The following is a 57,671-nucleotide window of genomic DNA, read 5'->3' as shown; positions in this document are numbered from 1 at the left end:
GCCTGCAACAACTCGATCGCGTCGCGTTGACCCGTCAAGTCGGTCCAGGAAGCCATGCCTCAACGATACCGGGCGCCACCGACGGCGGCTGGCGGCGGTGCAGGTATCCGACCCGACGGGCGACGAGCTCGGGGCGCGGCGGGCTGCGCGATCAGAGGAGTGGTGCGATCCGATCGCGGATGTCGGCCGCGAGCTCCTCGGGCGGCAGCGCGGCGTCTACGACGAGGAACCGCTCCGGTTCCGCCGCCGCGAGGGCCAGGAACGATTCGCGCACGCGGGTGTGGAAGTCCTGCGCCTCGGCCTCCAGCCGGTCGAACCGCTTGTTGGCGTTGTCGAGCCGACCTCGGGCGACCGCGACGTCCAGGTCGAGGAGCACGGTGACGTCGGGGAGCAGGTCCTCCGCGGCCCACAGCGAGATGCCCCGGATCTGCGCGGCGTCGAGGACCCGTCCGCTGCCCTGGTAGGCGACGGAGGAGTCGAGGTAGCGGTCCTGCAGCACGATCTCGCCGCGGGCGAGTGCCGGACGCACGACGGTGGCGATGTGGTGGGCACGGTCCGCGGCGTACAGCAGCGCCTCGGCGCGCGGGGAGATGTCGCCGCGATGGTGCAGCACGATCTCGCGGATCTCGACCCCGAGATCGCTCCCACCCGGTTCGCGGGTGCGGACCACGGTGCGACCCTGCTGCTCGAACCAGTCGCTCAGCATGCTCGCCTGCGTCGACTTGCCGACACCGTCTCCGCCCTCGAGGGTGATGAACAACCCTCGGGGCCGCGCTCCCTCGCTCACGTGACGGCGTCGGCCTTCGCCGCAGCCGCCTTGTTGGCGGCACGGGTCGCGGCCGCCTTCTTCGCCGCGGCAGACCGCGCCGTCGACGTCGCCGTCGTGGCCTTCGCCGTGGTCGCCTTGGCCGTCGTGGCCTTCTTGGCGGGCGCCTTCTTCGCGGGGGCCTTCTTGGCCGGAGCCTTCTTGGCCGTCTTCGGCTTCGCAGGGCCCTTCGCGCGCTTGTCCGCCAGCAGCTGGACCGCTCGCTCGAAGTCGACGTCTTCGACCTGTTCGCCGCGAGGGATCGTCGCGTTGGTCACCCCGTCGGTGACGTAGGCGCCGAAACGACCGTCCTTGATCTTGATCGGCTTGCCGCTTTCCGGGTCCGCTTCGAACTCCTTGAGCGCGCTCGACGCCTTCCGGGCGCCGTACTTCGGCTGAGCGAACAGCTCGACCGCGCCGGGGAGGTCGACGGTGAAGATGTCGTCCTCGGAGGTGAGCGACCGGGTGTCGGTGCCCTTCTTCAAGTAGGGACCGTATCGGCCGTTCTGCGCCAGGATCTCTTCACCGGACTCGGGGTCCGCTCCGACGACACGTGGCAGGTCGAGGAGCTTGAGCGCGGTCTCGAGGTCGATCGTCGCGAGGTCCATCGACTTGAAGAGCGAAGCCGTGCGGGGCTTCTCCGCCGCCGCCTTCTTCTTGGCGGGAGCCTTCTTCTTCGCGCCGGCTGCCGGCTCGGTGACCTCGCCGGTCGCCGTGTCGACGGAGAGTTCCGCCTCGGGCTCCGGGTCGAGTTCCGTGATGTACGGGCCGAACCGGCCGTCCTTCGCGACGATCTCCTTGCCGGTGGCCGGGTTCAGGCCGATGACGCGGTCGCCCACGACGGGCGCGTCGATGAGTTCGTGCGCCTTCTCCGGCGTCAGCTCGTCCGGTGCGAGATCCTCGGGCAGGTTGACGCGACGCGGCGTCGGGCCTTCCTCACCCTCAGCGGGCGGCGGGCCGTCCGGCGTGACCTCGAGGTACGGGCCATACTTGCCGATCCGCAGCGTGACCCCGTCGTCGATGACGATCGAGTTGATGCGGCGAGCGTCGATGTCGCCGAGGTTGTCGATCACCTGGCGGAGGCCACGGCCGGCGGTGTCGCCGAAGTAGAAGCCCTTGAGCCAGTCGACGCGATCGACCGTTCCCCCAGCGATGCGGTCGAGGTCGTTCTCCATCTCCGCGGTGAAGTCGTACTCGACGAGTTCCTCGAAGTACTCCTCCAGCAGCCGGACGACGCTGAACGCCACCCAGCTCGGGATGAGCGCCTGGCCGCGCTGCGTCACATAACCGCGGTCGATGATCGTGGAGATGATCGACGCGAACGTCGAGGGTCGGCCGATGCCGAGCTCCTCGAGGCGCTTCACGAGGCTGGCCTCGGTGTAGCGCGGCGGTGGCGAGGTCTCGTGGCCCTTCGCCTCCGGGTCGGCGACACCGAGCTGCTGCCCCTCGGTCAGCGGTGGCAGCTTCGCCTCGGCGGCGTCCTCCTGGGAGTTGCGGTCCTCGTCCTGACCCTCCTCGTACGCGGCGAGGAAGCCACGGAAGGTGATGACGGTACCCGACGCGGTGAACTCGGCTCGGCCGACCTCGGTCGCGGCCTCGAGCGTGATCGTCGCCGTCGAGCCCTTGGCGTCGGCCATCTGGCTGGCGACGGTGCGCTTCCAGATGAGGTCGTAGAGCTTGAAGTCGTTGCCGCGGAGCGTCGAGGAGAGCGACGACGGGGTGCGGAAGGTGTCGCCGGAAGGCCGGATCGCCTCGTGCGCCTCCTGCGCGTTCTTGCTCTTGCCGCTGTACAGGCGCGGCTTGTCCGGAACCGTCTCGGCTCCGTAGAGCGACGCCGCCTGCTTGCGCGCCGCATCGATCGCCTGCTTGCTCAGCGACGGCGAGTCGGTACGCATATAGGTGATGTAGCCGTTCTCGTAGAGCGACTGCGCGACGCTCATCGTCTGGCGGGCGGAGAACCGGAGCTTCCGGCCCGCCTCCTGCTGCAACGTCGAGGTGGTGAACGGCGCTGCCGGTCGACGGGAGTACGGCTTCGACTCGACCGAGAGGACGGTCGCCTTCGACTGCTCGAGTGCTGCGGCGAGCGCCGTGGCGCGCTGTTCGTCGAGCGGGACGGCGCTGCCCTTGAGCTGGCCGAGGTCGTCGAAGTCGCGGCCGGTGGCGACGCGGTCGCCGTCGAGGCGGACGAGGCGGGCGGTGAAGGGTACACCGGTGGCGTCTTCGCCCGGGAGGAAGCGGGCGATGACGTCCCAGTAGGAGGCGGCGCGGAACGCGAGGCGCTCACGCTCGCGGTCGACGACGAGTCGGGTCGCGGCGGACTGCACGCGTCCCGCGCTCAGTCCGGGACCGACCTTGCGCCAGAGCACCGGGGAGATCTCGTACCCGTAGAGGCGGTCGAGGATGCGGCGGGTCTCCTGGGCGTCGACGAGGTCGGTGTCCAGGGGGCGCGTCTTGTCCTTGGCGGCGAGGATGGCGTCCTTGGTGATCTCGTGGAACACCATGCGGCTGACCGGGACCTTGGGCTGCAGGACCTGCAGGAGATGCCAGGCGATCGCCTCGCCTTCGCGGTCCTCATCAGTCGCGAGGAGGAGTTCGTCGGCGTTCTTGAGGGCGCGTTTGAGGTCCGCGACGGTCTTCTTCTTCGCGTCCGAGACGACGTAGTACGGCTCGAAGCCGTTGTCGACGTCGACCGAGAACTTGCCGAGGGAGCCCTTCTTGAGCTCGGCGGGAAGGTTCTTCGGCTCGATGAGATCGCGGATGTGCCCGACCGAGGACAACACCTCGTAATCGTCACCGAGGTATCCGGCGATCGACTTCATCTTGGTCGGTGACTCTACGATCACGAGTTTCTTGCCTGCCACGAGGCTCCTTCCATCAGCGACACCATACACACGTGCACGGCAGGCTTGTCCAATCGGGAGGCGGGCCACTCGGGTGTCCATCCCCTTGCGTTCTGCGGCGTTGGGAGCAGAATGTGTCCCATGAGTACCCAGACGAACTACACCGTGAAGTTGACCGACGGTCCGCTGGAGGGCAAGACGATCAGCGCCCCGCTCACCGATCAGGGGTCGCCGAAGCCCACCGTCGACGTGCCGAGTGGCACGGCCGGCAAGGTCTACCGGTACGCCCGCACGACCGGCGAGGAGTACGACGACTCGGGAGCACCGAGTGCCGTCGACTACCGCTTCCTGGAGGCGGTCTTCACGACCGGATCCGACCAGCCCTGACCTGTTGCGCCGGTACCTCTTAATACGGTGCGTTTCCGGGTGTGCCGTTCGGTCACCCTGGGGCGTCCGGAGGCGGGCCTGCCCTCGCCGCGACCGTGATGGTACCGAGCGGGGTCTCGACGATGGCGTCGAGGACGACCGTCGCCCCCTCGATGGTGCATGCCCCGAGCGTGGCCTGATTGCGGGACGCGACGATGCGTGCGGTGTCGCACGGGAAGCCCGGGACGCGTCCGGACAGGGTGTCCGCGGCGGCCAACGCGGCGGCGTCCGCCGCGTTGGCCGCTCGCTGATGCCCGGTGAGCAGGGTCGCCACCGGGAGGGTGGCGAGGAGGAGGGCGACGAGGGCGCCCATGATGCCCACCGCCAGCACAGAGCCTGCGCCGGTCTCCTCGCGGAACCCGGCTGCCCCGAGCCTGCCGCGGCAGCGGCGCTTCATCGTCCGCCGGCCAGGGCACAGGAGGACACCGAGATCGGGATCAGCGCTGCGAGGCCCGAACCACCTGCGGCGTCGACCTGCACGCAGACGAGGTCGCCCTCCGTGCTGCTGGCGGTGGTCGCCCCCGGCAGCGCCTGCGAGACCCGGCCCGCCGCCGTTCCGCCGTCCTCGCCGCGTCCCAGGCTGCGGGCGGCGTCGGCGGCGGCATCGGTCGCGCGGAGCTGGGTCAGGCCCACCTGGATGGCGGACAGCCCCATCGCCAGCACGAGGACGACGGCTGGGACCACAACGGCGAATTCCGCTGTGACGGAGCCGGCCTCGGAGTGGAGCGCTCGGTGCCACCGCTGCACCGTTCAACCGTTCGCCGTGAGCGCGCGACGGATGAGGTCGGTGAGGATGCCTCGCACCTCGTCGCCTCGGAGGATGGCGACGAGGAGCCCTGCGAAGCCGACGGCCGCCATCGTCGCCACGGCGTATTCCGCCGTCGCCGACCCTCGCTCGTCCCGGAGGAGGCGTCGCGCCTCGCACACGATGTCCTGCTCGATCCGGCTTCCGATCCTGATCATGATGTTCCTTCCCTGCACCGGAGTGCTGTGTCCGTGGCACGAACACCTCCATGGTCCCTGGCGGTGGGAGTCGTCGGACCGACGAGCGGCTCGAGACGGACACGAGCCCTCGACGGGCGGCTTGTGGAGCGACTTCCGTTGCACCCGGACGCTATTCATGGTTGAGTAATAGTCGTGGATGAACAGCTGGCGGGACACGACTCGCAACTCCTCCGAGGGGTGTTGCCGATGCTGATCCTGTCGACCGTGCAGCGCGGCGAGACGTACGGGTACGAGCTCGTGGAGCAGTTGCGCGCGCTCGGCCTGACGGACCTCGCCACGGGGGTCGTGTACCCGGTCCTCAGCCGGTTCGAGCGCGACGGCCTGGTGACCGGACGCCGGGTCGCGTCCCCTGGCGGACCGGCACGGAAGTACTACGCGATCACCGAACGAGGAGCAGCGGCGAGGCTCGATGCCATCGCACGCTGGCGGGCGATGACCGACATCGCCGAGCGAGGACTGGACCCAGAGGGAGCCCGACCATGACCGATCGCAAGACCACTCCGACGGGGGAGCTCTCCGCCGAAGCCACCCCGCACCGCCCGGGTGCTGCGGACCGATGGCGTCGCGACGCCTACCTGCAGCGCGTGGACTGGCACCTCGAGGCCGTCGTGTCCGGGCGCGAACGCCGGTCGATCGTTCAATCGCTCCGCGAGGACCTCACGGCCGAGCAGAGGCCGATGGTCGCAGCCCTCGCCGACCTCGGCGCTCCCCGAGCACTCGCCGCCCGATACGCGGAAGACCCGACACGGCTTCGGCCTGTGTGGTCGATCGGGGTCATCTGGGGTGGCGTCGCGATCCTCGCCTACTGGTGCGCCTTCGCGCTGTTCACGCTCGGGATGCTCTCGGTCGTCGAGCAGTCGACACTCACCGAGGCACACGCGCGGTTCTTCTTCGTCGACGTCCTCGCGTTCGCCGGTCCGGACGGTATCGGCGTGGGATGGAGCGGCGACCTGGCCTGGCTCCTCGTGCCGACGGTGATCCTCGCGGTCGGCGTCCTCCTCGGCGCCAGGTCCTGGCGCGCACTGCGACGTCGGTGACGGCGAGGCGTCCACACCAGCCACGACCCGGGCTCAGAACCCCAGCGCGGTCGAGGTGAGGACGCTCAGGAGGAGCGGGGCCACACCAACGAGCAGGAAGGCGGGCAGGACGCAGACGCCGAGTGGGATCATCAGGCGCGTCGCGAGGACCGCGGCGGCGCGCTCACCGTCGGAACGGGCCTGATCGCGCTGCTGCTGCGCCTCGCTCCGGAGCAGTTCGCCTGCCGGGACACCCGCCCTGGCCGACAGCGCCAGCACCCCGGCGATCGCCCGCTCGTCGTAGGGGACGCGGAATCGCTCGCAAGCCTCCTCGACGATCGCCCGTGCGGCCGGAGCAGCACCGCCGCCCGCCATCGCGACTGCGACGAGGTCGAGCGACAGCCCGGGGGCCGGATCCCGCCTGGCTGCCCGAGCACTCAGCGACGCGCTCCACCGTGCGCCGAGCACGAGGAACCCCACGCCGACGACGAGGCAGCCGAGCCCGGGTCCTGTCGCGAAGAGCGTCCGGAGGGTGTCGAAGCCGAGTGCCATCCCGAGGAGGACGGCCACGACCGGCAACCAGAGCACGAGCCGCGCGGTGGCCGCCGGACCAGCGAGCGCCGTGCCCACGTCTCGAGCGATCCGATCCAGCTCCCGCAACGACCCGGCCAGGTCCCGGAGGCAGACCCCGAGCGGCGCGCCACTGATGGAGGCGACCTGCCACGCGGCAGCCAAGCCCGCCCATGCCGTGCGGGCACCGGCGCTCGACTCCTGCTCGGCGATGGCGGCGATGGCCTCCGGCATGTCCCCGCCGCGGACCGCCGCGTCGGCCACGGCGGCAAGCGCGTCCGCATCCGAGCCCACCTGTGGCCCCGGGTCCACCAGGCCGACATTCGACGCGTCGTCATGGACAGGCTCGAGGGCATCGGCCGTCGTGACGCCGCTCTGCTGGCCGGCAGCTGCGGCGAGATGCGTCCAGGCACTGCCGGGCGCGACACCCGCGCCGAGCAGCACGGCCAGACGGCGCGTGGTGCGGGCGACCCGCGCGGGACCGTCGTCCTCCGGCGGGGTCGCGCCGGGGATCGCCGCGAGCACGGGGCGAAGCCACCGAGGGGTGATCACGGCAACTCCTCGACCGCGAGACGATCCCGTTCGTCGAGCACGAGCCGTCCGACGGCGACCACCTGCCTCCCGGCCGGAAGCCGAGCGAGATGAACGATGAGCCCGATGGCGCTCGTCGCCTGACGCGCGACGGCCTCCTGGCTCATACCGGCGAGCGCACCGAGTGCTTCGAGTCTGGCTGGGACGTCCGTCAACGAGTTCGCGTGCAGGGTGCCCGCGCCGCCGTCGTGGCCGGTGTTGAGCGCCGAGAGCAGTTCCCGTACCTCGGGGCCGCGACATTCGCCGAGGACGAGGCGGTCGGGCCGCATGCGGAGCGCCTCGCGCAGGAGGCGCTCGAGGTCGATACCGCCCGCACCCTCGAGGTTCGCCTGGCGGGACTGCAGCGCGACGACGTGCGGGTGGAGGATCCGGAGCTCGGCGACGTCCTCGATCACGACGAGCCGTTCAGCCGGCGGCGCGAGCCCGAGCAGGGCGCCGAGCAGGGTCGTCTTCCCGGAACCTCCGGCACCGGTGACGAGGATGTTCACGCGCGTGGTCACCGCCTCACGCAGGAGGTCGGCGACGGTGGACGGGAACATGCCGGCAGCCTGCAGGGCTTCGAATCCCAGGGCCTCGTCGCGGGGAACCCGGATGGACAACAGGGTGCCTCTGGTGGAGACCGGTGGCAGCACCACGTGGACGCGGATGCCGTCCTGCAGCCGCACGTCGACGCAGGGTGTCGCTTCGTCGACATGGCGTCCGCCACGCGCCACGAGACGGATGGCCAGCGCACGGATGGTCGCCTCGTCCGACCTCCATCCGGCCTCGCGGACGAGACCGGCACCGTGGTCGAGCCAAAGGCCGGACGTCCCGTTCACGAAGAGGTCGGTGACCCCCGGGTCGGCGAGGTAGGGCGCGAGGGTGCCGAAATCGGCGAGCGCCGTCACCCCGCGCGACTCCTCTGCGCGGGTGGCTCCGGCATCGTCCACCGCTTGCGGCGGATCGGGTGGGGTGGTGTCGGGCGGCACGGAGACGACGAAACGTTCGGACATGCGGCGAGCGTAGGCGTGGCAGGGACGGCGGCCCCGGTTGGACGAGGCGACCGGCGATGGTGGCGCGGGTGAGGACGACTGTGGAGCGGTGTCCTACCGGGACGAGTTCAGCGGCGCAGACTCCGCGCGAGCGGCCGGTCGATCGGCCAGCTCCTCGACGCGTCGGCCCGGCTCAGCGCCCGATCGTCGACGCGCGCACGATGAGATCCGCGGCGATCACGGGCGCCGGTGCCGCCGTCCGACCCTCGATCTGGGCGAGGAGTTGCTCGGCCCCCACACGGCCGAGTGCCTCACCGGGCAGGCGCACGCTGGTGAGCGGCGGATCGCTGACGACGGACGACGCGAGGTCGTCGAACCCGACCACGGCGAGCTCGCCCGGTACCGGCATGCCCATCGCCCGAGCCGATTGCAGCACCCCGTAGGCGTGGGTGTCGGTCGCGCACACGAGCGCCGTCACCCCGGCGTCGCGCCACCGCGGCCAGCTGTCGACGAACGCTTCCGCCGCCGCAGCCAGGTCGATGAGGCTCTCTGCCCGGTCGTCCGCGTGCACCCGCATCCCGCGGAGCGCAGCCTCGCGTTCGAGGAGCAGCCGGCGGAGGCGGAAGGTGTCCGTTGCCGTCCGCCCACCGAGGTAGCCGAGCTGGCGGTGCCCGAGCACGTGCAGGTGGTCGAGGAGTGCCCGGACCCCGCCGAGGAGGTCGAAGTCGACCGAGACGGCGCGGCGTTCCGTCGACGGGGCACCCGATGCCGCCTCGGCCGTCGATGCGGGAAGCCGAGGCGCGTCGAGGAGCACGAGCGGGGTGTCGAGCCGCAACTCGTCGAGGAAGGCCTCACTCGGGGCGTCGACCACCACCCCGGCCGGCCGGAGCGCCGCCAGCCGTCCGAGGGCTGCGGCGGTGGGGACGTCGCCCTCCCCCGTCACCGACACGAGGAGCTGGTAGGTGTCGCCGAGCCCCTCACGGAGCCCGCGGATGACGGCGCCGAAGTACGGGTTCGAGGCGTCCGGGGTGACGAAGACGACGAGGTTGCTCGATCCACTCGCGAGCGCTCGAGCGGCGTGGTCGGCGACGTACCCGAGCTCCGCGATCGCCTGACGGACCCGCTCGGCGTTCTGGGCCGACACGTGACCGGCGTCCTTCCCGTTGGCGACGAGCGACACGGTCGCGACCGACGTCCCCGCACGCTGCGCGACCATCGCGGCGGTCACCCGACGGGCACCACGCGGGCTGGGATCGTTCGACGCGTCAGTCACCCGTCGATCGTATCGGGCACCGGAGCCTCGGTTCCGATGACCCGGTTTGGCGAACCTAAAGCGCTTGACGTAAGCTGCTCGCGGCGCACCTGAAGCGCTTTACGTCCGTCGCGGCTCGCACCGCGCCGGCACCCCAACGATGTGGAGAACCATGCCCCGCAAGATCATCCTCGACTGCGACCCCGGCCACGACGACGCGATCGCCATCCTCCTGGCGCACGGCAACCCGGAGATCGAGCTCCTCGCCGTCACCACCGTCGTCGGCAACCAGACGCTTCCGAAGGTCACCCGGAACGCCCTCGCCGTCGCCCGCATCGCCGGGATCACCGACGTGCCCTTCGCAGCCGGAGCCGACCGCCCCCTCGTGCGTCCGCTCGAGAACGCCCCGGACATCCACGGCGAGTCGGGCATGGACGGCCCCGTCCTCCCCGACCCCGCGATCGAGCTCGACCAGCGGCACGCCGTCGACCTCATCATCGACCTCGTGATGTCGCACGAGCCGGGTGAGATCACCCTCGTACCGACCGGCGGCCTGACGAACATCGCCCTCGCCGCCCGCAAGGAGCCGCAGATCGTGGACCGCGTGAAGGAGGTCGTCCTCATGGGCGGCGGGTATCACGTCGGCAACTGGTCGGCGGTCGCCGAGTTCAACATCAAGATCGACCCGGAAGCCGCGCACATCGTCTTCAACGAGTCCTGGCCCGTCGTGATGGTCGGCCTCGACCTGACGCACCAGGCACTCGCGACGCCCGAGGTCGTCGAGCGCATCGCCGCCGTCGGCACCGCCCCGGCGCGGTTCGTCGTGGAGCTGCTCGAGTTCTTCGGCACCACCTACAAGGACGCGCAGGGCTTCGACAGTCCACCCGTGCACGACCCGTGCGCCGTCGCCTACGTGATCGACCCGACGATCGTGCGCACCGTCAAGGTCCCGATCGACATCGAGCTCACCGGCACGCTCACGCTCGGCATGACGGTCGCCGACTTCCGCCACCCCGCGCCGGACGACTGCAGCACGTGGGCTGCGACGGACCTCGATCACGCCCGCTTCTGGGGGCTCGTCACCGACGCGCTCGAGAACATCGGGCAGGTCGAGCTGTGAGCGCCGCGCCCGGCACCACCGGTGCGACGCCCGCGGTCCGCGTCGGCGCGCTCATGGCGGCGCTACTCGCAGCGTGCGTGGCCTTCCAGCTGAACGCCAGCATGCTGAGCCCGGCGCTCGTGAGCATGGCGCGTGAGCTCAACACCGACGACGCCACCATCGGCCTCTCGCAGACGATGTTCTTCACCACCGCCGCACTGTTCTCCGTCTTCCTCCCCCGCCTCAGCGACATCGTCGGCCGCAAGCGCGTCCTCACCGGGATGCTCGTCGTCATGCTCGTCGGCACCGTCGTCGCAGCCTTGGCCGTCAACGTCGAGATGCTGTTCGTCGGCCGCATCATCCAGGGCGTCTCCGGTCCGGTCGTGCCCATCACCCTGCTCATGCTGCGGGCCGAGGTCACCGACCCCAAGCGCTACGGCGCCATGATGGGGCTCATCACCGCGGTCAACGGTGGCATCGCCGGGATCGACGCCCTCGCCGGCGGCTGGCTGGTCACGAACCACGGCTTCCGGTCCGTCTTCTGGACCATGGCCGTCGTCGCAGCCGTCGCGATCGTCTTCGTCATCCTGTGGGCGGCGAACTCGCAGCCCTCGAAGGGCACGCGGATGGACTGGTGGGGCGTGCTCCCGCTCGTCGTGTCGATCGCCGCACTCCTCACCGCGTTCAACGAGGCCGGCAAGCTCGCAGCGGCGAACTGGTTGCTCGTCGGCGGGTTCATCGTGGTCGCCCTCGTCGCGTTCGCGATCTTCTGGACCGTCGAGAACCGCGTCGCGGAACCGCTCGTGGCCACCAGGTACCTTCGTCAGCGCGGCACGTGGGCGCTCCTCCTGACGACCCTGCTCACCATGACGGGCGTGTTCGCCGTGGTCAACGGCCTCGTCACCTCCCTCGCGCAGAACGCCGACGCCGGGTTCAGCATGGAGGCCGACCTCGCGTCCCTCGCGTTCCTCACCCCGTACGCCCTCGTCGGATGGATCGTCGGTCCGTTCGCCGGTCGTCTCGCGCCGACCATCGGCTACCTGAACGTGCTCCGCATCGGGCTCGTCGGCAGCATCGTCTCGATCGTCGTCATGGCCCTCGTCGGCGTCCACTCCCTGCCGGTCCTCATCGCGACGACGGTCCTCATCGGGGCGACGTACGCGGGCATCGGCAACATCATGCTGAACGGGCTCGGCATCGTCCTGTCGCCGAAGGAGAACCCGGGGTTCCTGCCCGGGCTGAACGCGGGTGCCTTCAACCTGGGCGCCGGTCTCAGCTTCGTCGTGCTTCCCGCGGTGCAGATCGCCGTGGCGCCGAATGGTGGGACGTCGACCGCGGGATACACGAGTGCCATGCTGGTCGGCGCGGGGATCACCGCCGTCGCCCTGCTGGTCTCGTTCCTCATCCCGAAGCCGGCGAGCGCCGAGGTCCGTTCCGCCGATGCCGGTTCGGCGAGCTGAGAGAGGGGCATCATGCACAGTCCGCGCATCGTCGTCGTCGGGTCGTTGAACGCCGACCTCGTCGTCCGTACCGCCCGCTTCCCCCAACCCGGCGAGACGCTCACCGGTTCCGAACTCGCCGTCATCCCCGGCGGCAAGGGCGCCAACCAGGCCGTCGCCGCCGGACGACTCGGCGGCGACGTCACGATGGTCGGCGCGGTCGGTGACGATGCGAACGGCTCGATGCTGCTCGAGTCGCTCTCGGACGCCGGCGTCGACGTGACCCGGATCGCGCGCCGGGACGACACGGCGACGGGCACTGCGGTGATCACCGTCGACGATGCCGGCGAGAACACGATCATCGTCTCGCCAGGAGCCAACGGGACGCTCGCGCCGGAGCGGATCGGCGAGGCGTGGTCGGCACTGGACGGTGCCGGGGTCGTCTGCCTCTGCCTCGAGGTCCCACTGGAGACCGTGCTCGAGGCCGCGCAGCGCGGTGCAGCGGCAGGCGCGGTCGTCCTCCTCAACCTCTCCCCCTTCGGCCCCGTGCCCGAGGAACTGCTGCAGGCGACGGGCGTGCTCCTCGTGAACGAGCACGAGGCGGCCGAGCTCTCCGGCGTCGATCCCGAGGAGTCCGGTTGGGCGGCGATGGCCTCCGCACTGCGCGACCAAGGTGTCCGACGAGCCGTCGTCACGACCGGGGCGGCCGGGAGCGTCGTCATCGACGAGGGGACCGATGCGGTCGTCGTCCGTTCGCCGAAGGTCACGGCGGTCGACACGACCGGCTGTGGCGACGCGTTCATGGGCGCCCTCGCCCGCAGGCTCGCCGCCGGGGACACGCTCGTCGACGCGGCACGGTTCGCCTCGGCGGTCGGGAGCTATGCGGCGACTGGAGACGGCGCGCAGGCCTCCTACCCCAGCGAGGAACAACTCACGGCGTTCCGCGAGCAGCATCCCGTCGCTACCGACTGAGCTGCGGTCTGCCAGGACGCCCGTGACCCCGGAACCTCGGGGGCGCGGGCGTTCTCGCATGACCCGGGCGTCGGAGTCCGATTCCGAGCGACATGGAGTGCGATCGACCACTCGACAGGGTGACCGCCGGAGACAGAAGAAGGCGGCACCCATTGGGGGGAATGGGTGCCGCCTCTGCAGCGCCGGATTGGGGGGAATCGCTGGCACTGCATGCACGAATAAGTATTCGGCCGGGTTCAAGTGTACGCCAGTCGACCCGGAACACAAGCATTCCGGTGCCCCCAGATCGAGTGGTTTCCCTACCATGCCCAGATCATTCACAGACTGGTCGCCGGAGTTTGTTCGGATGAGTGACAAATCCGCGAGCGAGAACGCGCTACGCTCGTGCATGGCACGGACCCGACCGCCGACGCGCGGACAGGTCAGGAACGCGGATTCGCAAGGGAGCGAGAGACACACGATGAGCACTCACATCGACAGCCTGCTGCACGAGGATCGACGGTTCCCGCCGTCGGAGGCGTTCGCCGCGCAGGCGATCGCCGACGCCGGACTGTACGAACAGGCCTCGGACGACCGACTCGCGTTCTGGGCGGACCAGTCCCGCGAACTGCTCACCTGGATCAAGCCGTTCACCAAGACCCTCGACTGGACGAACCCGCCGTTCGCGACCTGGTTCGAGGACGGCGAGCTGAACGTCGCCTACAACTGCCTCGACCGACACGTGGAGGCCGGCAACGGCGACCGCGTCGCGCTGCACTGGGAGGGCGAGCCGGGCGACAGCCGCTCGATCACGTACGCCGAGCTCACCGCAGAGGTCAAGCGCGCGGCGAACCTCTTCACGAGCCTCGGTGTCTCAGCCGGGGACCGTGTCGCCATCTACCTGCCGATGATCCCCGAGGCCATCGTCTCCATGTTGGCCGTCGCGCGCATCGGCGCGGTGCACTCCGTCGTCTTCGGCGGGTTCAGCGCCGACAGCCTCCGTTCCCGCATCGACGACGCCGAGGCGAAACTCGTCATCACGGCCGACGGCGGCTACCGCAAGGGCAAGGTGTCCGCGTTGAAGCCGGCCGTCGACGCCGCGCTCGCCAGCCGTGGAGAGCTCCCGGAGCAGGCGACCGTCGACCACGTGCTCGTCGTCCGTCGCGGCGAGAACGACGTCGAATGGACCGCCGGACGCGACCTGTGGTGGCACGAGGCGATCGCCGACGCGGAGCCCGAGCACGACGCGCAGCCGTTCCCCGCCGAGCAGCCGCTGTTCATCCTGTACACCTCGGGCACCACGGGCAAGCCGAAGGGCATCCTCCACACCTCGGGCGGGTACCTCACGCAGACGGCGTTCACCCACAAGAACGTCTTCGACCTGCACCCCGAGACCGACGTCTACTGGTGCACGGCCGACATCGGTTGGATCACCGGGCACAGCTACGTCACCTACGGCCCCCTCGCCAACGGTGCGACCCAGGTGCTCTACGAGGGCACGCCGGACGCCCCGCACCCGGGCCGCTGGTGGGAGATCATCGAGAAGTACGGCGTCAGCATCTTCTACACGGCGCCGACCGCGATCCGCTCGTTCATGAAGCTCGGCCGGACCATTCCCAAGCAGTTCGACCTCTCGTCGATCCGCCTCCTCGGCTCGGTGGGCGAGCCCATCAACCCCGAGGCGTGGATGTGGTACCGGAAGATCATCGGGAACAAGCTCGCCCCGATCGTCGACACCTGGTGGCAGACCGAGACGGGCGCGATCATGGTCTCGGCCCTCCCCGGTGTCACCTCCACGAAGCCGGGCAGCGCGCAGGTGCCGATCCCCGGCATCTCGATCGACGTCGTCGACGAGGCGGGCGAAGCCGTCGGTGCCGGTGGCGGCGGGCTGCTCGTCGTGACCGAACCCTGGCCGTCGATGCTCCGCGGGATCTGGGGAGACCCGGAACGGTTCAAGGAGACCTACTGGGAGAAGTTCTGGGACGTCGAGGGCGGACCGTTCTACTTCGCCGGCGACGGCGCCCGGCTCGACTCGGACCGCGACGTCTGGCTGCTCGGCCGCGTCGACGACGTCATGAACGTGTCCGGGCATCGGCTGTCGACCGCGGAGATCGAGTCCGCGCTGGTCGCCAACGAGATGGTGGCCGAGTCCGCCGTCGTCGGTGCGGCAGACGAGACGACGGGCCAAGCGGTGGTCGCGTTCGTCATCATCAAGGAGTCGCACCTCGAGCAAGCCTCCGGGCTCGCGGACATCACGGGCGCCCTGCGCAGCTGGGTCGGCGAGCAGATCGGGCCGATCGCCCGACCGCGCGAGGTCTACCTGGTGAACGAGCTGCCGAAGACCCGCTCGGGCAAGATCATGCGTCGCCTCCTGCGCGACGTCGCCGAAGGCCGGGAGGTGGGCGACACCACGACGCTCGCCGACACCACCGTCATGCAGATCATCACCGACAAGATGGTGAAGAACAGCTAGGTCGATGCTCGAAGCACGAGAGCCGGACGGAATCTGGGATTCCATCCGGCTCTCGTGCGTCTGACGCAGGGACTCGCTACGCGAATTCGACGATGAGCTCCACCTCGACGGGCGAGTCGAGCGGGAGCACCGCGACACCGACAGCCGAACGGGCGTGCACGCCGAGGTCGCCGAAGATCTCGCCGAGGACCTCGGAAGCGCCGTTGATGACGCCGGGCTGGCCGGTGAACGCGGGGTCGGAGGCGACGAAGCCGACGACCTTCACGATGCGGGTGACGCGGTCGAGCGAACCGATCTGGCTCTCCACCGCGGCGAGCGCGTTGAGGGCACAGGTGCGGGCGTAGGCCTTCGCGTCGGCGGGCGAGATGAGGCCGTCGCCCTCACCGACCTTGCCGGTGGCCGGGAGCTTGCCGTCGGTCATCGGCAGTTGACCGGAGGTGAAGACGTGGTCGCCGGACACGACCGCGGGGATGTACGCGGCCACGGGCGGGACGACGGTGGGCAGGGTGATGTCGAGCTCGGCGAGTCGATCGGCGATCTGGGACATGGGGCTCCTCCGGGGCGTGCGGTCAGTCGGCGATGGGTCGTTTGAGGTAGGCGACGAGGCCACCCTCGGGACCGGTGACGACCTGGACGAGTTCCCAGCCGTCTCCGCCCCAGTTGTTCAGGATGGCTGCCGTGTTGTGGATCATCAACGGCGTGGTGAGGTACTCCCAGCGGGTCATGTCTCTCCTCGATCGGGCGCTCCACACAGTGAGGCGGATGCGCAGGGGACGGACGTGGCGAACACCGGGTGAAGCTCGCTCACAGTTTCCCCGCTTACCTTCGATCCTATGCCTGAACCACGTACCCCCGCGAAGACGGTCGTGCAGAGCGTCCTCGGCTTCGTCGGCCTGAGCGTCGCCGCCGGTGTCCTCGCGACCGCTGCGGTCACCCCCGCCATCGCGATGACGGGCCTCGCCACGTCCACGGGCATCACCGTCTTCGACGGTCTCCCCGACTACCTCCAGCTCGACTCGCTCGCCCAGAAGTCGAGCATCTACGCGAAGGACTCCGCCGGCAACCCGGTACTCCTCGCCTCCTTCTACGACCAGAACCGCATCGAGGACAGCTGGGACCAGATCTCCCAGTTCGCGAAGGACGCGGCCGTCTCGGCCGAGGACCCGCGCTTCTTCGATCACGGTGGTATCGACCTCGCGGGCACGGTCCGCGCCGTCGTCAACAACGCCGCCGGCGGGTCGACGCAGGGTGGCTCCTCGATCACGCAGCAGTACGTGAAGAACGTGCTCGTGCAGAAGGCCGAGGCGATCCCCGATGCGGCCGAGAGCAAGAAGGCCTACGAGGAGGCGACGGCGACGACCCCGGAGCGCAAGCTCAAGGAGATGCGGCTCGCGATCGGTCTGGAGAAGACGTACGGCAAGGAGGACATCCTCCGCGGGTACCTCAACATCTCCGGGTTCGGTGGTCGGGTCTACGGGATCGAGGCCGCCGCGAACTACTACTTCAACACCACCGCCGCAAACCTCACCCTGGAACAGGCGGCGACGCTCCTCGCGATCGTCAACAACCCCGAGAACCTCCGCATCGACAAACCGGACAACGCCGACAACGGGGCCGCGAACGGATACGCCCTGACGAAGACCCGCCGGGACTACGTCCTCGACCAGATGCTCAAGGAGGCGAAGATCTCCCAGGAGCAGCATGACGCCGCCATCGCGGTGCCGGTGACACCGACGATCGTGCCGCCGGTCACCGGCTGCTCGGCTGCCGCGTCGGCGGCCTACTTCTGCGACTACGTCACCAATGTGCTGCAGAACAACGAGATCTTCGGTGCCACCCAGGAGGAGCGCTGGACGAACTTCAAGCGCGGCGGGTACAGCGTCTTCACGACCCTCGACCTCGATCTGCAGGGCGCCTCACAGGCCGCGATCGACGAGTACGTGCCGAAGACCACCACCGAGGCCGACCTCGGCGCCGTCTCGGTGAGCGTGCAGCCCGGTTCGGGACGCATCCTCGCGATGGCGCAGAACAAGGACTACTCACAGGACCCCGACGTGCTCGCGACGGGCGCCAACTACAGCGCCATCAACTACAACACCGATCAGGCCTACGGCGGTTCGGCCGGGTTCCAGCCCGGGTCGACGTACAAGATCTTCACCCTCACCGACTGGCTGAAGGCGGGCAAGGGTGTGAACGAGTCGATCAACGCGAACCGCCGATCCGACTGGGGCACCTTCAAGAACAGTTGCGTCCCCGGCGGGACGGAGCAGGCCGACGCCGGATGGAGCCCACGGAACGACGAGGGTGAATCCGGTTCGTACACGGTCCGTCGGGCCACGCAGCAGTCGATCAACACGGCCTTCATCGCGATGGCGCAGGAGCTCGACCTCTGCGACATCAGCAAGACGGCCGAGTCGATGGGTGTGCACCGCGCCGACGGGGCACCGCTGAACAACTCCCCGGCCACGGTGCTCGGCACGAACGAGGTCGCTCCGCTGAGTATGGCGACGGCGTTCGCGACCCTCGCCGCCGGCGGCAAGACCTGCGACCCGATCGCCATCGACTCGATCACGAAGCCCGACGGCTCCTCCGCCGAGGTCCCCTCGGCGAACTGCCGCCAGTCCGTCGACGCGAAGGTGGCGGCCGCCGCCGACGACGTCCTCCAAGGGGTGGTCTCGAACGGCACCGCCTCGGCCTCCGGCAGCCGCACCGACGGGGTCGGCGAACTGATCGGCAAGACCGGGACGACCGACAACGCCGAGGCGACCTGGATGAGCGGCGCGAGCACGACCGTCGCGACGGTCGTCGGCACGTTCAACGTCTCCGGGCACGTCAACCTCCGCGACACCTACATCGACGGCACGCAGGTCGCGTCGATGCGCCACCTCATCTGGCCGGAGATCATGACGGCCGCCCTGGCGAAGTATCCGGGCGGCGACTTCCCTGAGGCCGACCGCGCCACGCTGCAGGGCGACGGATCCGGTGGCAGCGGAGAGGATGCGACCCCTTCGCCAGCACCGACCGCCGACCCGACGCAGGCACCCACCCAGGCGCCGACACCGGCACCGGGCGACGAGGGCGGCACCGGGGGGACGGGTGAACCCGGCGAGCCGGCCGCACCCGGGAACGGCAACAACGGCAACGGCACCGGCACCGGCAACGGCCCTCCGGATTGATCGGACGGACGGCGGGCGGGACGGTCGGTCTCCCGACCTCCCGCCGCCGGCCCGACAACGATCGGGTTTCGACACCGCCCTGAGCGGGCCTTTTTCAGGAATGTCGCTTAGCATCGATCCATGCCTCAACAACATCGCACGGCCACCGGTGTGCTCGGCGGCCTCCTGGGCTTCCTCGGGCTGAGCGTCGCGGCGGGTGTCCTCGTCACCGCGACGGTCACGCCGGCCCTCGCCGTCACCGGGATCGCGACCAACAGCACGATCAACGTGTTCGACGGTCTCCCCGACTACCTGGCCCTCGACGAGCTGGCGCAGAAGTCCAACATCTACGCGACGGACAGCGCGGGCAACCCGCAGCTGCTCGCGTCCTTCTACCAGCAGAACCGCATCGAGGTGGGCTGGGACCAGATCAACCAGTTCGTCAAGGACGCGGCGATCGCCGCTGAAGACCCGCGCTTCTACGAGCACGGCGGCGTCGACCTGACCGGAACGATCCGAGCCGTCGCGATCAGCGCCACGGGGCGCGATCTGCAGGGTGGATCGTCGATCACGCAGCAGTACGTGAAGAACGTGCTCGTGCAGAAGGCAGAGGCCATCACCGACGAGGCCAAGATGAAGGCCGCGTACGAAGAGGCGACGAAGACGACTCCGGAGCGCAAGCTCAAGGAGATGCGCATGGCCATCGGCCTGGAGAAGCGCTACGGCAAGCAGGACATCCTGCGCGGCTACCTGAACATCACCGGCTTCGGCGGGCGCGTGTACGGGATCGAGGCCGCCGCCAACTACTACTTCAACACGACCGCCGCGAACCTCACGCTCGAGCAGGCGGCGACGCTGCTCGCCGTGGTGAACAACCCGTCGAACCTCCGCTTCGACCAGCCCGAGAACGAGGTGAACGGCGCGGCCGACGGCTACAGCAAGACGAAGGACCGCCGCGACTACATCCTCGGCAAGATGCTCGCCGAGAAGAAGATCACCCAGGAGCAGTACGACGCGGCGATCGTCACCGTCATCACCCCGACGATCACGCCGTCGAGCACCGGCTGCATCACGGCCGTGAACGTGAGCCCTGGAGCGGGCTACTTCTGCGACTACGTGACGCGGGTCTTCCAGAACAACCCGATCTTCGGCGCGACCGAAGACGAGCGCTGGGCCGCGTTCAACCGCGGCGGCTACGACGTGTTCACGACCCTCGACCTCGACGTGCAGTACTCGGCACAGACCGCGCTCGACGCCTACATCCCGCACGCGAGCGACCAGCTCGACATCGGTGCGGTGGCGGTGACCGTCCAGCCTGGAACCGGGCGCATCCTCGCCATGGCCCAGAACAAGGACTACGCGAGCGACGAGGACACCCTCGCCCTCGGGTCGAACTACTCGGCCGTCAACTACAACACCGACGTCGACTACGGCGGATCAACCGGCTTCCAGCCCGGATCGACGTACAAGACCTTCACGCTGGCCGAATGGCTGAAGGAAGGCCACGGCCTGAACGAGGGCGTCGACGGCCGCAAGCGATCGCCGTGGGGCACCTTCAAGGACTCCTGCGCCGACGGCGGCACCGTCTACGCCGGCTCCGACTGGAACCCCGGCAACGACGAGGGTGGCAACGGTGGCCAGTACACCGCACTCCAGTCGACGAAGCAGTCCATCAACACCGGCTTCATCGCGATGGCGAAGCAGCTCGACCTCTGCGGCATCCGCAAGACGGCCGAGTCGATGGGTGTGCACCGTGCAGACGGCGGACCGCTGCTCCAGTCCCCCGCGACCGTCCTCGGCACCAACGAGGTCGCACCGCTCAGCATGGCGACCGCCTTCGCGACCTTCGCGTCCGGCGGCACCACCTGCGACCCGATCGCGATCGACCGCGTCGTGAAGCCCGACGGCACCGAGATCCCGGTACCGGCGGCCAACTGCCGGGTCGGCCTCGAGGCGAACGTCGCGGCCACCGCCAACGTCGCCCTCCAGGCCACCTTCAACGGCGGCACCACGAGCTCTTCGCGCGTCGGCGACGGCATCCCGCTCATCGGCAAGACGGGTACCACCGACAACAACGAGGCGACCTGGATGAGCGGTGCCAGCACCCAGGCCGCGACGATCGTCGGTGTCTTCAACGCGACCGGCCACGTCAACCTCCGCCGCACCTACTTCGACGCGGGCCAGGTGGCCACGATCCGACACAAGATCTGGCCGCGGATCATGGCGACCGCCAACGCCAAGTTCGGTGGCTCGGCGTTCGGCGACCCGGATCCCTCGCTGATCAACGGTCAGTCGGTCCAGGTGCCCGACGTCGCCGGCAAGACGATCGAAGAAGCGCAGAAGCTGCTCGAGGACGCCGGCTTCGGCTTCGCGAACGGCGGCGCAGGTGACTCTGCGCTGCCGGCCGGGCAGGCTGCCAGCACGAACCCCTCGGGCACGGTGCCGAAGGGCTCCATCGTGACCGTCTACACCAGCAACGGCCTCCTGGCGACCGTCCCCGACGTGAGCGGCGCCGCGAGTTACGACGAGGCCAAGGCGGCTCTCCAGAGCGCCGGGTTCGCGAACGTGGGCCAGAAGTGCGCGGTCGATCCGGCAGCCACGACCCCGAAGGTGACGGGGGTCGATCCCCCGGCGGGGACGGCGGCGCGCAAGGACGGCAAGGTCACGGTGACGGTCTCCAAGACCAGCTGTTAGCGGTTCGCGTCAACCAGAAGGGCCCGGTCGGACATCCCGACCGGGCCCTTCGGCGACCTCCACGAGAGGCGCTCCGAGGGTCCTCGGAGGGCGCACCCGGTACGCTCGGGGGACGGTCGGAACCACCCGACGACCGAGAAGGAGACGATCGATGGCGGCACCCATGAGCACCGGCGGCAGACTCGGCACCGCGGCGGCCGTCGTGGCCGGCCTCGGCGCCCTCACCTTCGGGTACGCGTCCCTGATCGAACGCAACGCCTTCACGCTCCGCAGGGTGACCGCTCCGGTCCTGGCACCGGACGCCGAGCCGATCACCGTGCTCCACCTCTCCGACCTCCACATGGCTCCGTGGCAGCGTCGCAAGCAGGCGTGGTTGCGCGAGCTCGCCGAGCTCCGCCCGGACGTCGTCATCAACACCGGCGACAACCTCGGCCACGAGCACGGCATCGACGGCATCCGTGCCGCCCTGTCCGTGTTCGCCGGCGTCCCCGGCGCGTTCGTGCACGGCTCGAACGACTACTACGGTCCGAGCGCGAAGAACCCGTTCAAGTACTTCACGCAGACCTCCTCCAAGCACGTCTCCCCGACGACGCTCGACACCGGCGCCCTCGAGCGGTTCTTCATGGAGGACCTCGGCTGGCTGGACCTCAACAACGCGGTCGGCGAGATCACCGTCCGCGGCACACGACTCGACCTCTTCGGCGTCGACGACCCGCACAAGCACTTCGACCGCTTGGACACACTGACGGCCCTCATCGACGAGCGGCTCGACGCGGAGACCCTCGCGACCGATGACCCTGCCTTGGCGCACACCGTGACGGTCGGGGTGATGCACGCCCCGTACCGCCGCGTGCTCGACGCGTTCGTGACGCAGGGGGCCCAGTTCATCTTCGCCGGACACACCCACGGCGGCCAGGTCTGCGTGCCCGGCTACGGCGCACTGGTGACGAACTGCGACATCCCTCGCAAGCAGGTGAAGGGGCTGAGCGTGTGGCGCCATGCGCTCCGCTCCGCGTACCTCAACGTGTCGGCGGGTCTCGGGACGTCCATCTACGCACCGGTGCGCTTCGCGTGCCGCCCGGAGGCGTCGCTCGTGACGCTGCTCCCCCGCCGTACCGTGGTCTGAGGCGGCTCGGGGCGTACGCCGCCCTTCGACAGGCTCAGGGACCGTGGGGGCGAGCGGAGCGCCCTTCGACAGGCTCAGGGACCGGAGGGGGTGGAGGGAGTGCCCTTCGACAAGCTCAGGGACCGAGGGGTGAGAAACAGAGAAGCCCGGTCGGATGATTACTCATCTGACCGGGCTAATACTGTCGGGGTAGCGGGATTTGAACCCACGACCTCTTCGTCCCGAACGAAGCGCGCTACCAAACTGCGCCACACCCCGATGGCCCGAAGGCCTTGTCTAGGATAGCCGATTTTTCAGCGGCTGTTCGCCACTTCCGAGAATCGGCCGATCCTGGACCGGATCGATCGGGCGGCGCCGTCGACGCCCGACCGGTCCGCGATCTCAGGCCTGCTGGCGGCGGCGCACGAGGACAGTACCGAGCGCTGCGGCACCGACGGCGAGGAGTCCACCGGCAGCCCACGGGAGGGCCGTTCCGGCGAAGCCGGTGTCAGCGAGGGCGTCGCCGCCGGCCGACGGGTCGGACGCGGAAGCGGCAGCAGCGGCCTCGGCCGGGTCGAGGACCGTGAAGTCGGACGAGTCGCTCACGGCACCCTGGGTGGCCGTCAGCGTGTAGGTGCCGGCGGGGTCGGCTGCGGTGTCGATCGAGACGTCGATGTCACCGGCCGCGTCGGCGACGGTCGACAGCGTGCGGGTCGATCCGCCGGCGGCGGACGAGTCGATGGTGATCGACACGGTCTGGTTCGCCGCCCAGAAGTCCGAGCAGGAGTAGGTGACGGCTGCACCCCGGGCGACGCTCGCGGGCGTGATCGAGTTGCAGCTGCCGGGTCCGTAGCTCTCACCCTCGACGGCGTTGGCTGCGGTGGGCAGCGCGACGACGGCGAGGAGGACGAGTGCGGCGGCGGAGAGAGTTCGGTTCATGTGCGTGCCCCTAGGTGTGCGGATGGCGCATGCGGTGCGGTGACGCGTCATGCGGACAGTGGGCCTGGAGCCGAGCACTGGTCACTCGTGGCCTCCATGGCCGTCATCATGCTAGGGCAGCGGTTGCCGGCGGGGCCGCCGAAAACCGCGGAATTCCGCGGATGTGACCACCTTTGGGGGTAGGGGCGCCCCGACCGTCCCGGGCCCGCGAGACGTACTCGCGGACCCGGGGCCGGGTGACCCGATCAGGCGGTCTTGCGGCGACGGACGGCGAGCGCGGAGACGACGCCGGCGCCGACGACGAGCAGGCCGCCACCGATCCACGGCAGGGCTCCACCGTCGAAGCCGGTCGAGGCGAACTCGCGCTCGGAGACCTGGAAGGAGGCGCTCTCGGTGGTCGCACCCTGGGTGGCGGTCACCATGCAGGTGCCCGACTTCGTCGCGTCGGTCGAGATCGTGACGGCGAACGCGCGAGCGGTGTCGGCGCTGAACGTCCCGGAGGTGGGGACGGCGCTCTGGCCGGCGGCCTGCTCGGTCGTGCCGGCGGTGTTCGGCTTGGCGGGGGCGGGCACGCTGCAGCCCGGTCCGTCGACCGTGACCGTCACCGGGGTGCCGGGGTCGAAGGTTCCGTCGCAACGGAACACGGTGGACTCCCCCTGGGTCACCGAGACCGGGGTGAGCGTGGCACAGCCGGCAGGGCCGTACGTGGACGAGTCGGTCGCTGCGTTCGCCGCGGTCGGGACCGCGAAGACGGCGAGCAGGCAGAGCGATGCTAGGGCAAGGGTGCGCTTCATGTGTGTATCCCCAAGGAACGTCGAGTACCCCTGCGTCCGCCGATTTCGGGTGGGCGTCCGCGCGAGGTTCCCCAGGGTCACGAATTCGGGTGCGTGGCTTCCTGAGGTGTTGTCATGCTATGTCAGGAGCCACAGCGAGGGAAGGTCGAAATCGTCGTTTTGCCCGTGATTCCGGGGGTTGTGACCAGGTTTGGGGGTACGTCGGAGGCCTTCGGAGCGACCACCGTGAAGACGAGTTCGGTGGATGCCCCCGGAGTGAGGGTCACGTCGGTCTGCGCGTAGAGGCGACCGTTCGGGTCGGTCACCGCCTTGACGGGGAGGTCGGTTCCGTCGCTGGCACCGAGGAGGGCTGCGCCGAGTGGTCCATGGATCACGACGCGCGTCGCGATGTCGCCGGGAGGGGTGCCGAAGCGTCCGCCCGCGGTCACGTAGTCGGGCAGGGACGTCGCGGCGTCCGCCGGCGCCGTGGAGGTCAGCGTGACCGCGACGACGTATTCGGCGCCCTGGCTCGTGCAGCGGGCGTCGCGGAGGTCGACCTTCGTCTCCAGGTAGTAGTCCATCTTCGCCCGGGTGAGGTCCTCGAGGTACACCCCGGTGTACACGGCGTCGTCGTCGGTCGCGGGCGGGATCCCGGCGAGCGTCGTCTGGGCGATGAGCGTCTGCTCGGCGGGGACGGCACTCCAGAGGTGGAGCCGGTTCTCCTCAGCGGATGCGGACAGCGCCTCGACGAGCGCGGCGGGGTCCGGTGACCGGGAGATCATGGTCTCGAACACCGAACCCGAGACGGCGGCGAAGAAGGCGTCCTGGACGAGCCGGTCCGGGAACCGCGCGTAGACGTCGCTCAGGAGTGTCTTCGGGGCGTTGTCCGCGGTGAGTTCGGAGCCGTCCGGCAGGGCGACCGGGCCGGTCGCCTGCAGCAGGTGCGCGAGGACGTAGGGGTCGATGGCGACCACGGTGTCGATGGGCACACCGAACACCCGGGTGCCCATCGCGGCGGCGAGTTCGCCCGTCCGGCTGAAGTCGACCGTGAGGTTGGTGTCCTGGATGTAGGTGCCAAGGTTGTCGGTGTACACGTTCTGCTCGAACGGCGTGAGCGGCAGGACCGGGGCCGGGAACTTGGAGAAGTCGTCGCTGCCGCGGGTGCCGGCGAAGGAGATGACACCGTTCTCCGCGTGGATGAGCGCCACGGCACCGGCGATACCGCCGCTCGAGCGGACCTCCGCGTTGTTCTGGATCATCACCATGATGTTCCGCGGTCCCGCGCCACCCGCCATGTCGGGCAGGAGGGCTGTGGCGCGCGCGGCGGTGTCGAGCATCGTGCTCGCTCCGTCGAGCGTCCGCGTGAGCTTCTCGACGGCGTCGGCGACGACCGGGAGGGCGCCGTCCGTGCTGATCGTGTCGACGCGACCCGCGATGGCGTCCGCGGCGGCCGCGGCTTCGGCGACCGTCGGAGCGACGTCGCGCAACGGCTCGGTGGCGATCGACCCGTCGCCGGGCAGGAGCGAGGAGAGGTTGACACGACCGGCGATCTCCACGACCGACGGGATCACGTGGACCGCCACGTCGTCGGTCGCGGCTGCGGCCTCACGGACCGCGGAGAAGTTCACCCCGAAGAACGGGAGGATCTCGGCGGTCCGCCAGACCGGATCGCTCGTCAGGGAGACGGCCTCACCCGTGTGTGCGGACAGCGACTGCCGGGTGGCGTCCGTGCCGCTGGCGTCGCCGGCGAGCACGGCCGTCTGGAGGGTCTTGGCATCCGCCTGAGCCGCCTCGAGGGCGGACTTCGCGAGGGACGCCCGGACACCCAGCCACGCTCCGAGGGCGAGGACGACGAGCAGCACGGCCAGTGCGATCCACCAGAGGCGGGACCGTCGGCGACCACTCGTGGGGATGCCGGCCGTCGCCGGGCGTGGGTCAGCCAAGAGTGCTCCTTGTTCGGGTAGGCACAGCCTAGCCGCCAGTCGACGGGCGGAACGGGGCCCTGCACGCCCCCGTTTTGGGGCAAGCAGCCGCCCGTCGCCCGGGCTGGGAGCGCCCCATGGCCTACGATTACGAGGTGCCGACGGCACGCCCGCCGACCGATCTGGAGCCGCACCGCAGATGACCCGCACACCTCGAATCGTCATCGGGGTCCTGCTGCTGGTCTGCCTGTGCGTCATGCTCGGGATCGCGTTCTGGCCGACGCCCGTCGACGCCGGCGGTCGCGACACCCTGCTGGCGCTCATCGATCGGCTCCAGGCCGCCGGAGCGCCGTCCTGGTTCGACTACCGCTTCGTCGAGTCCGCGGCGAACGTCGTCCTGTTCATCCCACTCGGCGCGCTCCTCGCGCTGGAGCTGCCACTGAAGCTGTGGTGGATCGCTCCGTTGACGACGACGACGTTCTCCGTCGCCATCGAGCTCGGCCAGACGCTGCTCCCCGCTCGGGTCGCGACGATCGCCGACGTCTACGCGAACGCCGCCGGAGGGCTCCTCGGCGCGACGATCGTGCTCGTCGTCCGACTCCTCGTCAGCGCTCAGGGGCGACCGAGACCGACGTAGCGCCAGCCGGCACCACGCCACGCGTCGACGTCGAGGCAGTTGCGGCCGTCAACGACGATCTTGCCGGCGGTCAGCGCTGCCACCGCCTCCGGGTCGAGGGCGCGGAACGCCTTCCACTCGGTCACGACCACGACGATGTCGGCGTCGGTCACGGCCTCCTCGGCGGACTCCGCGAACATGAGCTGCGGGTGGAGACGACGCGCGTTGGGCACGGCCTCCGGGTCGAAGGCGAGGACCTTCGCACCGAGACCGTTCAGGCCGACGGCCACGTCGAGGGCCGGCGAGTCACGGACGTCGTCACTGTCGGGCTTGAAGGCGAGCCCGAGCACCGCGACACGCTTCTGGTAGGCGCTCCCGCCGAGCTCCTCGACGACGAGGTCGACGACCCGCTGACGGCGACGGAGGTTGATGGCGTCGACCTCCTTCAGGAACGCCACCGACTCGCCGCGGCCCAGCTCCTCGGCGCGCGCGGTGAACGCGCGGATGTCCTTCGGCAGGCAACCGCCGCCGAAGCCGACGCCGGCGTTCAGGAAGCGACGGCCGATCCGCGCGTCGTACCCGATCGCGTCGGCGAGTTCGGTGACGTCCGCGTCCGTGACCTCGGCGATCTCCGCCATGGCGTTGATGAACGAGATCTTCGTGGCGAGGAACGCGTTGGCGGCGACCTTGACGAGCTCGGCGGTCGAGTAGCCGGTGGCGACGAGCGGCGTCCCGGTGGCGAGCGCCTGCGCGTACACCTCGTCGAACGCGGCACGGGCGACGGCGGCGTCCTCGGGGGCCGGCGGCAGGCCGTAGACGAGCCGGTCGGGCGCGATGGTGTCCTGGACGGCGAAGCCCTCGCGGAGGAACTCGGGGTTCCAGGCGAGCACGGCACCCGTGGGGGCGACGAGTTCGGCGAGGCGCGCCGCGGTGCCGACGGGAACGGTCGACTTGCCGACGACGACGTCACCGGCCGACAGGTGCGGGAGGAGCGCCGTCACCGCGGCGTCGACGTAGCGCAGATCGGCCGCGTTGGACCCCGCCTTCTGCGGCGTTCCGACCGCGACGAAGTGCATGGTCGCCCCGGCCGCGTCGGCCATGTCGGTGCTGAACCGCAGGCGACCGGACTCGACACCGGCCAGGAGGAGTTCCGGTAGTCCGGGCTCGAAGATCGGCGAACGACCGGCAGCGAGCGCCTCGATCTTCGCGGGGTCGACGTCGATGCCGACGACCTCGTGACCGATCGATGCCATGGCGGCCGCGTGCACGGCCCCCAGGTAGCCGCAGCCGATGACGGAGAGCTTCATGCGTGTGATCCTTCGCTGATGGGTCGGACGGTGGGAGAGGAGGAGGAGAGTCGGCCGCCGGACTCCTGCAGGTAGCAGACGCCGCAGAGCGATTCGTAGGTGACCGTGGTGCCGTCGATGGCGACCTGGTCGCCGTCGAAGACGAAGGTGTCGCCGAAGCGGCGCCCGTTGAAGATCGCCTTGCGTCCACAGCGGCAGATCGTCTTCAGCTCCTCGAGGCTGTGCGACACCTCGAGCAGGCGGCGACTCCCCGGGAAAGCGACGGTCTGGAAGTCGGTGCGGATGCCGTAGGCGAGGACGGGGATACCCTCCAGGAGGGCGATCCGCAGCAGGCCGTCGACCTGCCCGGCGTGCAGGAACTGCGCCTCGTCGACGAGCAGGCAGCTGACGTCCGCGCCGGTCTCCGCGACGACCCGTCGGCGGTGCTCGGCGAACACCTGGACCGCGTCGTCGTCCGGACCGAGCAGGAAATCGGCGTCGCGGGTGACGCCCAGGCGACTCACGATGGCGGCGTCGCCCTTGGTGTCGAGCGACGGCTTGGCGAGGAGCACACGGTGACCGCGTTCCTCGTAGTTGAAGGCAGCCTGGAGCAAGGCGGTGCTCTTGCCGGAGTTCATCGCCCCGTAACGGAAGTACAGTTTCGCCACCAGGCAAGCTTAGGGTTCCGAGACGGCACCTGTTGCATCGCTGACGACGACCGTCGACGCCTGTTCACACACCTTGGGGCGGATGAGGCCGGGCTAGAGCGAGATGTCGAGCGCCTCGGCGGTGCTCTCGAGCACCTCGGCGGCCCTGGCGGGGACGTCGTTCAGCGTCGAGCCGTACGTCGGGATCATCTCGCGCAGCCGTGGCTCCCACGCCGTCATGCGGTCGGGGAAGCACTTGCGCAGCACGTCGAGCATGATCGGGACCGCCGTCGAAGCACCGGGCGACGCACCGAGGAGACCGGCGATCGTGCCGTCGGCACCGGTGATGACCTCGGTCCCGAACTGCAGGACGCCGCCCTTGTCCTTGTCCTTCTTCATGACCTGAGCACGCTGGCCGGCCTCGATGAGGTACCAGTCCTCGTCCTTCGCCGTCGGCAGGAACTCCCGCAGGCTCTCCATCTTCTGCGACCGGGACTGCAGGAGCTGCCCGACGAGGTAGGTGATCAGGCTCGGGTTGTCCTTCGCGACCGCCAGCATCGGGAAGAGGTTGTGCGGGCGGACCTGGGTGACGAGGTCGAGGATCGAACCGCGCTTGAGGAACTTCGGGCTGAACGTCGCGTACGGGCCGAAGAGGAGGCTCGCCTGCCCGTCGACGACGCGGGTGTCGAGGTGCGGGACCGACATGGGCGGCGCGCCGACCGAGGCCTGGCTGTAGACCTTGGCCTGGTGCTTCGAAACGACTGCGGGGTTGTCGGTGCGGAGGAACTGGCCACCGATCGGGAAGACGCCGTAGCCCTTGATCTCGGGGATGCCGGACTTCTGCAGCAGCTTGAGCGCCCATCCGCCGGCTCCGACGAACACGAAGCGCGCGTTGATCTCCATCGGCGAGCGACCGAGCGTCTGCCTGCCCCGGATCCGCCACCTGCCGTCTTTCAGGCGCTTGAGCGAACGGACCTCGTGGTTCAACCGCACATGGGCGGACGGTGCCGCGTCGAAGAGCTTGTGGGTGAGCGAACCGAAGTCGACGTCGGTGCCGGCCGTGATCCGTGTGGCGGCGATGCGCTCGCCGACGGCACGACGATTGATGAGCAGCGGTGCCCACTCGGCGATGACCGCGGGGTCTTCGGAGAACTCGATGCCGGCGAACAGCGGCTGGTCCTTGAGCGCCTCGTACCGCTTCCGCAGGTACTCGACGTCCTTCTCGCCGCGGACGAAGGTCATGTGCGGCGTGGGGTTGATGAACGTGTCGGGCTCGCCCAGCAGGCCCTCTTCGACGAGGTGCGCCCAGAACTGGCGGCTGAGCTGGAACTGCTCGTTGATGCCGATGGCCTTGGCCGGGTCGACCTGGCCGTGGGCATCCTGCGGCATGTAGTTCAGCTCGCACAGCGCCGCGTGGCCCGTTCCAGCGTTGTTCCACGGGTTGGAGCTCTCGAGCGCGACGTCGCTCAGCCGCTCGTAGACCTCCACCTTCCAATCAGGCTGCACCTGGTGGATGAGGGCGGCGAGCGTGGCGCTCATGATGCCACCACCAATGAGGGCTACGTCGATGGTTTCGGTCACCAGAGCAGTCTAGTCGCGGCGAGGCACGAGCTCTCCACCCGCGCGAGGTCAGTGATCGTCACTCGGCGGATAGCTCGATGTCGAGACAGTTGCGCACGGCGTGCGCAGCGTCCGCTCGACTACCGCGTGGGGCCTCAGCGTCCGGGGAGTGCGGGCGACAGGGCGTCGAGTTCCTCGAGCATCCGTTGCGCGATGTGCGCGTACCCGGCGTCGCTCGGGTGCAGACCGTCGGCGGAGATCCAGGCCGCGGGATCCTCGTCGAGCCAGTGCGACGCCCCCGAGATGTAGTCGGCGTCGATCGTGTCGGCGGCATCGTGGACCCACCCGATGATCTGCTCAAGCGAGTCGGGACGCTCCGCCGTGAACCACCAGGGTTCTACGACGACGATCCGCGTTCCGGGCAGACCGTCGCGCAGGCGCTGGAACTCCGGCAGGATCGCCTTCCGGATCGCCTCCTCGTTGCCCGTCCATTCGAAGTTGTCGTTGATGCCGAGCGCGACGATGAGGACCTCGGGGTGCTGCGCGATGACGTCGCCCGCGACGTCGCCGACCTGGTCGCGCTTGCGGACGAAGCCGAGCCCCGGGTACCCGGCGTTGTACTCCGTCCACCCCTCGGCCTGGGCGACGAGCGAGGACCAGCGGGCCGCGGGTGCAGACGCTGCGGACCCCTTCGTGTACGAGTCGCCGTAGAACGCGACCAGCGGACCGACCGCCACCTCCGAGCCGGACCCGGCACGCGCGACAGTGGTCTGCTGCACGTCGGCACGCAGACCACTCACGGTGACGACCGCAGCGACCGCGACGGCGGCGGCGATGAACGCGACGAACCAGCGTCGGCGCAGGCGTGGGCGCGACATGTCTCCCCTGTCGGGTTCCAGGGAGCCCGTCAGACCGACGCGGGCTGCGCGAGCAGCTCGGCGGCGACGAGTTCGGCGATCTGGACCGCGTTGAGTGCTGCACCCTTGCGGAGGTTGTCGTTCGAGATGAAGAGCACGAGGCCCTTGCCGGCCGGTGCACTCTGGTCGGGCCGGATGCGCCCGACGAACGACGGGTCGGCACCGGCGGCCTCGAGGGGCGTCGGGACCTCGGAGAGCTGGACACCCGGGGCGTCGCGCAGCAGCTCGGTCGCGCGCTCCGCCGACAGGTCGTTCGTGAACTCGGCGTTGATCGAGAGCGAGTGGCCGGTGAAGACCGGCACGCGCACACAGGTGCCGGAGACGAGCAGCTCCGGGAGCTCGAGGATCTTGCGGCTCTCGTTGCGGAGCTTCTTCTCCTCGTCGGTCTCCCCGAGGCCATCGTCCACGATGGAACCGGCGAGCGGGATGACGTCGAAGGCGATCGGTGCGACGTACTTCTCGGGTGCCGGGAAGTCGATGGCGGAACCGTCGTGCACGAGGCGCGTGAGGTCGCCCTGGGCGACGGCGGCCTCGATCTGGCCGGCGAGCTCGGCGGCACCGGCGAGACCGGAACCGGACACGGCCTGGTACGTGTTCACGATGAGGCGCGACAGCCCGGCCTCGGCATCCAGCACCTTGAGCACCGGCATGGCGGCCATGGTGGTGCAGTTCGGGTTCGCGACGATGCCCTTCACCGCGTCCTTGATGGCGTGCGGGTTCACCTCGCTGACGACGAGCGGGACCTCGGGGTCCATGCGCCAGGCGCTGGAGTTGTCGATGACGAGCGCACCGGCGGCGGCGAAGCGCGGGGCCTGCGTCCGCGAACCGGTCGCGCCGGCGGAGAACAGGGCGATGTCGATGCCACTGGGATCAGCCGTCTCGACGTCCTCGACGACGATGTCCTGGCCGCGGAACGGCAGGGTCGTGCCCGCGGACCGCGCGGTCGCGAAGAAGCGGATCTCGCTGATCGGGAACTCGCGCTCCTCCAGCAGGCGGCGCATGACCTTGCCGACCTGACCGGTCGCTCCGACCACACCGACACGTACACCGTTGCTCATGGGGATTCCTCTGGGATCAGGGGTTGTTGTGAACCATCTTGCATCAGGATCGGCCGTGCCGACCCCCTGGGTGGACCATCCGGTCCTTCAGGCGACCGTCAGGCCCCTCAAGCGACCGTCCGGTCCCTCAGGCGACCATCCGGTCCCTGAGCTTGTCGAAGGGCGGAGCCCTAGCGGCCCGTACCGCCGTGGACGACGGCTTCGTCCTCGCCGTCGAGACCGAACGCGGAGTGCACCACGTTGGCGGCCTTGTTCAGGGTGTCGGCGCGCGTCACGACCGAGATGCGGATCTCGCTCGTGGAGATCATCTCGATGTTGATCCCCGCAGCGCTGAGCGCCTCGAAGAGCTTCGCGGACACACCCGTGTTCGTGCGCATGCCGGCGCCGACGAGCGCGAGCTTGCCGATCTGGTCGTCGTGCTGGATGGCCGAGAAGCCCACCCGCCCCTGTTCGGCGGCGAGGGCACGCAGCACCTGCTGCGCCTCGGGCTTCGGGAGCGTGAAGGAGATGTCGGTGACACCGGAGACGGCGGTCGACACGTTCTGCACGATCATGTCGACGTTGCCGCCGGACTTCGCGACGATCGTGAAGATCTCCGCCGCCTTGCCGGGCAGGTCGGGGACGCCGACGACGGTGATCTTCGCTTCGCTGAGGTCGGTCGCGACTCCGGCGACGATGGGCTGCTCCATGGGTGCCTCACCTGCTCCTGGGTTGTTGCGGCCCGCATCGTTCAGGACGAGCGTGCCTTCGTTGTTGTTGAAGGACGAGCGGACGTGGAGCGTCACGCCGTGACGGCGTGCGTACTCGACGGCGCGGATGTAGAGGACCTTCGCGCCCGAGGCCGCGAGCTCCAGCATCTCCTCGCTGGAGATGCGGTCGATCTTGCGCGCCTTCGGCACGACCCGTGGGTCTGAGGTGAAGATGCCGTCGACGTCGGTGTAGATCTCGCAGACGTCGGCGTCGAGGGCGGCCGCGAGGGCGACGGCCGTGGTGTCCGAGCCGCCTCGTCCGAGCGTCGTGATGTCGCGGGTGTCGCGGTTGAAGCCCTGGAACCCGGCGACGATGACGATCGCGCCGTCGTCGAGGGCCTCGCGCAAGCGGACCGGGGTGACGTCGACGATGCGGGCCGCGCCGTGCTGGGCGTCCGTGATCATGCCGGCCTGGCTGCCGGTGAAGGAGCGCGCGACGTAGCCCATGCTGCTGATCGCCATCGCGAGGAGCGCCATCGAGATGCGCTCACCACTCGAGAGGAGCATGTCGAGCTCACGGGGTGCCGGGATCGGCGTGACCTCGTGGGCGAGGTCGAGCAGTTCGTCGGTCGTGTCGCCCATCGCCGAGACGGCGACGACGACCTCGTTGCCCGCCTTGCGGGTCTCGACGATGCGCTTCGCCACGCGCTTGATGCTCTCGGCGTCAGCGACGGAGGACCCGCCGAACTTCTGCACGATCAATGCCATCGGATCTCCTGGGGAAGTCGGTGCGGGCACGAGCGGCCCCGCGATCATCCTACCCATCCGTGCATTCCGCGCCGTTCATGTGACGAAGGGCACCCTCACCCGGTTCGCGACCGCCGTGACCGGCCCCGGACGGTGGCACCCGCTGGGTAGGGTTGGCGCATGCAACAGGACGACGCTCGGGTGCTCGCGACGGTGCGGCGCCTCTGGCAGGGGCTCGCCTCGCCGACCGCACGGTTCACCCCGGGTCGCGTCGCGGTCGTCGTGAACGCCGGGTCGATGGCCTGCCCGCCCGGCTGGATCGGCGTCGTCGAGATCGCCGGCAGCGCCCTCGCGATCGTGCCCGACGAGGACACGGCGAAACGGCTGGCCATCGAGGACGAGTCGCCGAAAAACGTCGGCACCGTCGACTTCCTGCGATCCCGGATGCAGATCGCCGAGGTCCTCGGGCCGGCGACCCTCGACTACCTGCTGCCCGGCCGGTTCACGCCCGCCGAGGAGATCGACGTTGTGGCGAGCAAGGCGAGCGACCCCGCCATCGAGTCGATGCTGTCGAAGGTGGGCGACGATGAGGCCTCGGAGAGCGGGATCTTCGGGATCACCTCTCCCCTGTTCTCGGTGCGCGACCACGGGCGCGTGCTCGCGGTCGCCGGGTACCGGTCGTGGCCGCTCGGCGTCGCGCACGTGACGGCGCTGACGGCACCGGAAGCTCGCGGGACCGGTCTCGCGACCCGACTCGCCTCGACCGCCGTCGAGCACGCGCTCGAGCACAAGCTGCTCCCCCAGTGGCGGGCGGCCGACACGAACCCCGGATCGCGAGCGGTCGCGAGGAAGCTCGGCTTCTCCGCCGTCGGGCGGCAGCTCTCGGTGCGGCCGGTGGTCGCCGAGTGGCCGTCGCCGTCCGCCGACGCCTGACCCCCACCCGACCGGCCCTGACTCAGGAGTTCCCCGGCGCGGCGACGCCGGCCGAGCCCGACACGCCGGCCGACTCCTGAGAAAGGGTCGTCCGCAGAGCGCGCTGGGTGAATGAGTGGGTTGGCGGGCGGGGCTCAGCCGCTGACGACGGTGCGGCCCTCGAAGGCGCGTCCGAGGGTGACCTCGTCGGCGTACTCGAGGTCACCGCCGACGGGCAGGCCGGAGGCGAGTCGGGTGATGCGGATCCCCATCGGGAGCAGCAACCGACTGAGGTAGGTGGCCGTCGCTTCGCCCTCGAGGTTCGGGTCGGTCGCGATGATGACCTCGGTGACCGTGCCGTCGGCCAGACGCTGCATGAGTCGACGGATGTTGAGGTCGTCGGGCCCGACGCCGTCGATGGGGCTGATGGCGCCACCGAGCACGTGGTAGAACCCACGGAACTCACGGGTGCGCTCGATCGCGACGACGTCCTTCGGCTCTTCGACCACGCAGATGAGTGCCGGGTTGCGTCGCGGATCGCGGCACACACTGCAGAGGTTCTGCTCGGAGATGTTGCCGCAGATCTCGCAGAACTTCACCTTCTCGCGCACGACGGTGAGGAGCTCGGCGAGCTTCGACACGTCGAACGACTCCGTCTGGAGGATGTGGAACGCGATGCGCTGCGCCGACTTCGGACCGATGCCCGGCAGTCGCCCGAACTCGTCGATCAGATCTTGGACGATTCCCTCGTACATGGCCTACCGCCCTCCGGAGCGCGGCTCGTGCGGCTGCTCCTCGATGAATGTGGCGCCGAGGAGCTCGCGGACGACGCTCTCGCCGTACCGGTTGTCGCCCGCCGGATGGGATCCCGCCGACGCCGGAGGCGCCTGACGCATCTTGACGAGCGGCTGCCGGCGCTCCGCCACGGGCGGGGCGGCCGAGGCGGCCGGAGCCGGAGCGGCGGGAGCAGCGGCAGGCGCCGCCGGGGCGTCGTAGGGGTCGGGGTACGGCGGCTCGTCGTCCGGCGGGGGTGCGTCGGCGTCGGACGGGATCGAGACCACGTCCCAGGTGACGGTCCGCGAGCCGAGTGCGTCGCCGTTGGAGGGACCTCGGGCGGGCGCCTGCTGGCGCGGCGGTGCGGCCTGCTGGCGCGGCGCGGGCGGAGGGGTCGTCGGGGCGGGAGCTGCGGATCCGGTGGGCTGGGCGAGCTGCCCTTCGACAGGCTCAGGGACCGAGGATGGGGGCGTCGCAGAGGCGGGGATCGGAGACGAGGTGGGCCCCTCGACAGGCTCAGGGACCGAAGACGACTGCGTCGCGGAGGCGGGGACCGGAGACGAGGTGGGCCCCTCGACAGGCTCAGGGACCGAAGACGACTGCGTCGCGGAGGTGGGGACCGGGGACGGCTCGGGCTCGTCGGCCGGCGGGACGACCGTCGCCCAGGAGGAGGACGACACCGATGCACGCTCTTCGACCGGCGCCGATGGCGACGGAGCAGGAGCCGATGACTCGCCGGCGGGCGTTCCCGAGCCAGAGGACGCGGGCTCGGCCGAGGACGCGGCGTCCGCTCCTCCGGCAGGCGCGACCGTCGGCCACGAGGGACGCGACCCTGCCGAGGCGGAGCCGGCTGACGACGCCAACGCTGCGGGCGCCGGGACGTTCTGCGGCAGGCTCGGCGTCGACCAAGCGGACGGCTCCGAGGAGACGGCGCCCGAGGTCGGCGCAGCGGCGCGAACCGCCGGCGGCTCCTCGGCACCCGCGACCTTGGCGAGGTACTTGACCCGCACGCCGAGGACGTCGAGCACCGCGGTGCGCAGGACCTCGGCCACCCCGGTGCCCGGGGCGTGGCGGGCCTTGAAGTCGTTGAGGTCGCTGTTGTTCGCGAAGACGAGCGTGAGGACCTCGTCGTCGGAGTAGCCACCGACCTGGGCGTTGACGACGATCATCCACGCCTTGCGGTCGGCCTTCTCGACCCGGGCGACGATCTCGGGCCAGGCGTCGCGGACGAGCTGCAGGGTGACCGGGCCGACGCGGGGCGCGGCCGGGGCAGGAGCAGTGACCGGCGCGGGAGCGGCAGCTGTGCGCGCCTCGACCGGCTCCGGGACCGGGGACGAAGATGGGGACGGTGCGGACGACGGCCCCGAGGCCGGGACGGCGGCGACCGAGGCGGGCGCCGGAACCGAGGCCGACGGCGCCACAGCGGCCGGGTCGGCGGCGACACCGTCGACACCGATGCGGCGCTCGAGGCGCTCGACGCGGACGAGCGCGCCACGGGCGGAGTCGTCGGCCGCGGGGACGAGGATGCGGGCCATCATGAGTTCGAGGTGGAGCCGCGGCGAGGTCGCGCCGGTCATCTGGGTGAGCGCCTCGTTGACGACGTCCGCCGTGCGGGACAGCTCCGCGATACCGAAGGCACGCGCCTGGCCGAGCATCTTGTCGAGTTCGTCCTGGGGCAGACCACGCAGCACGGCGGCCGCGTTCTCGCCGGTGGCGGCCACGACGATGAGGTCGCGGAGTCGTTCGAGCAGGTCGTCGACGAAGCGTCGGGGGTCCTGTCCCGTCTGGATGACGCGGTCGACCGTGCTGAACGCGGCCCCGGAATCACGCGCGGCGAGGGCGTCGACGACCTCGTCGAGCAGCGCGGTGTGCGTGTAGCCGAGCAGCGCGACGGCACGTTCGTAGTCGACCGAGTCGCCCTCCGAGCCGGCCATCAGCTGGTCGAGCAGCGACAGGGTGTCGCGGGCCGAACCGCCACCGGCGCGGACCACGAGCGGCAGGACGCCCGGCTCGACGCCGACGTGCTCGCTGTCGCAGAGCTGCTGCACGTAGTCGAGCATCTGGGCCGGCGGGATGAGCCGGAACGGGTAGTGGTGGGTACGCGAACGGATGGTGCCGATCACCTTGTCGGGCTCGGTCGTCGCGAAGATGAACTTCACATGCTCCGGCGGCTCCTCCACGATCTTCAGCAGCGCGTTGAAGCCCTGCGGGGTGACCATGTGCGCCTCGTCGAGGATGAAGATCTTGTAGCGGTCGCGGGCCGGCGCGAAGATCGCGCGCTCGCGGAGGTCGCGGGCGTCGTCGACACCGTTGTGGCTGGCGGCGTCGATCTCGACGACGTCGAGCGAGCCCGAGCCGTCGCGCGAGAGGTCGACGCAGCTCGCGCAGACACCGCACGGGGTGTCGGTCGGGCCCTCGGCGCAGTTGAGGCAGCGCGCCAGGATCCGGGCCGAGGTCGTCTTGCCACAGCCTCGCGGACCGCTGAACAGATAGGCGTGATTGACCCGGTTGGTGCGCAGGGCCGTCATGAGGGGATCGGTGACCTGCGCCTGACCGATCATCTCGGCGAACGTCTCGGGCCGATACCGGCGATACAGAGCAGTGACCACCCACCAATGGTAGCCGTCGCCCCCGACATCGGGGCCGCTGCCGGAAGCGGACGGCCGCCGCTCGGACGGGGCCTAGAACTCCACGGGACCGAGCGACGGACGGGCCAGGAAGGAGAGCTCCGGCGAGGTCAACGCATGGAACTCGAACACGGTGAACCGGTTCGCCCCCGCACGCAACTGACCGCCCGGGACGTAGAGCGTGTGCTGCGGCCCTCTCGACCAGTAGCGGCCGAGCAGGAAGCCGTTCACCCAGACGAGTCCCTTGCCCCAGTCGGCGGTGTCGAGGAACAGGTCGGTGGGCGCATCGAGCGTCACGGTCGCGGTGAGCAGCACTGGGCCGGCACCGCTGATCCGTGCGCCGGCCGCCGGTGACGCCGCGGCGTCGACGACCTCGTCGAGTCGGTCGAGGGCGACCGGGGCGATCCCCCAGGCCGTCAGTTCGACGCCGTCGAGCGACACCGGCCCGATGATCCCCTTGGGCTCGCCCAGACGTTTGCCGTAGTTGACGCGTCCCTGGTTCTCGAGGAGGAGTTCGAGCGTCTCGCCCGCCGGGATCACGAGGGAGCGCTCCTGGAACTCGCGGGTCAGCGTCCCGACCGGCACGCCGTCGACGGACACGACGACGCGGTCGCGCACCTCGCCGAACCGCAGCACGCCGCCACGTCCGCCGAGCCGCGCCTGATAGCGGGCGAGACCGCTGAAGGCCCCGAGTTCGTCCATCGTCGGGATCCGGTCGAACGCTGCGAGTGGGGCGAGCTCGTCGGCGACCTCCGCGAAGGGCACCTCGGCCTCGAAGGCGGCGGTGAACGCCGGTGCGTCCGTCGCGGCAGGCGGGACGTCCGTCGGCACCTCGGCGTACTTCGCGATGACGTCGCGGAAGGCGAAGAACTTCTCCGTCGGGTGGCCGGCCTCGTCGAGCGGGGCGTCGTAGTCGTAGGAGGTCACATGGGAGCGGTACTGCCCCTTGTCGTTCGCGCCGCCGGTGAACCCGAAGTTCGTGCCGCCGTGGAACATGTAGATGTTGACCGACGCGCCCGTCGCGAGCAGCGCGTCGAGGTCGGCCGCCGTCTCCGCCACCGGGGTCGTGTGGTGGTGCTCACCCCAGTGGTCGAACCACCCGTCCCAGAACTCCGAGCACATGAGCGGCCCGGTGGGCTGGTGCTCCCGCAGCGTCGCGAGGCGTTCGAGCGAGCGGCTGCCGAAGGAACCGGTCTTGTGGAGTTCGGGGATGCTGCCGTCCTCGAGCATCTGCGCGGTCGGCTGGTCGACCGTCGTCAGCGGCACGGTGATCCCGAGCTCGCGGGTCCAGGCGGTCAGCGTGCGGAGGTAGTCGTGGTCGTCGCCGTAGGCACCGTACTCGTTCTCGACCTGCACGAGGATGACGGGACCTCCGCGGTCGATCTGCCGCGCGGTGACGATCGGGAGGAGCGCTTCGAAGTACTCGCGGACGGCCGCGAGGTACCGGGGCTCGCTGCGACGCAGTCCGAGCTCCGGGTCGTGCAACAGCCAGCCCGGCAGGCCGCCGTTGTCCCACTCCGCGCAGATGTAGGGGCCGGGGCGCACGATCGCGTACATGCCGGCCTCGGCGATGAGGTCGAGGAAGCGCTCGAGGTCGTTGGTGCCGGTGGTGTCGAACACGCCGCGCTCGGGGCTGTGCTGGTTCCAGGCCACGTACGTCTCGATCGTGTTGAGCCCCATGAGCTTCGCCTTCGCGATGCGGTCCGCCCACTGCTCGGGGTGCACCCGGAAGTAGTGGAGGGCTCCGGAGAGGATCCGGAACGGCTGGCCGTCGAGCAGGAAGTCGTCGGCGCCGATGGAGAACGTGGGCATGCTGGGGCTCCGTGATGAAGAGGTCGGGATGGAGCGACCGTGGCCGGCCCGACGAGACCCTGAAGGTACGCCGACCGGCCACGGTCGATGGTGCTGATGCTGCAGGTGCCCGCGGTGAGACCGCGGGCCGCGCCACCGGCTCCGGGAGGGACCGGAGCCGGCGGACGACTACTTCTCGGTGACCGTGAAGCCCTGCGTGTTGCCGTACTCGACGAGCTGCTTCTGCCAGTCGGCCAGACCGTCGTTCAGGTCGGCACGGTTGGCGTAGGACTGCCCGACGGTGTCGGCGAAGATGCTGTTCGCGTAGACCTGGTAGGGCAGGTACTGCCAACCCGTCGACACGTCCTTGGCACCCTGGACGAGCACCTCGTTGATCTTCTGTCCACCGAAGTACTCGGGCGCGGCGGAGAGGAACTCGTCGGAGTTCAGGTCGGCGGTGGTCGCCGGGAAGCCGCCGTTGTCGAGGAAGACCTTGACGCTCTCCTCGTCGTTGTTCAGCCACTTGAGGAAGCCCGCGGCGAGCGCCGGGTTCTTGCTCTGCTTGAGCACGACCTGGCCACCGCCGCCGTTCTCGGCGTTGGCCGGCTTGCCGTCGTAGGTCGGGATCGGGGCGACGCGCCACTGGCCGGAGGCCTCGGCGACGGACGACTCGAGCACGCCGGGCATCCAGGCGCCCGTGATGAGCGTCGCGATGCTGCCGTTGCCGAGCGACTTGTACCAGTCGTCGCTCCACCCGGGGACGTCGGAGAGCAGGTCGCCCTCGACGAGCTGGTTCCAGGTGTCGGCCCACTTCTTGGAGCCCTCGTCGGCGAGGTTGACGCTCACCTTGGTGCCGTCGGCGGTGAACGGACGGCCGCCGGCCTGCCAGATCATGCTGGTCGCGAAGCCGGAGTCACCGGAGTCGTTGGTGATGTACTTCGACGGGTCGGCGGTGTGCAGCTGGGCTGCGGCTGCGATGTACTCGTCCCAGGTGGTCGGGACGGCGATGCCGTACTGGTCGAACACCGTCTTGTTGTAGAACATGGCCATGGGGCCCGAGTCCTGCGGGAGGGCGTACAGGCCGTCGCCGATGTTGACGGAGCTCCACGGGCCGGGGCTGTAGTCGTCCTTGAGGTCGCCGAAGCCGTAGGCGTTGAGGTCCACGAGGGAGTCGCTCAGCGCGAACTGCGGGATGGCGTAGTACTCGACCTGCGCGACGTCGGGGGCACCCTTGCCGGCCTTGATCGCGTTCTGCAGCTTCGTGTACTCGGTGGTGTTGGTGCCCGCGTTGACGAGGTTGACCTTGACCTTGGGGTAGGCCTTCTCGAACGCGGCGACCTGGGCCTCGGCGGACGGGGTCCACGACCAGTAGGTGAGCTCGCCACCGGCCTCGAGGGCCGATTCGATGTCCTTCGCGTCGCCAGAGGCGGTGGTGCCGCCGCCGGACGAGCAGGCGACGAGCGAGGCTCCGATCATCGCGGACGCGACGGCCGCCGTGGCCGCGCGGCGCAGGACCGTGCGGGACGGTGAGATGCGCTTCATGGGTGTTTCCTTTCACTGCGTTGGGAGGAGGAGTGGTGCTGGTGGCCCTTCGACAAGCTCAGGGACCGGGGAGGGAGTTCAGGGAGTGGATCAGCCCTTGACGCTGCCGGCGCTGAGGCCCGACTGCCAGAAGCGCTGCAGGAAGAGGAACGCGATGACGATTGGGACGATGGTCAGGAGCGATCCGGTGATCACGAGGTTGAAGATCGGCTGGGCCGCGACGCCTGTGGCCTGCGCGCTCCACTGACTGAGGCCGACCGTGAGCGGGTACCAGGTGGGTTCGGAGAGCATGATCAGCGGCAGGAAGTAGTTGTTCCAGGTCGCGACGATCGCGAAGAGCAGGACCGTGACGATGCCCGGTCCGAGCAGCCGGAGCGAGATCGTGAAGAAGGTGCGGAACTCCCCGGCACCGTCCATCCGTGCCGCTTCGAGCAGTTCGGTGGGCACCGCGTCGACCGCGTACGTCCAGATCAGGTAGAGACCGAACGGGCTGACGAGCGAGGGCAGGATGACGGCCCACGGCGTGTTCGTCAGGCCGAGCTGGCTGAACATGAGGAACGTCGGCACGGCGAGCGCAGTGCCCGGCACGGCGATGGAGCCGAGGATGATCGCGAAGACCGCACGCTTGCCCGGGAACCGGAACTTCGCGAGTCCGTAGCCGCCGATCGTCGCGAGGAGGGTCGCCCCACCGGCTCCGACGACGACGTAGAGGAGCGTGTTGCCGAACCAGCCGACGAACTGGCCGTCGCGGTAGGTCACGGTGTCGACGATGTTCTGCCACAAGTTGAACCCGCCGTCGCCGAACCAGAGGCCGAAGGAGGAGAACAGGTCGGGCTGGGACTTCGTCGCGTTGATGACGAGCCAGAGGATCGGGACGACGGAGTAGATGAGGAACACGGCCATGACGATCGTCAGGACGAGCGAGCGCTTGCGTCGCGGGTCGTGGCGCTTGCGGGTGGGGCGGTCGAAGGCGCGGGCGTTGCGGGCGGTGCTCGTCGAGACGGTCTGCGGACGCACGGTGGGGTTCGAGACGGTGGCCATCAGCTGTTCTCCTGTCGGGAGCCGCGCACCTGCACGACGTAGGCGATGACGGCGGTGATGACGCCCATGATGATCGCGACCGTCGCCGCGAGGTTGAACTGCTGACCCGCGAAGGACAGGTTGTAGGCGTACATGTTCGGCGTGAAGTTGCTCGTGATCACGTTGGGGGCGAGGTTCTTCAGCAGGTTCGGCTCGTTGAACAGCTGGAAGGAGCCGATGACGGAGAAGATCGTCGCGATGACGAGCGCGCCGCGGAGGGCGGGGATCTTGATGCTGAAGACCGTGCGGAACTGCCCGGCGCCGTCGATCTCGGCCGCCTCGTAGATCTCACCGGGAACCACCCGGAGGGCGGCGTAGAAGATGAGCATGTTGTAGCCCATGAACTCCCACGTGACGATGTTGCCGATGGAGGCGAGGACGGCCTGCGAGCTGAACGGTTCGAGGATCTGCGCGCCGACGAGGTCGTTGAAGCTGCCCGCGAGTCCGAACTGGTCGCCGTAGATGAAGCCCCAGATGAGTGCGGCGACGACGCCGGGCACCGCGTAGGGCAGGAAGAGGGCGATGCGGAAGAACGCGGCCCCGTGCAGCCGGGCACTGTCGAGCGCGAGTGCAGCGGTGAGCGACAGAGCGAGCATGATCGGCACCTGCACGACGAAGAACAGTGCGACGCGGCCGAACGGCTCCCAGAACTTCGGGTCCTGGAAGACCTGGAGGTAGTTGTCGAACCCGACGAAGGCGTTGCCACCGATGAGCTTCTCCTGGAAGAAGCTGAGGTAGAGCGCGTAGACGAGGGGCGCGATGATCATCAGCGCGAAGACGATCATGAAGGGGGCGATGAACGCCCACCCCTTCCAATCCCGGCGGTCGCGGCGGTGGACGCGGACCGCTGGTGGCCGGCCGGTGCGAGCGGTCGTGGTGGTCATGGGCAGCTTCCTTGCTGGATTCGGGTGGAACCGTCGTGCGGTGTGGCGTCTCGGGGGTGTCGCCGATGATGTTTACGTCAACATCTGTTCGGTACCATAGCATGTTCACGTCAACATGCAAGGATGGATGCGACGAGAGGCAGACCATGACGGACACCACCCAGCGAGCGCCTGGCCGAGCCAGACGTGCGCCCTCCATGGCGGACGTCGCAGCCCACGCCGGGGTCTCCTCGCAGACGGTGTCGCGCGTCGCGAACGGGCTGACGAACGTCGATGACAACACCCGCGACCGCGTCCTCGAAGCCATGACCGAGCTCGGCTACCGCCCGAACCGGGCCGCGCGGGCCCTCCGGTCCGGTCGCACCCGCAGCATCGGCATCACCATGTTCACCCTCTCCTCCTACGGCAACATGCGCACGCTCGACGCGATCACCGTGCAGGCGGCGCGGGCCGGGTACTCCGTCACCGTCGTCCCGGTCGAGTACCCCACGCAGCGTGATGTCGCCGTCGCCCTCGACAGCCTCCGCGAGCAGGACGTCGACGGGCTCATCATCGTGATCGAGTCGCACATCGTCGACGGCGCCGACGTCGAGCTGCCGGCCGGCCTGCCCGTCGTCGTCATCGACTCGGCCGCGCGCACCGACTACCCGGTCGTCGACAACGACCAGGCGCAGGGTGCGGCGTTGGCGACCCAGCACCTCCTCGACCTCGGGCACCAGGGCGTATGGCACATCGCCGGTCCCCGCACCTCCTACTCGGCGGCCCGTCGGGAGCAGAGCTGGGGCGACACCCTGCGCGCGGCCGGCATCACGCCGCCGCCCGCATTCCGTGGCGACTGGTCGACGACCTCCGGCTACGAGATCGGCCTCGAGATCGCGGAGCGCCCGGAGATCACCGCCGTCTTCGCCTCGAACGACCAGATGGCACTCGGCCTCCTGCGCGCCCTCCACGAGCGCGGGCGAGCCGTGCCGGGATCGATCAGTGTGGTCGGCTTCGACGACACCCCGGAGTCGGACTCGTTCTGGCCGCCGCTCACGACGGTGCACCAGGACTTCGACGAGATCGGCCGCCGCGCGATCACGACGCTCCTCCGCGAGATCGAAGAGGGCCCGTCGGCGTCCTCCGAGCCGCTCACTCCGACGCGTCTCGTCGTGCGAGCGAGCACCGCTCCCCCGCCCGCCCGCTGACCGGAACCCGTCCGGTCATCGAGCTGAACACGTCCGGTCATGGAGCTTGTCGAAATGCCCACCTCCGCACTTCGACAGGCTCAGTGACCGGAATGGGGAGCTGCGTGACCGGAAGAGGGACCTCGGTGACGGGGCAGTCCTTGACACCCGAGTGAGGGGTCGCCCATACTCGTCGGAAATGTTGACGTGAACACGGTGGCTCGACGCCCCGAAATGTTCACGTGAACATCGATCTGCTCCACGGCCTCCAACGAAGGAACCACCGATGACACTGCCGTCACCAGTCCGCCGCCGAACGATGGGAGCGACCGTCGCCGTCGCCCTCGGCATCGCCGCGATCGCACCAGCACTCGCCACCGTGGAGGCGCCGCCGGCCGCCGCCGCGGAGGGCACCGCCCTGACCATCACGCCGAACCCCGCCTACCAGAACGAAGCCTTCGAGGGCTGGGGCACGAGCCTCGTCTGGTTCGCCAACGCGACCGGCGACTACCCGGCCGACGTCCGCCAGGACCTGTTCGACAAGGTGTTCGGCGAGGACGGCCTCAACCTCAACATCGCGCGGTACAACATCGGTGGCGGCAACGCCAGCGACGTCCCGCCCTACCTCCGCGCCGGCGGCGCCGTCGACGGCTGGTGGAACCCCGAGCTCGGCGCGAGCGACGCCGACGGACCGATCACCTCCGACTACGCCGACCGCGACCGCTACGCCGCGGCCTGGGACGCCGACGACCCGGCCTCCTACGACTTCACCGCCGACGAGACCCAGCGCTGGTGGCTCACGGCCCTCAAGGACAAGATCACCAAGTGGGAGGCGTTCAGCAACTCCCCGCCGTACTTCATGACGGAGAGCGGCTACGTCTCCGGGAACTACAACGCCGCCGACGAGCAGCTGAAGCCCGAGAGCGTCGACGACTTCGTCGCGTATCTCGCCACCGTCGTCGACCACCTCGAGGCCGACACCGGCATCGACTTCGACACGATCGACCCGTTCAACGAGCCGAACACGAACTACTGGGGCACGCAGATCGACGAGGCCACGGGATGGCCGAAGGGCGGCCGGCAGGAGGGTGCGCACATCGGGCCCGCCATGCAGGACACCGTGATCAAGGCCCTCGCGGAGCGCCTGGCGGCTGAGGGCACGTCCACCGAGGCGGTCATCGCCGCGATGGACGAGACCAACCCGGGCATCTTCGCCACGAACTGGAACGGCTGGTCACAGGCCGCCAAGGACCTCGTGACGCAGCTCAACGTCCACAGTTACGGACAGGGCGGCAGCGTCGTCGCACGCGACATCGCGAAGACCGCCGGCAAGCCGCTGTGGATGAGCGAGGTCGAGGGCGACTGGGACTCCAGCGGCCAGCACAACCTCACGAACATCGACAACGGCATCGGGATGGCGACGCACCTCATCGACGACCTCCGGAACCTCGAGCCGACGGCCTGGGTCCTCTGGCAGCCGGTCGAGGACCTCTACAACATGGAGAAGGTCGAGAAGCTCAACTGGGGCAGCGTCCTCATCGACTTCGACTGCAACGCCGAGGGCGACTCCGAGCGACGCATCGCCGACGGTGACGCGGACCCGAGCTGCTCCGTGCAGACGAACGCGAAGTACAACACGCTCCGCAACTTCACCCACTACGTGCAGCCCGGCGACCACCTCATCCCGTCCACCGATGCGGAGACCACCACGGCCCTCCGCGCCGACGGCACCGGCGTGAACCTCGTCCACGCGAACCCGTCGACCTCGGCTCGGACGATCACCATCGACCTGTCGAAGTTCGCGAGCATCGCCCAGGGCGCGACGGTCACCCCGGTCGTCACCACCGAGTCCCCCGCGGACGACGTTACGGCGAATGCCCTCGTGCAGGGCGCGGCGGTCGCGATCGACCCCGTCACCAAGCAGGCGACGCTCACCGTCCCGGCGAAGTCGGTCACCACCTTCCTCGTGGACGGCGCCACCGGTGTCGCTGCGGATGCCGCACCGTTCCAGGACGGACACGGCTACCAGCTCGTCGGCAAGCAGAGCGCGAAGGCGTTCACCGCGTCCAGCACCACGGGCACGGTCCCGGCCGGCACGATCACGCCTCGCGCCTCCGACGCCACCACCGGTGCAGCGCAGGTCTGGACCGCCGAACTCCTGTCCGGCGGGGGCACCAGCACCGCCCGGTACGCGATGCGCAGCGGTTCGGGCGCACTCCTCGCCGCGACGTCGGCCGGCACCTCTCTCGTGACCGCGACCCGGGAACAGGCCGCGACCGACCCGTCCCTGCAGTGGATCCCCACGACGACGAACGGCGCCGAGTGGAGCCTCGTGAACGCGGGCACCAGTCAGGCCCTCGAGGTCGGCGGTCAGTCGACCACGACGGGCGCCGCGGTCGGCGTCTATCAGTCGAACAACGGCGCGAACCAGACCTGGGCCTTCGTCGACATCGCCCTCACCGGCGTCCAGCCGGTCGTCGCACAGACGATCGCCGGCGTCCCTGCCGCACTGCCGAACACCGTCGTCCCGCTCTACGGCACCGTGCAGGGCTCGCCCGTCCCGGTCACCTGGGACACCTCGGCCGTGGACTGGAACACCCCTGGCACGATCGTCGTGAACGGGTCGGGGACGGATGGGTGGGGAACGGCCTTCACCGCCCAGGCGACCGTCGACATCGGCGGCTTCACCACCACGGAGCCCGTCTCGCTGACCGTCGCGGCCGGCACTCCGGCGAGCGCGGTCGTCGACGCCGTCCCGGCCACCGTCCCCGCGCAGATCGGGGCGAGCGCCAACCGGTTCGACGCCGCGGTGACTTGGGACGTCGATTCGCTGACTGACGAGGACTTCGCCGAACCCGGCGTCGTCCGGGTGACGGGCACCGCGGTGTCCAACGACCCGGCAGCCGCGCCGATCGACGCCCTCTTGTCGGTCATCGTGACGGCTCCGGGCGAGCGCAACATCGCTCCGGACCCGACGACCGTCGCGAGTGCGACGTCGACCGAGTCCGGCTACCCGGCGAGCAACACGAAGAACGGCGTGCGCACGGACAAGGGTTGGTCGAACTGGCGGTCGTCGGACAAGCCGGCCGGCGACACCCTGACCTACGAGCTGGGTTCCGCGCAGGCGATCCAGCACGTGACCTTCTACGCCTACAAGGACGGTGGGACGAACAGTTGGCCGAGTGCGCTGACGGTGCAGTACCGCGACGCTGACGGGACGTGGATCGACGCACCGGGCGGAGCGGTCACCGTGCCGGTTCCTACCGGCGGGACGGCACCGGTCGTCGACGTCGACCTCGGTGGTGTGTCGACCTCAGCCGTGCGCGTCGTGATGACGGCCTACCCGAACACGCACCTGGTCGTCTCCGAGGTGGAGATCTACGCGCTCGCGCCGTCGGTCGCCACCGAGGCCGGCCTTGCGGCCCTGCGGGTGGACGGCACACCGGTCGAGGGCTTCGACCCAAGCGTGCTCGAGTACGAGGTGCCGCTGGCCGGTTCCGCGGATCCCGTGATCGACGCGATCCCGACCGACCGCGACGCGACGGTCACGATCGAACCGCTCGCCGCTGCTCCGACTGCTGCGGCCCGTGCTGCGGCCGACGCGAGCGACGGCGTCGTCATCACGGTGACGGCGGCCGACGGCACGACCACGCAGGCGACGACGATCACCTTCGCCCGGACGGCGGTCGCGACCGCGACGCTCTCCAGCGTGGCGCGCGAGGGGGTGGCGACGACTGCAGCGGTCGTCCTCGACCCGGAGGACGCCGCCGTGGTCTACGCGTGGCTGCTCGACGGCGAGGTGGTCGAGGACGCCGACACGGCGAGCTTCACCCCGCCCGTGGGCAGTGCCGGTGCCGCGCTCTCGGTGCGAGTGACGGCCTCGGCAGACGGCTTCGCGCCGGTGGAGACGACGTCCACACCGGTGACCGTCCTGGCCGCCGTGGTGGACCCGGGAACCGATCCCGGCACCGACCCGGGGACGAACCCCGGAACGGGGCCCGGCACGGGCGCCGGCGGTGGCACGGTCGGGAGCGGTGACGGAACGAGCTCACCCTCGGGTGGTTCGGCCACGGGCGCCGACTCGCTGTCCCGCACGGGCGTCGACGTGTCGACCGTCGGGCTGGTCGCACTGCTGCTCGGCCTCGTCGGCTTCGGCTCCGTGCTCGTCGCGCGACGCCGACGCTCGGCCTAGCCGACCGCGCCTCGACAGGCTCGGAGACCGGATCCCCGGTCCCTGAGCCTGTCGAAGGGCAACCAACGAACACTGCACTTCGACAAGCTCAGTGACCAGAACGGTCCCCGCGGAGAACCCCGGTCCCTGAGCCCGTCGAAAGGCAACCAACGAACACCGCACTTCGACAAGCTCAGTGACCAGACCCTTTCCGGTCCCTGAGCCCGTCGAAGGGCACTCGACCAACACCGCACTTCGACAAGCTCAGTGACCAGAACGGTCCCTGCGGAGAGCCCCGGTCCCTGAGCCTGTCGACGGACACCCGACCAACACCGCACTTCGACAAGCTCAGTGACCAGACCCTTTCCGGTCCCTGAGCCTGTCGAAGGGCACTCGACCAACACCGCACTTCGACAAGCTCAGTGACCGGACCCCTCCGGCCCCTGAGCCTGTCGAAGAGCAGCAACGACGGAACCCCGCCACCCGAGCTGACTCGGGTGGCGGGGTTCCGTCGTTGCAGGTGACTACTCGGCGTCGAGGTCCGTCTCGAGGAGGCCGGCGAGCTCGGCGAGCGCCTCGTCGGCACCCTCGCCCTCGGCACGGAGGGTGACGACGTCGCCGTTCGTGGCGCCGAGGCTCATGATCGTGAGGATGCTGGAGGCGTCGAGCGGCCCGGAGTCGCCGAGCTCGATCGTGACGGGCACCGGCTGGCGCTTGACCGTCTCGATGAAGAGCTTGGCGGGGCGGGCGTGCAGCCCGACGCGGCTGGCGATGGTGGCTTGGCGTTCGGCCATGGTGATGCTCCTTCTCAGGTTCGGTGTCGAGTGGATGGGCCTGACCAGTGGATCAGGTCCGGCTGTGGATCAGTCCCGGGTGATCAGACGGTGGCCGGGCGGACGGTCGCCTGCTCGGTGCCGACGGCGGCGGTTGCGGCGTCCGCGCCCTCCACCGGGCGGCGGCGGGCGAACCGCTTGAGCAGGACGACGGCGACCGCGGTGATGACGGTGCCGACGAGGACCGACACGACGAACATCGCGAAGTTGCCGATCGCGAAGAACACGAACACGCCACCGTGCGGGGCCTGCGAGGTGACACCCGTCGCCATGATGAGCGCACCGGTGGCGGCACCACCGAGGATCGACGCCGGGATGACACGGAACAGGTCGGCCGCGGCGAACGGGATCGCACCCTCACTGATGAACGCGGCGCCGAGCAGCCACGCGGCCTTGCCGTTCTCCCGCTCGACGGCGGTGAACGAACGACGGCTGAGGACGGTCGAGGCGAGGGCCATCGCGAGCGGCGGCACCATGCCGGCTGCCATGACCGCGGCCATGATCTGCCACGGCGCCTGGTTGGCGAGCGTGCCCGCACCGAGGCCGGCGACGGCGAACGAGTACGCGACCTTGTTGACCGGGCCACCGAGGTCGAACGCCATCATCGTGCCGAGGATGACGCCGAGGAGGATCGCGGAGACACCGGTGAGGCTGGACAGCCACGTGTTGAGGCCGCCCATGAGCGCGGCGATCGGGCCACCGAGGACGAGGATCATCAGGCCGGAGGCGACGATCGATCCGAGCAGCGGGATGATCACGACCGGCATGAGCCCCCGCAGCCAGCGCGGCACGTTCAGACGACCGAGGCCGTAGGCGACACCACCGGCGAGCAGGCCGCCGACGAGACCGCCGAGGAAGCCGGCGCTCATGAGGAGGGCGACGGCACCGGCGACGAACCCGGGTGCGATGCCCGGTCGGTCGGCGATCGCGTAGGCGATGTACCCGGCGAGAGCTGGGACGAGGAACGCCATCGAGGCGTTGCCGATGGAGAACGCGACCGCACCGAGGTAGGTGCCGAGGCCGCCCGCCGGGAGGTTCACGAGGCTGTTCTCGACGATGATCTTGCCGGCGTTCTCGGTGATGTTGTAGCCACCGAGGAGGAAGCCGAGGGCGATGAGCAGGCCGCCACCGGCGACGAACGGGATCATGTAGCTGACACCGGTGAGCAGCCAACGCTTGATCGACTGACCGACGTTCGCGTCCTTCTTGTCGGACGTCGAGGCGGACGCCTCACCCGCCGCAGCGGCGACGCGCGGTGCGTTGGGGTTGGAGATGGCGGCGACCGCGTCATTGATGAGCTGCTCGGGTGCGTCGATACCGCGCTTGACCGGAGCCTTGATGACGGGCTTGCCGGCGAAGCGGGTGACGTCGCGGACGTCGACGTCGACGGCGAAGATGACCGCCTGTGCCTTCGCGACGACGTCGGCGGGCAGCGGGGTCGCGCCGGACGCGCCCTGTGTCTCGACGTGGAGTTCGACACCGAGGCGCTTGGCGGTGGCGGCGAGCGAATCGGCCGCCATGTACGTGTGGGCGATGCCGGTGGCGCAGGACGTGACCGCGATGAGGACGGGGCGGTTCGCCCCGCCGGCGGACTCGACCGGAGCCGAGGCGGCGCGCTCCGCAGCGGGTGCCGTGGCGGCCTTCGGGGCGTCGCCGAGCGCACCCTCGACGAGGGAGACGACGGCTGCTGCGTCGGGGGCCTCACGGAGCGAGGTCACGAACTCGGGCTTGATGAGCGAGCGGGCGAGCTTCGACAGCAGCGCCAGGTGCGCCTGATCGGCACCATCCGGAGCGGCGATGAAGAAGAGGAGGTCCGCGGGGCCGTCGTCGGAACCGAAGTCGACGAGCGGCGAGACGCGGGCCATCGCGAGCGTCGGCTCGGTGACGGCGGCGGAACGGCAGTGCGGGATCGCGATGCCGCCGGGGATGCCGGTGTCGGTCTTGCTCTCGCGGGCCCACGCGTCGGCGAACAACGCGTCGGTGTCGGTGGCGCGGCCGGCCCGGACGACGAGCTCAGCGAGCGCGCGGATGACGCCCGCGCGATCGGTGCCGAGGTCGGCGTCGAGGGCGACGAGGCCGGTGGTGATCAATGGGGTGGACATCTGGGTTCTCCTTCGAAACGGATGCTGCTGCTGCTTCGGGTGGTTCGTGGTCGGTGGATCAGGGACGCGAGAGGTGCAACGCCCGGTCACCGAGGTGGTCGAGGTGCGGAAGCGGGCCGACGTCGATGGCTCCGGCGTCGGTCGCGCTGAGCGCCGGGACGTCGCTGCCGGGGAGTGCCGCGGCTGCGGCTCCGTGGGCGACGGCCTGCGCGAGGCGGGCTGCAGGTGGGAGGCCTGCGGTGTGCGCGATCAGGTAGCCGGCGAGGGAGGAGTCCCCCGCGCCGACGGTGCTGCGCGCCACGATCTTCGGGGCCCGGGCGAACCAGGCCTGGTCGGCTTCGACGAGGACGGCGCCTCGCGAGCCGAGGGTGACGAGGACGGCGACGACAGGGCCGGGGGCGTCGGCGGAGCCGACGAGGGTCGAGGCGACGGCTGCGGCGAGCGCCGGGTCCGCCTCGATCTCCTCGCCGGTCGCGGTGCCGGTGAGTTCGGCCAGTTCGGCACCGTTGGGCTTGATGAGGTCGACGCGCTCACCGGTGTCGGCGAAGGCGGCGAGGAGGGCCGCGAGCGGAGCGCCGGAGCTGTCGACGGCGACGAGCGGTCGACCGTCGGCGGCGAGCGCCCGCGCGGCCCGCACGACCCTGGCGTAGAAGTCGGGGGCGAGGCCGGGCGGCAGCGAACCGGCGACGACGAGCCACTCGGCGCCTGCGGCGGCACGGGCGGTCGCGTCGACGAGGCGGGTGGCGTCGTCCTCGGTGAGGAGCGGTCCCGGCTCGTTGATCTTCGTCGTCGTGCCGTCGGGCTCGGTCAGCGTGATGTTCCGGCGCACGGGCTGTCCGGTCGGAACCGCGAGGACGTCGATGCCCTGGTCGCGGAGCGATTCGACCATGGGGTCGCTCGACTCACCGGGGAGCACGGCGACGGTCGACAGCTCCGCGGCGGCGACGGCGCGGGAGACGTTGACACCCTTGCCGCCCGGCTGCTCACGACTCGCGAGTGCGCGGAGGACCTCGCCGCGCTCGACGACGCCCGGCAGTTCGACGGTGTGGTCGAGTGAGGGGTTGGCGGTCAGGGTGATGATCATGCGACGACCACCTCGACGCCGGCGCCCTCGAAGGCGGTGGCGAGCTCCGCTGCGACGGGTTCGTCGGTGATGACGGTGTCGATCTCGTCGAGGGCGGCGAAGCGGATGAGTGCCTCCTCGCCGAGCTTGGCGGCGTCGGCGAGGACGACGGCCCGGCGGGAACCGCGGACGATCGCGGACTTGACGGCCCCTTCGAGCTCGTCCGGCGTGCTCAGACCGAAGTCGGCGCTCACGCCGTTGGCGCCGACGAAGGCGATGTCGGGACGGAAGCGGCCGAGCTCGTCGACGGTGGTGCTGCCGACCGCGGCGCTCGTGATGCCGCGGACCCGGCCACCGAGCAGGTGGAGCTCGACGTGGTCGCAGTGGTGGAGCGTCGCCGCGATCGGCACGGAGTTCGTGATGACGGTGAGCGTCTGGCCGGCGACGGCCGGTCGCCAGGTGACGAGGAGGTCGGCGAGGTGCGCCGTGGTCGTCCCGGCGTCGATGACGATCGAACCGCTGAAGGTGTCGGGGATGAGGCGGAGGGCGGCCCGGGCGATCGTCGCCTTCGCGTCGCGGCGCTGGTCCTGGCGTTCGGCGAGGCTGGCCTCGGCCACGGACGCACGGGCTGCGGAGACGGCGCCGCCGTGCACCCGGCGCAGGATGCCCGAGGACTCGAGCTGGTCGAGGTCGCGACGGATGGTCTCGGCGGTGACGCCCAGCTCCCGGGACACGTCGGCGACGGAGACCCGTCCGCTCGTCTTCACCCGGCTGGTGATGTGCTCGTGCCGCTCCGTCGCGTACATGCGTCGTCCTTGACCTTCGTTTCCGGTGTTGCAGGCTTGCAGTGCGAAGAAAGTATCACACAAACACAGAGAAACACAGATCCGCTTCGACAAGCTCAGCGACCGATCAGGTGGCCCCGGTCCGGGAGCGCGCCGAAGGGCAACGACCAGCCCCGGTCCCTGAGCCTGTCGAAGGGCGCGTCAGGAAGCGAGGATCAGGACGGCGAAGAAGGCGGCGGTCGGCGCAACCGTAGCGCCGACCGCCTGATCGTCTCGCACCCGAACGCGCGAGACGGCTGGTGTCACGACGGCGAACCGGCCGTCGTCGTGACAGGTTGTTCCGCTGCCTCGCGCCCCTGCGAGGCCGGGCGATCGGGCAGCAACTGACGGAGCACTCCCCCGGCGTGGGTCGCCCATCGGCCGGTGGCCACCCAGGTGCGGTCGCGGACGAACAGCAGGTCGAGGGCGATCATCGCGAGCGAGAACGGCCACAGTCCGAGGAAGAGTCCAATGCCGAGGTGCATGAGGATCGTGAACCCGAGGGCGACGATGCGGGTCGGCCGCCAGAGGACGAGGACGGGGAACAGCAGCTGCACCCACACCGACAGGAACGTCGCGACCCACACGAACGGCGCGATCTGCCAGGCCAGGTCGCTGAGCGCCGGGAACGGTCGGAACACGTCGAGCACGAGCGAGTAGTAGAACGCCGTGCCCTCGCGCCACTCCGCACCCATGAGCTTGTAGATGCCCGAGTTCACGTACACGAGCATGATCTGGTACCCGCAGAGCAGCACCGCGGTGTTGTTCGCCGCGTTCCCCAGCCACTCGGGGATCGCGAGACGCCCCCGCAGGATGGGGCGTGGCTCCCGACCTCGCCGACGTGCGAGCCAGGCATCGACCGACCAGTGACGCGAGAGGTTCGCGAACACGAGGAAGAGGAGTGTGATGCGGAGGATCGTGTCGCCACCGTTGGTGAGCACCGTGCTGTTCGTCGCGAGCCCCACCCAGAACACGAGGAGGACGGGCGTGACGAAGCGGGTCTGCCACCCGATGAGGAACAGGACCCCGAGCACGATCAGCGCCCCGTAGGCGAGGTCGAAGAGGAACGCGCTGTCCTTCGTGAAGACCACCTCGAACAGCGGGAACCAGGCGCGACGTCTGGCCTCCGGATCCACCCACCGGGACGCGACGCCCCACAGGTAGTGCCGGTCGGCGAGGCTCGTGAGGAGGAAGCTGACGATCGCGATCCCGTAGAGGATGCGGAGCGCGGAGAGGCTGTAGCCGGCGTGCTTGGCACCCGTGACCCACCCGGTGAAGCGGTCGAACCCTGTGCGGACGGCGTTCATCGTGCACCTCCGTAGCGGCTGATCACGTCGCGGTACACCGCGAGCGTCTCGGCGTCGATCACGTCGTCCACATGCCGCCAACCGAAGGTGACGGCGGTGGCGTCGAACTGCCGCTCCTCGGAGAACCGGTTCTCGAAGTCGTTCGGGCGCGTGCGGTCGATCCGCCATCTGACCCGCTCGACGTCCTCGCCGAAGTACGCCGTGGAGAACGCGGTCGCGTACTCCTTCAGCATGTAGTCGTAGCGGAGGAACCGGACGATGTCGCCGCGCCCGGTGCTCGGCGTCCCGCCCACGGCCTCGAGGTCGGCGATGAGCGACTCGGCAGACTGGGCGCGGTAGCCGCCACCGTCGGCGCGCTGGATGAAGGTGTCGCGCACGAGCTCCCGCTGCTCGGCGTCGAGCGCGAGATACCGGGCGTTGTAGGCGAGCATCGCGTTCCAGGACGACTTCTGGATGCGCGACGGCTCGGCGTGACCGGGGACCGCCTGCTGCTCGAGCTTCGTGACGTTGACCCAGTCGGACTTGACCAGAGCACCGTCGGCGTCGCGCCACTGCGCCTGCACCGAGAACGTGATGTTCGTCTTCATGATGCTCGGCGCGAACACGTTCCACTTCTGCGTGAAGTAGGGGCCGGCCGCAGCGACCACGGCGCCGCGGACGGGCGTCGTGGGCGAGACGATGACGAGGGTGCCGGCGACGTACACGCCGACGAGGACGAGCGAGACGGCCGCGGCGATGCGGGCGGCGCGCTTCGGGGGTGCCGGTGGTGCGCCCTCGGGGCGTCGGCGGGTGGGCCTGTCCTGCCCGTCGACCGGCTCAGCCGGCGGCCGCTCGGGGCGGGGTTCCTCGAGCAAGCCCGGGCCCTCATGGTGTGCCGGCCCCTGAGCTTGTCGGAGGGCGGCGGATGGTCGTGTGATCGGAGTCACGGTTCCTCCTGGGTGATGGGTGGTGATGAACCACGGCGGCTCCGGTTCGGCGAAACCATCCGTGGGAGAAGGAGCAGGCCGTGCCGACCCGAATGCGGCACGGCCTGCTCAGTGGGGTCACTCCATACGCGCCCGCCGCGTAGCCACGAAGACGCCTCCGAGGAGGAGCATCATGGTGCCGAGTCCACCGAGCCACAGGCCGTCGAAGCCGGTGCTCGGCAGACCGGGGCGTGACCCCGGTGCTGCGGCGACTGGCGCGGTGACCGTGAAGGCCGTGGCCTCGCGGTCGAGCGGCAGCTCACCGGTCTCGGATCCGGAGACCTCCACCCGGTGGGCACCCACCTCGAGCGACGAGGAGTCGACCGAGAAGGTGAGGGTGGCGTTTCCGAAGGCATCTGCGACGACGGGCGTCAGCGCGAACGGGGTCGAGAAGACCGTGGCCGAGATGGTCTCGCCGGGCTCGAAGCCGGTGACGTAGACCTCCTGGACCACACCCGTGTCGACGACGATCGTCGGGTACTTGACGGTCGCCTGACGCTCGTCGCCGGCGTCGGTGTCGCCGTCGGCGTCAGCGGCGGTGTCGGCGTCGGCTGCGGTGTCCGCGTCGGTGTCGGCGTCGGCTGCCGTGTCCGCGTCAGTCGCAGTGTCTGCGTCAGCTGCGGAGTCGGTCGCAGCATCGGTGTCGGCGGCGGCGTCGGTGTCAGCATCCGCGTCGACCGCGGTGTCCGCGTCGACGTCCGCGTTCAAGTCGACATCGGTGCCGTCGGCGTCAGCGGCGGTGTCGGCCGCGGCATCGGTGTCAGCAGCAGCATCGACATCAGCAGCAGCATCGACATCAGCAGCAGCGTCCGCGTCAGTCGCGGTGTCCGCGTCGACGTCCGCGTTCAAGTCGAGATCAGTACCGTCCGCGTCAGCGGCGGTGTCAGCAGCAGCATCGACATCCGCGGCAGCATCCACGTCGGCAGCGGCATCCACATCGGCAGCAGCGTCCGTGTCAGCAGCAGCATCGACATCAGCGGCAGCATCCACGTCGGCAGCAGCGTCCGTGTCAGCAGCAGCGTCGACATCGGCGGCAGCATCCACATCAGCCGCAGCATCCACATCAGCAGCAGCATCCACATCGGCAGCAGCATCGACATCAGCGGCAGCATCGACATCAGCGGCAGCATCCACGTCGGCAGCAGCGTCCGTGTCAGCAGCAGCGTCGACATCGGCGGCAGCATCCACATCGGCAGCAGCATCCACATCGGCAGCAGCATCGACATCAGCGGCAGCATCCACATCAGCGGCAGCGTCGGAGTCCGCAGCAGCATCGACGGCGTCAACGGCAGCGTCCACATCGGCAGCAGCATCGGCATCAGCGGCAGCATCCACATCAGCGGCGGCGTCGGTGTCAGCCGCAGCATCGGTGTCAGCGGCGGCATCCACATCAGCAGCAGCGTCCACGTCCGCAGCAGCATCCGTGTCAGCGTCAGCATCCACATCGGCAGCAGCATCGGTGTCAGCCGCAGCATCGGTGTCGGTGTCGGCAGCAGCGTCCACGTCAGCAGCAGCATCCGTGTCAGCAGCAGCATCCGTGTCAGCGTCAGCATCCACATCGGCAGCAGCATCGGTGTCAGCGGCCGCATCCACATCAGCAGCAGCGTCGAGGTCCGCAGCAGCGTCCGCGTCGGCAGCAGCATCCACATCGGCCGCGGCGTCTACGTCAGCGGCAGCATCCGTGTCAGCAGCAGCATCCACATCAGCGGCAGCGTCGGTGTCAGCCGCAGCATCGGTGTCGGTGTCGGTGTCGGTGTCGGTGTCGGCAGCAGCGTCCACATCAGCAGCAGCATCCGTGTCAGCGTCAGCATCCACATCGGCAGCAGCATCCGTGTCAGCGGCAGCATCCACATCGGCCGCAGCGTCGGTGTCGGCGGCAGCGTCCACATCGGCCGCGGCGTCTACGTCAGCGGCAGCATCCGTGTCAGCAGCAGCATCCACATCAGCGGCAGCGTCGGTGTCAGCCGCAGCATCGGTGTCGGTGTCGGTGTCGGTGTCGGTGTCGGCAGCAGCGTCCACATCAGCAGCATCGGTGTCGGCAGCAGCGTCCACATCAGCAGCAGCATCCGTGTCAGCGTCAGCAT

The 57,671-nt window shown here is 69.7% G+C and carries 50 protein-coding genes and 1 tRNA gene (1 of these 51 running past the window's edge); 14 read left to right on the top strand and 37 right to left on the bottom strand.

Annotated features, from left to right (window positions below):
- The 3 genes from QRN27_RS12655 to topA form a co-directional block, all read right to left on the bottom strand.
- Positions 1-56, bottom strand: partial view of a DNA polymerase III subunit delta' gene (locus QRN27_RS12655; RefSeq protein WP_056014551.1) — the 5' portion only. The gene continues 1,078 nt to the left of window position 1, outside the view; only the first 56 of its 1,134 coding nucleotides appear in the window; its start codon is at positions 54-56; the stop codon falls past the left edge of the window.
- Between the two features lie 95 nt (positions 57-151).
- Positions 152-787, bottom strand: a complete 636-nt coding sequence (gene tmk, locus QRN27_RS12650) for a dTMP kinase (RefSeq protein ID WP_285042531.1) — start codon at positions 785-787, stop codon at positions 152-154.
- The gene (gene topA / locus QRN27_RS12645; RefSeq protein WP_285042530.1) at positions 784-3,666 is read right to left on the bottom strand and encodes a type I DNA topoisomerase; all 2,883 of its coding nucleotides are present in this window, start codon (positions 3,664-3,666) and stop codon (positions 784-786) included. Before topA ends, tmk begins: the two co-directional genes overlap by 4 nt.
- Before the next feature lie 120 nt (positions 3,667-3,786).
- Here topA and QRN27_RS12640 point away from each other — a divergent pair, with 120 nt between their 5' ends.
- Positions 3,787-4,032 carry a DUF8847 domain-containing protein gene (locus QRN27_RS12640; protein ID WP_056014545.1) on the top strand — a complete coding sequence of 82 codons (246 nt, stop codon included), beginning with the start codon at positions 3,787-3,789 and terminating at the stop codon, positions 4,030-4,032.
- 52 nt (positions 4,033-4,084) lie between these two features.
- Here QRN27_RS12640 and QRN27_RS12635 read toward each other — a convergent pair whose 3' ends face one another.
- Genes QRN27_RS12635 through QRN27_RS12625 form a run of 3 tightly spaced genes read right to left on the bottom strand, consistent with a single transcriptional unit; the run spans position 4,085 to position 5,034 of the window.
- Positions 4,085-4,468 (bottom strand): Rv3654c family TadE-like protein, encoded by a 384-nt coding sequence (locus tag QRN27_RS12635; RefSeq protein ID WP_285042529.1) that lies wholly within the window; start codon positions 4,466-4,468, stop codon positions 4,085-4,087.
- Entirely contained in the window at positions 4,465-4,818 is a 354-nt protein-coding gene (locus QRN27_RS12630) for a TadE family type IV pilus minor pilin (protein ID WP_285042528.1), read from the bottom strand. The genes QRN27_RS12635 and QRN27_RS12630 overlap by 4 nt, the downstream gene beginning before the upstream one ends.
- A gap of 3 nt (positions 4,819-4,821) precedes the next feature.
- Positions 4,822-5,034 (bottom strand): DUF4244 domain-containing protein, encoded by a 213-nt coding sequence (locus tag QRN27_RS12625; protein ID WP_194670891.1) that lies wholly within the window; start codon positions 5,032-5,034, stop codon positions 4,822-4,824.
- Positions 5,035-5,208: 174 nt separating this feature from the next.
- Here QRN27_RS12625 and QRN27_RS12620 point away from each other — a divergent pair, with 174 nt between their 5' ends.
- On the top strand, positions 5,209-5,559 hold the full coding sequence (locus tag QRN27_RS12620) for a PadR family transcriptional regulator (RefSeq protein ID WP_285042527.1): 351 nt from the start codon (positions 5,209-5,211) through the stop codon (positions 5,557-5,559).
- Entirely contained in the window at positions 5,556-6,113 is a 558-nt protein-coding gene (locus QRN27_RS12615; protein WP_285042526.1) for a hypothetical protein, read from the top strand. The genes QRN27_RS12620 and QRN27_RS12615 overlap by 4 nt, the downstream gene beginning before the upstream one ends.
- A gap of 33 nt (positions 6,114-6,146) precedes the next feature.
- Here QRN27_RS12615 and QRN27_RS12610 read toward each other — a convergent pair whose 3' ends face one another.
- From QRN27_RS12610 to QRN27_RS12600, 3 genes are all read right to left on the bottom strand, one after another.
- Positions 6,147-7,214: a type II secretion system F family protein gene (locus QRN27_RS12610; RefSeq protein ID WP_285042525.1), complete on the bottom strand. Its 1,068-nt coding sequence runs from the start codon at positions 7,212-7,214 to the stop codon at positions 6,147-6,149.
- Positions 7,211-8,245, bottom strand: coding sequence for a TadA family conjugal transfer-associated ATPase (locus QRN27_RS12605; protein WP_285042524.1), 1,035 nt, complete (start codon positions 8,243-8,245; stop codon positions 7,211-7,213). The genes QRN27_RS12610 and QRN27_RS12605 overlap by 4 nt, the downstream gene beginning before the upstream one ends.
- Before the next feature lie 172 nt (positions 8,246-8,417).
- Complete coding sequence (locus QRN27_RS12600; protein ID WP_285042523.1) at positions 8,418-9,497, bottom strand: LacI family DNA-binding transcriptional regulator; 1,080 nt, start codon at positions 9,495-9,497, stop codon at positions 8,418-8,420.
- A 151-nt stretch (positions 9,498-9,648) separates the two neighbouring features.
- Here QRN27_RS12600 and uriH point away from each other — a divergent pair, with 151 nt between their 5' ends.
- The 4 genes from uriH (at position 9,649) to acs (ending at position 15,438) form a co-directional block, all read left to right on the top strand.
- A complete protein-coding gene (gene uriH / locus QRN27_RS12595) occupies positions 9,649-10,596 on the top strand; it encodes a uridine-preferring nucleoside hydrolase UriH (RefSeq protein ID WP_285042522.1) in 948 nt (315 codons plus the stop codon).
- A complete protein-coding gene (gene uriT, locus QRN27_RS12590) occupies positions 10,593-12,035 on the top strand; it encodes a uridine transporter UriT (RefSeq protein ID WP_502929524.1) in 1,443 nt (480 codons plus the stop codon). The genes uriH and uriT overlap by 4 nt, the downstream gene beginning before the upstream one ends.
- A gap of 12 nt (positions 12,036-12,047) precedes the next feature.
- Positions 12,048-12,986 carry a ribokinase gene (locus tag QRN27_RS12585; protein WP_285042521.1) on the top strand — a complete coding sequence of 313 codons (939 nt, stop codon included), beginning with the start codon at positions 12,048-12,050 and terminating at the stop codon, positions 12,984-12,986.
- Positions 12,987-13,446: 460 nt separating this feature from the next.
- A complete protein-coding gene (gene acs, locus QRN27_RS12580; RefSeq protein WP_285042520.1) occupies positions 13,447-15,438 on the top strand; it encodes an acetate--CoA ligase in 1,992 nt (663 codons plus the stop codon).
- Between the two features lie 76 nt (positions 15,439-15,514).
- On the opposite strand, the gene QRN27_RS12575 is transcribed toward acs, so the two are convergent.
- Both QRN27_RS12575 and sp36 read right to left on the bottom strand, forming a co-directional pair.
- The gene (locus QRN27_RS12575; RefSeq protein ID WP_285042519.1) at positions 15,515-15,985 is read right to left on the bottom strand and encodes a RidA family protein; all 471 of its coding nucleotides are present in this window, start codon (positions 15,983-15,985) and stop codon (positions 15,515-15,517) included.
- Positions 15,986-16,007: 22 nt separating this feature from the next.
- On the bottom strand, positions 16,008-16,163 hold the full coding sequence (gene sp36 / locus QRN27_RS12570) for a Sp36 family protein (RefSeq protein ID WP_164488328.1): 156 nt from the start codon (positions 16,161-16,163) through the stop codon (positions 16,008-16,010).
- Positions 16,164-16,271: 108 nt separating this feature from the next.
- Here sp36 and QRN27_RS12565 point away from each other — a divergent pair, with 108 nt between their 5' ends.
- From QRN27_RS12565 to QRN27_RS12555, 3 genes are all read left to right on the top strand, one after another.
- The gene (locus tag QRN27_RS12565) at positions 16,272-18,614 is read left to right on the top strand and encodes a transglycosylase domain-containing protein (protein WP_285042518.1); all 2,343 of its coding nucleotides are present in this window, start codon (positions 16,272-16,274) and stop codon (positions 18,612-18,614) included.
- Positions 18,615-18,734: 120 nt separating this feature from the next.
- Positions 18,735-21,287, top strand: coding sequence for a transglycosylase domain-containing protein (locus tag QRN27_RS12560; protein ID WP_285042517.1), 2,553 nt, complete (start codon positions 18,735-18,737; stop codon positions 21,285-21,287).
- A 151-nt stretch (positions 21,288-21,438) separates the two neighbouring features.
- Positions 21,439-22,413: a metallophosphoesterase gene (locus QRN27_RS12555; RefSeq protein WP_285042516.1), complete on the top strand. Its 975-nt coding sequence runs from the start codon at positions 21,439-21,441 to the stop codon at positions 22,411-22,413.
- A gap of 184 nt (positions 22,414-22,597) precedes the next feature.
- On the opposite strand, the gene QRN27_RS12550 is transcribed toward QRN27_RS12555, so the two are convergent.
- The 4 genes from QRN27_RS12550 to QRN27_RS12535 all read right to left on the bottom strand — a co-directional run bounded on the left by QRN27_RS12550 (position 22,598) and on the right by QRN27_RS12535 (position 26,047).
- A tRNA-Pro gene (locus QRN27_RS12550) sits at positions 22,598-22,671 on the bottom strand.
- 123 nt (positions 22,672-22,794) lie between these two features.
- A complete protein-coding gene (locus tag QRN27_RS12545) occupies positions 22,795-23,331 on the bottom strand; it encodes a hypothetical protein (RefSeq protein WP_285042515.1) in 537 nt (178 codons plus the stop codon).
- 245 nt (positions 23,332-23,576) lie between these two features.
- Positions 23,577-24,125, bottom strand: coding sequence for a hypothetical protein (locus QRN27_RS12540; protein WP_056014510.1), 549 nt, complete (start codon positions 24,123-24,125; stop codon positions 23,577-23,579).
- 122 nt (positions 24,126-24,247) lie between these two features.
- The gene (locus QRN27_RS12535) at positions 24,248-26,047 is read right to left on the bottom strand and encodes a DUF4012 domain-containing protein (protein ID WP_285042514.1); all 1,800 of its coding nucleotides are present in this window, start codon (positions 26,045-26,047) and stop codon (positions 24,248-24,250) included.
- Positions 26,048-26,225: 178 nt separating this feature from the next.
- Here QRN27_RS12535 and QRN27_RS12530 point away from each other — a divergent pair, with 178 nt between their 5' ends.
- Entirely contained in the window at positions 26,226-26,663 is a 438-nt protein-coding gene (locus QRN27_RS12530) for a VanZ family protein (RefSeq protein ID WP_285042513.1), read from the top strand.
- Here the strand turns inward: QRN27_RS12530 and QRN27_RS12525 are convergent.
- From QRN27_RS12525 to QRN27_RS12500, 6 genes are all read right to left on the bottom strand, one after another.
- Positions 26,639-27,949: a UDP-glucose dehydrogenase family protein gene (locus tag QRN27_RS12525; protein WP_056014500.1), complete on the bottom strand. Its 1,311-nt coding sequence runs from the start codon at positions 27,947-27,949 to the stop codon at positions 26,639-26,641. The genes QRN27_RS12530 and QRN27_RS12525 overlap by 25 nt on opposite strands.
- A complete protein-coding gene (locus tag QRN27_RS12520; RefSeq protein ID WP_285042512.1) occupies positions 27,946-28,596 on the bottom strand; it encodes a thymidine kinase in 651 nt (216 codons plus the stop codon). Before QRN27_RS12520 ends, QRN27_RS12525 begins: the two co-directional genes overlap by 4 nt.
- A gap of 93 nt (positions 28,597-28,689) precedes the next feature.
- Positions 28,690-30,156, bottom strand: coding sequence for a malate:quinone oxidoreductase (locus QRN27_RS12515; protein ID WP_285042511.1), 1,467 nt, complete (start codon positions 30,154-30,156; stop codon positions 28,690-28,692).
- A 134-nt stretch (positions 30,157-30,290) separates the two neighbouring features.
- Positions 30,291-31,013 carry an SGNH/GDSL hydrolase family protein gene (locus QRN27_RS12510; RefSeq protein ID WP_285042510.1) on the bottom strand — a complete coding sequence of 241 codons (723 nt, stop codon included), beginning with the start codon at positions 31,011-31,013 and terminating at the stop codon, positions 30,291-30,293.
- A gap of 29 nt (positions 31,014-31,042) precedes the next feature.
- Complete coding sequence (locus QRN27_RS12505; protein WP_285042509.1) at positions 31,043-32,110, bottom strand: aspartate-semialdehyde dehydrogenase; 1,068 nt, start codon at positions 32,108-32,110, stop codon at positions 31,043-31,045.
- A gap of 170 nt (positions 32,111-32,280) precedes the next feature.
- Complete coding sequence (locus QRN27_RS12500) at positions 32,281-33,567, bottom strand: aspartate kinase (RefSeq protein ID WP_056014485.1); 1,287 nt, start codon at positions 33,565-33,567, stop codon at positions 32,281-32,283.
- 159 nt (positions 33,568-33,726) lie between these two features.
- Between QRN27_RS12500 and QRN27_RS12495 the strand changes: the two genes are divergently transcribed.
- Positions 33,727-34,479, top strand: coding sequence for a GNAT family N-acetyltransferase (locus QRN27_RS12495; RefSeq protein ID WP_285042508.1), 753 nt, complete (start codon positions 33,727-33,729; stop codon positions 34,477-34,479).
- 134 nt (positions 34,480-34,613) lie between these two features.
- Here QRN27_RS12495 and recR read toward each other — a convergent pair whose 3' ends face one another.
- The 6 genes from recR to QRN27_RS12465 form a co-directional block, all read right to left on the bottom strand.
- The gene (recR, locus tag QRN27_RS12490; RefSeq protein ID WP_056014479.1) at positions 34,614-35,213 is read right to left on the bottom strand and encodes a recombination mediator RecR; all 600 of its coding nucleotides are present in this window, start codon (positions 35,211-35,213) and stop codon (positions 34,614-34,616) included.
- Positions 35,214-35,216: 3 nt separating this feature from the next.
- A complete protein-coding gene (locus QRN27_RS12485) occupies positions 35,217-37,841 on the bottom strand; it encodes a DNA polymerase III subunit gamma and tau (RefSeq protein WP_285042507.1) in 2,625 nt (874 codons plus the stop codon).
- Positions 37,842-37,913: 72 nt separating this feature from the next.
- Entirely contained in the window at positions 37,914-39,671 is a 1,758-nt protein-coding gene (locus QRN27_RS12480; protein ID WP_285042506.1) for a glycoside hydrolase family 35 protein, read from the bottom strand.
- 168 nt (positions 39,672-39,839) lie between these two features.
- Entirely contained in the window at positions 39,840-41,192 is a 1,353-nt protein-coding gene (locus QRN27_RS12475; RefSeq protein WP_056014470.1) for an ABC transporter substrate-binding protein, read from the bottom strand.
- A gap of 90 nt (positions 41,193-41,282) precedes the next feature.
- Positions 41,283-42,233, bottom strand: coding sequence for a carbohydrate ABC transporter permease (locus tag QRN27_RS12470; protein WP_056014467.1), 951 nt, complete (start codon positions 42,231-42,233; stop codon positions 41,283-41,285).
- A complete protein-coding gene (locus QRN27_RS12465) occupies positions 42,233-43,156 on the bottom strand; it encodes a carbohydrate ABC transporter permease (protein ID WP_056014464.1) in 924 nt (307 codons plus the stop codon). Before QRN27_RS12465 ends, QRN27_RS12470 begins: the two co-directional genes overlap by 1 nt.
- 146 nt (positions 43,157-43,302) lie before the next feature.
- On the opposite strand from QRN27_RS12465, the gene QRN27_RS12460 reads away from it, so the two are divergent.
- Both QRN27_RS12460 and QRN27_RS12455 read left to right on the top strand, forming a co-directional pair.
- Positions 43,303-44,343, top strand: a complete 1,041-nt coding sequence (locus QRN27_RS12460; RefSeq protein ID WP_285042505.1) for a LacI family DNA-binding transcriptional regulator — start codon at positions 43,303-43,305, stop codon at positions 44,341-44,343.
- A 265-nt stretch (positions 44,344-44,608) separates the two neighbouring features.
- Positions 44,609-48,514, top strand: a complete 3,906-nt coding sequence (locus QRN27_RS12455; protein WP_285042504.1) for a glycoside hydrolase — start codon at positions 44,609-44,611, stop codon at positions 48,512-48,514.
- A gap of 503 nt (positions 48,515-49,017) precedes the next feature.
- Here the strand turns inward: QRN27_RS12455 and QRN27_RS12450 are convergent.
- From QRN27_RS12450 to QRN27_RS12405, 10 genes are all read right to left on the bottom strand, one after another.
- Positions 49,018-49,287, bottom strand: a complete 270-nt coding sequence (locus QRN27_RS12450) for an HPr family phosphocarrier protein (protein WP_056014456.1) — start codon at positions 49,285-49,287, stop codon at positions 49,018-49,020.
- A gap of 83 nt (positions 49,288-49,370) precedes the next feature.
- A complete protein-coding gene (locus QRN27_RS12445; RefSeq protein ID WP_285042503.1) occupies positions 49,371-51,428 on the bottom strand; it encodes a PTS fructose transporter subunit IIABC in 2,058 nt (685 codons plus the stop codon).
- A gap of 58 nt (positions 51,429-51,486) precedes the next feature.
- The gene (locus QRN27_RS12440; RefSeq protein ID WP_285042502.1) at positions 51,487-52,512 is read right to left on the bottom strand and encodes a 1-phosphofructokinase family hexose kinase; all 1,026 of its coding nucleotides are present in this window, start codon (positions 52,510-52,512) and stop codon (positions 51,487-51,489) included.
- Positions 52,509-53,297, bottom strand: a complete 789-nt coding sequence (locus QRN27_RS12435; protein WP_056014447.1) for a DeoR/GlpR family DNA-binding transcription regulator — start codon at positions 53,295-53,297, stop codon at positions 52,509-52,511. The genes QRN27_RS12440 and QRN27_RS12435 overlap by 4 nt, the downstream gene beginning before the upstream one ends.
- 281 nt (positions 53,298-53,578) lie before the next feature.
- Positions 53,579-54,622: an HTTM domain-containing protein gene (locus tag QRN27_RS12430; RefSeq protein WP_285042501.1), complete on the bottom strand. Its 1,044-nt coding sequence runs from the start codon at positions 54,620-54,622 to the stop codon at positions 53,579-53,581.
- Complete coding sequence (locus QRN27_RS12425; RefSeq protein WP_285042500.1) at positions 54,619-55,476, bottom strand: DUF5819 family protein; 858 nt, start codon at positions 55,474-55,476, stop codon at positions 54,619-54,621. Before QRN27_RS12425 ends, QRN27_RS12430 begins: the two co-directional genes overlap by 4 nt.
- Before the next feature lie 189 nt (positions 55,477-55,665).
- Positions 55,666-56,436, bottom strand: a complete 771-nt coding sequence (locus QRN27_RS12420; protein WP_285042499.1) for a hypothetical protein — start codon at positions 56,434-56,436, stop codon at positions 55,666-55,668.
- Positions 56,433-57,236 carry a hypothetical protein gene (locus QRN27_RS12415; RefSeq protein ID WP_285042498.1) on the bottom strand — a complete coding sequence of 268 codons (804 nt, stop codon included), beginning with the start codon at positions 57,234-57,236 and terminating at the stop codon, positions 56,433-56,435. The genes QRN27_RS12420 and QRN27_RS12415 overlap by 4 nt, the downstream gene beginning before the upstream one ends.
- 12 nt (positions 57,237-57,248) lie before the next feature.
- Positions 57,249-57,476 carry a hypothetical protein gene (locus QRN27_RS12410; protein WP_285042497.1) on the bottom strand — a complete coding sequence of 76 codons (228 nt, stop codon included), beginning with the start codon at positions 57,474-57,476 and terminating at the stop codon, positions 57,249-57,251.
- A gap of 12 nt (positions 57,477-57,488) precedes the next feature.
- Positions 57,489-57,671 (bottom strand): hypothetical protein (locus tag QRN27_RS12405; protein ID WP_285042496.1); only part of this gene is annotated, 183 nt, incomplete at its 5' end.

The organism is Plantibacter sp. LMC-P-059a, assembly GCF_030209505.1.
Taxonomy (GTDB): Bacteria; Actinomycetota; Actinomycetes; order Actinomycetales; family Microbacteriaceae; genus Plantibacter.
This window is presented reverse-complemented; position numbering and strand designations above follow the sequence as displayed.

Excerpts from the sequence above, each read along its gene's own strand:
- QRN27_RS12415 (WP_285042498.1), bottom strand. The coding sequence starts at position 57,236 with ATGTGGATGCTGCTGCCGACGCGGACGCTGCTGCGGACCTCGACGCTG.
- QRN27_RS12440 (WP_285042502.1), bottom strand. The coding sequence starts at position 52,512 with ATGATCATCACCCTGACCGCCAACCCCTCACTCGACCACACCGTCGAA.
- QRN27_RS12435 (WP_056014447.1), bottom strand. The coding sequence starts at position 53,297 with ATGTACGCGACGGAGCGGCACGAGCACATCACCAGCCGGGTGAAGACG.
- QRN27_RS12510 (WP_285042510.1), bottom strand. The coding sequence starts at position 31,013 with ATGTCGCGCCCACGCCTGCGCCGACGCTGGTTCGTCGCGTTCATCGCC.
- QRN27_RS12555 (WP_285042516.1), top strand. The coding sequence starts at position 21,439 with ATGGCGGCACCCATGAGCACCGGCGGCAGACTCGGCACCGCGGCGGCC.
- QRN27_RS12455 (WP_285042504.1), top strand. The coding sequence starts at position 44,609 with ATGACACTGCCGTCACCAGTCCGCCGCCGAACGATGGGAGCGACCGTC.
- QRN27_RS12585 (WP_285042521.1), top strand. The coding sequence starts at position 12,048 with ATGCACAGTCCGCGCATCGTCGTCGTCGGGTCGTTGAACGCCGACCTC.
- QRN27_RS12505 (WP_285042509.1), bottom strand. The coding sequence starts at position 32,110 with ATGAGCAACGGTGTACGTGTCGGTGTGGTCGGAGCGACCGGTCAGGTC.
- QRN27_RS12605 (WP_285042524.1), bottom strand. The coding sequence starts at position 8,245 with ATGTCCGAACGTTTCGTCGTCTCCGTGCCGCCCGACACCACCCCACCC.
- recR (WP_056014479.1), bottom strand. The coding sequence starts at position 35,213 with ATGTACGAGGGAATCGTCCAAGATCTGATCGACGAGTTCGGGCGACTG.
- QRN27_RS12470 (WP_056014467.1), bottom strand. The coding sequence starts at position 42,233 with ATGGCCACCGTCTCGAACCCCACCGTGCGTCCGCAGACCGTCTCGACG.
- QRN27_RS12565 (WP_285042518.1), top strand. The coding sequence starts at position 16,272 with ATGCCTGAACCACGTACCCCCGCGAAGACGGTCGTGCAGAGCGTCCTC.
- QRN27_RS12545 (WP_285042515.1), bottom strand. The coding sequence starts at position 23,331 with ATGAACCGAACTCTCTCCGCCGCCGCACTCGTCCTCCTCGCCGTCGTC.
- QRN27_RS12450 (WP_056014456.1), bottom strand. The coding sequence starts at position 49,287 with ATGGCCGAACGCCAAGCCACCATCGCCAGCCGCGTCGGGCTGCACGCC.
- QRN27_RS12430 (WP_285042501.1), bottom strand. The coding sequence starts at position 54,622 with ATGAACGCCGTCCGCACAGGGTTCGACCGCTTCACCGGGTGGGTCACG.
- QRN27_RS12475 (WP_056014470.1), bottom strand. The coding sequence starts at position 41,192 with ATGAAGCGCATCTCACCGTCCCGCACGGTCCTGCGCCGCGCGGCCACG.
- QRN27_RS12460 (WP_285042505.1), top strand. The coding sequence starts at position 43,303 with ATGACGGACACCACCCAGCGAGCGCCTGGCCGAGCCAGACGTGCGCCC.
- QRN27_RS12635 (WP_285042529.1), bottom strand. The coding sequence starts at position 4,468 with ATGAAGCGCCGCTGCCGCGGCAGGCTCGGGGCAGCCGGGTTCCGCGAG.
- uriH (WP_285042522.1), top strand. The coding sequence starts at position 9,649 with ATGCCCCGCAAGATCATCCTCGACTGCGACCCCGGCCACGACGACGCG.
- QRN27_RS12575 (WP_285042519.1), bottom strand. The coding sequence starts at position 15,985 with ATGTCCCAGATCGCCGATCGACTCGCCGAGCTCGACATCACCCTGCCC.
- QRN27_RS12480 (WP_285042506.1), bottom strand. The coding sequence starts at position 39,671 with ATGCCCACGTTCTCCATCGGCGCCGACGACTTCCTGCTCGACGGCCAG.
- QRN27_RS12465 (WP_056014464.1), bottom strand. The coding sequence starts at position 43,156 with ATGACCACCACGACCGCTCGCACCGGCCGGCCACCAGCGGTCCGCGTC.
- QRN27_RS12560 (WP_285042517.1), top strand. The coding sequence starts at position 18,735 with ATGCCTCAACAACATCGCACGGCCACCGGTGTGCTCGGCGGCCTCCTG.
- QRN27_RS12530 (WP_285042513.1), top strand. The coding sequence starts at position 26,226 with ATGACCCGCACACCTCGAATCGTCATCGGGGTCCTGCTGCTGGTCTGC.
- QRN27_RS12500 (WP_056014485.1), bottom strand. The coding sequence starts at position 33,567 with ATGGCATTGATCGTGCAGAAGTTCGGCGGGTCCTCCGTCGCTGACGCC.
- QRN27_RS12445 (WP_285042503.1), bottom strand. The coding sequence starts at position 51,428 with ATGTCCACCCCATTGATCACCACCGGCCTCGTCGCCCTCGACGCCGAC.
- QRN27_RS12640 (WP_056014545.1), top strand. The coding sequence starts at position 3,787 with ATGAGTACCCAGACGAACTACACCGTGAAGTTGACCGACGGTCCGCTG.
- QRN27_RS12625 (WP_194670891.1), bottom strand. The coding sequence starts at position 5,034 with ATGATCAGGATCGGAAGCCGGATCGAGCAGGACATCGTGTGCGAGGCG.
- QRN27_RS12525 (WP_056014500.1), bottom strand. The coding sequence starts at position 27,949 with ATGAAGCTCTCCGTCATCGGCTGCGGCTACCTGGGGGCCGTGCACGCG.
- QRN27_RS12615 (WP_285042526.1), top strand. The coding sequence starts at position 5,556 with ATGACCGATCGCAAGACCACTCCGACGGGGGAGCTCTCCGCCGAAGCC.
- QRN27_RS12540 (WP_056014510.1), bottom strand. The coding sequence starts at position 24,125 with ATGAAGCGCACCCTTGCCCTAGCATCGCTCTGCCTGCTCGCCGTCTTC.
- QRN27_RS12410 (WP_285042497.1), bottom strand. The coding sequence starts at position 57,476 with ATGTGGACGCTGCCGCCGACACCGACGCTGCGGCCGATGTGGATGCTG.
- sp36 (WP_164488328.1), bottom strand. The coding sequence starts at position 16,163 with ATGACCCGCTGGGAGTACCTCACCACGCCGTTGATGATCCACAACACG.
- acs (WP_285042520.1), top strand. The coding sequence starts at position 13,447 with ATGAGCACTCACATCGACAGCCTGCTGCACGAGGATCGACGGTTCCCG.
- QRN27_RS12495 (WP_285042508.1), top strand. The coding sequence starts at position 33,727 with ATGCAACAGGACGACGCTCGGGTGCTCGCGACGGTGCGGCGCCTCTGG.